General features: G+C 73.1%; 41 protein-coding genes, 1 rRNA gene, 1 other RNA gene and 1 pseudogene (1 of these 44 running past the window's edge). 32 read left to right on the forward strand and 12 right to left on the reverse strand.

The genetic code is table 11. The features are described from left to right. Positions 1–166 precede the first annotated feature (166 nt). A 5S ribosomal RNA gene (gene rrf / locus C2142_RS24185) occupies positions 167–283 on the forward strand. A 532-nt stretch (positions 284–815) separates the two neighbouring features. On the opposite strand, the gene C2142_RS24190 is transcribed toward rrf, so the two are convergent. The 5 genes from C2142_RS24190 to C2142_RS24210 form a co-directional block, all read right to left on the reverse strand. After that, positions 816–2126: a DUF58 domain-containing protein gene (locus C2142_RS24190; protein ID WP_148644583.1), complete on the reverse strand. Its 1311-nt coding sequence runs from the start codon at positions 2124–2126 to the stop codon at positions 816–818. A gap of 37 nt (positions 2127–2163) precedes the next feature. Next, positions 2164–3093, reverse strand: coding sequence for a MoxR family ATPase (locus tag C2142_RS24195; RefSeq protein WP_241003262.1), 930 nt, complete (start codon positions 3091–3093; stop codon positions 2164–2166). Between the two features lie 110 nt (positions 3094–3203). Continuing rightward, entirely contained in the window at positions 3204–4511 is a 1308-nt protein-coding gene (locus C2142_RS24200; protein ID WP_241002749.1) for a DUF4350 domain-containing protein, read from the reverse strand. Next, the gene (locus C2142_RS24205; protein ID WP_148644584.1) at positions 4508–5179 is read right to left on the reverse strand and encodes a DUF4129 domain-containing protein; all 672 of its coding nucleotides are present in this window, start codon (positions 5177–5179) and stop codon (positions 4508–4510) included. Before C2142_RS24205 ends, C2142_RS24200 begins: the two co-directional genes overlap by 4 nt. A gap of 5 nt (positions 5180–5184) precedes the next feature. Further along, positions 5185–6354 (reverse strand): hypothetical protein, encoded by a 1170-nt coding sequence (locus C2142_RS24210; RefSeq protein ID WP_148644585.1) that lies wholly within the window; start codon positions 6352–6354, stop codon positions 5185–5187. 289 nt (positions 6355–6643) lie between these two features. Here C2142_RS24210 and mtrA point away from each other — a divergent pair, with 289 nt between their 5' ends. From mtrA to C2142_RS24225, 3 genes are all read left to right on the forward strand, one after another. After that, positions 6644–7321 (forward strand): MtrAB system response regulator MtrA, encoded by a 678-nt coding sequence (mtrA, locus tag C2142_RS24215; RefSeq protein ID WP_030061806.1) that lies wholly within the window; start codon positions 6644–6646, stop codon positions 7319–7321. Between the two features lie 73 nt (positions 7322–7394). Next, positions 7395–9473, forward strand: a complete 2079-nt coding sequence (gene mtrB / locus C2142_RS24220) for an MtrAB system histidine kinase MtrB (protein WP_241003263.1) — start codon at positions 7395–7397, stop codon at positions 9471–9473. After that, positions 9448–11325 carry an LpqB family beta-propeller domain-containing protein gene (locus tag C2142_RS24225; protein ID WP_148644586.1) on the forward strand — a complete coding sequence of 626 codons (1878 nt, stop codon included), beginning with the start codon at positions 9448–9450 and terminating at the stop codon, positions 11323–11325. Before mtrB ends, C2142_RS24225 begins: the two co-directional genes overlap by 26 nt. 70 nt (positions 11326–11395) lie before the next feature. On the opposite strand, the gene C2142_RS24230 is transcribed toward C2142_RS24225, so the two are convergent. Then, on the reverse strand, positions 11396–12166 hold the full coding sequence (locus tag C2142_RS24230) for a ComF family protein (RefSeq protein WP_194235802.1): 771 nt from the start codon (positions 12164–12166) through the stop codon (positions 11396–11398). Between the two features lie 368 nt (positions 12167–12534). Between C2142_RS24230 and raiA the strand changes: the two genes are divergently transcribed. Together raiA and C2142_RS24240 are read left to right on the forward strand one after the other, a co-directional pair. Beyond that, entirely contained in the window at positions 12535–13227 is a 693-nt protein-coding gene (raiA, locus tag C2142_RS24235; protein WP_148644587.1) for a ribosome-associated translation inhibitor RaiA, read from the forward strand. A gap of 184 nt (positions 13228–13411) precedes the next feature. Continuing rightward, a complete protein-coding gene (locus tag C2142_RS24240) occupies positions 13412–14170 on the forward strand; it encodes a response regulator transcription factor (RefSeq protein WP_148644588.1) in 759 nt (252 codons plus the stop codon). A 10-nt stretch (positions 14171–14180) separates the two neighbouring features. Here C2142_RS24240 and C2142_RS24245 read toward each other — a convergent pair whose 3' ends face one another. Next, on the reverse strand, positions 14181–15374 hold the full coding sequence (locus C2142_RS24245; RefSeq protein ID WP_148644589.1) for a crosslink repair DNA glycosylase YcaQ family protein: 1194 nt from the start codon (positions 15372–15374) through the stop codon (positions 14181–14183). An 87-nt stretch (positions 15375–15461) separates the two neighbouring features. Beyond that, positions 15462–16040 carry a GNAT family N-acetyltransferase gene (locus C2142_RS24250; RefSeq protein ID WP_148644590.1) on the reverse strand — a complete coding sequence of 193 codons (579 nt, stop codon included), beginning with the start codon at positions 16038–16040 and terminating at the stop codon, positions 15462–15464. A gap of 251 nt (positions 16041–16291) precedes the next feature. On the opposite strand from C2142_RS24250, the pseudogene secA reads away from it, so the two are divergent. Next, positions 16292–19049, forward strand: a pseudogene (secA, locus tag C2142_RS24255) (preprotein translocase subunit SecA). Between the two features lie 152 nt (positions 19050–19201). Here the strand turns inward: secA and C2142_RS41695 are convergent. After that, positions 19202–19750 carry an Rv3235 family protein gene (locus C2142_RS41695; RefSeq protein ID WP_148644591.1) on the reverse strand — a complete coding sequence of 183 codons (549 nt, stop codon included), beginning with the start codon at positions 19748–19750 and terminating at the stop codon, positions 19202–19204. A 534-nt stretch (positions 19751–20284) separates the two neighbouring features. Between C2142_RS41695 and C2142_RS24265 the strand changes: the two genes are divergently transcribed. From C2142_RS24265 to C2142_RS24330, 14 genes are all read left to right on the forward strand, one after another. Beyond that, positions 20285–21283, forward strand: a complete 999-nt coding sequence (locus C2142_RS24265) for a patatin-like phospholipase family protein (protein ID WP_277347342.1) — start codon at positions 20285–20287, stop codon at positions 21281–21283. Between the two features lie 244 nt (positions 21284–21527). Continuing rightward, the gene (locus C2142_RS24270; protein WP_148644593.1) at positions 21528–22037 is read left to right on the forward strand and encodes a hypothetical protein; all 510 of its coding nucleotides are present in this window, start codon (positions 21528–21530) and stop codon (positions 22035–22037) included. Between the two features lie 84 nt (positions 22038–22121). Continuing rightward, positions 22122–22778 (forward strand): HAD family hydrolase, encoded by a 657-nt coding sequence (locus tag C2142_RS24275; protein WP_148644594.1) that lies wholly within the window; start codon positions 22122–22124, stop codon positions 22776–22778. A 185-nt stretch (positions 22779–22963) separates the two neighbouring features. Continuing rightward, a complete protein-coding gene (pruA, locus tag C2142_RS24280) occupies positions 22964–24589 on the forward strand; it encodes an L-glutamate gamma-semialdehyde dehydrogenase (RefSeq protein ID WP_148644991.1) in 1626 nt (541 codons plus the stop codon). 326 nt (positions 24590–24915) lie between these two features. Beyond that, the gene (locus tag C2142_RS24285; RefSeq protein WP_148644595.1) at positions 24916–29862 is read left to right on the forward strand and encodes an NAD-glutamate dehydrogenase; all 4947 of its coding nucleotides are present in this window, start codon (positions 24916–24918) and stop codon (positions 29860–29862) included. 538 nt (positions 29863–30400) lie between these two features. Further along, positions 30401–31705: an ATP-binding protein gene (locus C2142_RS24290; protein WP_148644596.1), complete on the forward strand. Its 1305-nt coding sequence runs from the start codon at positions 30401–30403 to the stop codon at positions 31703–31705. Beyond that, the gene (locus C2142_RS24295; protein WP_148644597.1) at positions 31702–32103 is read left to right on the forward strand and encodes a roadblock/LC7 domain-containing protein; all 402 of its coding nucleotides are present in this window, start codon (positions 31702–31704) and stop codon (positions 32101–32103) included. The genes C2142_RS24290 and C2142_RS24295 overlap by 4 nt, the downstream gene beginning before the upstream one ends. Beyond that, positions 32100–32474, forward strand: coding sequence for a DUF742 domain-containing protein (locus tag C2142_RS24300; RefSeq protein WP_148644598.1), 375 nt, complete (start codon positions 32100–32102; stop codon positions 32472–32474). The genes C2142_RS24295 and C2142_RS24300 overlap by 4 nt, the downstream gene beginning before the upstream one ends. Continuing rightward, complete coding sequence (locus C2142_RS24305) at positions 32449–33039, forward strand: ATP/GTP-binding protein (protein ID WP_148644599.1); 591 nt, start codon at positions 32449–32451, stop codon at positions 33037–33039. The genes C2142_RS24300 and C2142_RS24305 overlap by 26 nt, the downstream gene beginning before the upstream one ends. A 65-nt stretch (positions 33040–33104) precedes the next feature. After that, a complete protein-coding gene (locus C2142_RS24310) occupies positions 33105–34496 on the forward strand; it encodes a cytochrome P450 (protein WP_241002750.1) in 1392 nt (463 codons plus the stop codon). Between the two features lie 368 nt (positions 34497–34864). Continuing rightward, complete coding sequence (locus C2142_RS24315; protein WP_174315732.1) at positions 34865–35998, forward strand: cytochrome P450; 1134 nt, start codon at positions 34865–34867, stop codon at positions 35996–35998. Further along, positions 35995–36876 carry an enoyl-CoA hydratase/isomerase family protein gene (locus C2142_RS24320; RefSeq protein ID WP_148644600.1) on the forward strand — a complete coding sequence of 294 codons (882 nt, stop codon included), beginning with the start codon at positions 35995–35997 and terminating at the stop codon, positions 36874–36876. Before C2142_RS24315 ends, C2142_RS24320 begins: the two co-directional genes overlap by 4 nt. 197 nt (positions 36877–37073) lie before the next feature. Beyond that, a complete protein-coding gene (locus C2142_RS24325) occupies positions 37074–37679 on the forward strand; it encodes an RNA polymerase sigma factor (RefSeq protein WP_148644994.1) in 606 nt (201 codons plus the stop codon). Next, complete coding sequence (locus C2142_RS24330; RefSeq protein WP_148644601.1) at positions 37676–38740, forward strand: CU044_5270 family protein; 1065 nt, start codon at positions 37676–37678, stop codon at positions 38738–38740. The genes C2142_RS24325 and C2142_RS24330 overlap by 4 nt, the downstream gene beginning before the upstream one ends. 131 nt (positions 38741–38871) lie before the next feature. Here C2142_RS24330 and C2142_RS24335 read toward each other — a convergent pair whose 3' ends face one another. After that, positions 38872–41712: an FtsK/SpoIIIE domain-containing protein gene (locus tag C2142_RS24335; RefSeq protein ID WP_148644602.1), complete on the reverse strand. Its 2841-nt coding sequence runs from the start codon at positions 41710–41712 to the stop codon at positions 38872–38874. Between the two features lie 425 nt (positions 41713–42137). On the opposite strand from C2142_RS24335, the gene C2142_RS24340 reads away from it, so the two are divergent. The 3 genes from C2142_RS24340 to prfB all read left to right on the forward strand — a co-directional run bounded on the left by C2142_RS24340 (position 42138) and on the right by prfB (position 46672). Beyond that, positions 42138–44006, forward strand: coding sequence for a serine/threonine-protein kinase (locus tag C2142_RS24340; RefSeq protein ID WP_148644603.1), 1869 nt, complete (start codon positions 42138–42140; stop codon positions 44004–44006). A 217-nt stretch (positions 44007–44223) separates the two neighbouring features. Further along, positions 44224–45480 carry a serine/threonine-protein kinase gene (locus tag C2142_RS24345; RefSeq protein WP_148644604.1) on the forward strand — a complete coding sequence of 419 codons (1257 nt, stop codon included), beginning with the start codon at positions 44224–44226 and terminating at the stop codon, positions 45478–45480. Positions 45481–45559: 79 nt separating this feature from the next. After that, on the forward strand, positions 45560–46672 hold the full coding sequence (prfB, locus tag C2142_RS24350) for a peptide chain release factor 2 (protein ID WP_148644605.1): 1113 nt from the start codon (positions 45560–45562) through the stop codon (positions 46670–46672). 96 nt (positions 46673–46768) lie between these two features. Here the strand turns inward: prfB and C2142_RS24355 are convergent, their stop codons facing one another. After that, on the reverse strand, positions 46769–46963 hold the full coding sequence (locus tag C2142_RS24355) for a hypothetical protein (RefSeq protein ID WP_148644606.1): 195 nt from the start codon (positions 46961–46963) through the stop codon (positions 46769–46771). Between the two features lie 349 nt (positions 46964–47312). On the opposite strand from C2142_RS24355, the gene ftsE reads away from it, so the two are divergent. The 8 genes from ftsE to C2142_RS24395 all read left to right on the forward strand — a co-directional run bounded on the left by ftsE (position 47313) and on the right by C2142_RS24395 (position 56386). After that, the gene (gene ftsE, locus C2142_RS24360; protein WP_148644607.1) at positions 47313–48002 is read left to right on the forward strand and encodes a cell division ATP-binding protein FtsE; all 690 of its coding nucleotides are present in this window, start codon (positions 47313–47315) and stop codon (positions 48000–48002) included. 72 nt (positions 48003–48074) lie between these two features. Then, the gene (gene ftsX, locus C2142_RS24365) at positions 48075–48986 is read left to right on the forward strand and encodes a permease-like cell division protein FtsX (RefSeq protein ID WP_148644608.1); all 912 of its coding nucleotides are present in this window, start codon (positions 48075–48077) and stop codon (positions 48984–48986) included. A gap of 140 nt (positions 48987–49126) precedes the next feature. After that, positions 49127–50272: a S41 family peptidase gene (locus C2142_RS24370; protein WP_148644609.1), complete on the forward strand. Its 1146-nt coding sequence runs from the start codon at positions 49127–49129 to the stop codon at positions 50270–50272. Between the two features lie 93 nt (positions 50273–50365). Continuing rightward, positions 50366–50842, forward strand: a complete 477-nt coding sequence (smpB, locus tag C2142_RS24375) for an SsrA-binding protein SmpB (protein WP_148644610.1) — start codon at positions 50366–50368, stop codon at positions 50840–50842. Positions 50843–50949: 107 nt separating this feature from the next. Beyond that, positions 50950–51331, forward strand: a transfer-messenger RNA (tmRNA) gene (gene ssrA, locus C2142_RS24380). Positions 51332–51482: 151 nt separating this feature from the next. Continuing rightward, entirely contained in the window at positions 51483–53786 is a 2304-nt protein-coding gene (locus tag C2142_RS24385; RefSeq protein WP_148644611.1) for a UvrD-helicase domain-containing protein, read from the forward strand. 335 nt (positions 53787–54121) lie between these two features. Then, entirely contained in the window at positions 54122–55594 is a 1473-nt protein-coding gene (locus tag C2142_RS24390) for an NAD-dependent malic enzyme (protein WP_148644612.1), read from the forward strand. Positions 55595–56104: 510 nt separating this feature from the next. Further along, on the forward strand, positions 56105–56386 hold the full coding sequence (locus C2142_RS24395) for an HU family DNA-binding protein (protein WP_030059737.1): 282 nt from the start codon (positions 56105–56107) through the stop codon (positions 56384–56386). A gap of 73 nt (positions 56387–56459) precedes the next feature. Here the strand turns inward: C2142_RS24395 and murA are convergent, their stop codons facing one another. After that, positions 56460–57671, reverse strand: partial view of a UDP-N-acetylglucosamine 1-carboxyvinyltransferase gene (gene murA / locus C2142_RS24400; RefSeq protein WP_148644613.1) — the 3' portion only. It continues 129 nt past the right edge of the window; only the last 1212 of its 1341 coding nucleotides appear in the window; its start codon lies off the right edge, out of view; the stop codon is at positions 56460–56462.

Raw genomic sequence — 57671 nt, forward strand, 5'->3', positions numbered from 1 at the left:
AGACGACTGGGTTGATAGGCCGGATATGGAAGCCCCGTGAGGGGTGGAGTTGACCGGTACTAATAGGCCGAGGGCTTGTCCTCAGTTGCTCGCGTCCACTGTGTTGTTCTGAAACAACGACCCCGTGACATGGCCTGTCATGGTGCGGCCGACAGTTTCATAGTGTTTCGGTGGTCATAGCGTGAGGGAAACGCCCGGTTACATTCCGAACCCGGAAGCTAAGCCTCACAGCGCCGATGGTACTGCAGGGGGGACCCTGTGGGAGAGTAGGACGCCGCCGAACAATCATTCACAGAGAACCCCCACCCGGATCCCGGGTGGGGGTTCTTTGCGTTGTGCCGCCGGTGCCAACGGTGCTGCCGATGCCATCTGTTGTCATCTGTGCCGACCGTGTTGTGCCGGCGGGCGCTGTGGTGGCGGATCGGTGGAGCCGCCACCGGCGGCAGGCAGGCAGGCAGCGGGCGCCACAGGTAGCGGGCGCCACAGGTAGCGGGCAGGGGCCTGCACGTCCTCCCCGTGCCACCTGAGCTTCCCGCCGGTGCAGAGCAAGATGCCCGCCGGTCTGTGAGGTGGTGGAGGGTGCTGGAGGAGGCCTATCCGGTGAAGGGCCGGCTGGGATGGCTCCTGGGGGGTGGTCCTGGACGGAGCCCGCAGCCGCTCGCCGAAGGAATCTGCCCCTGAGAAGGCCCGTTCTCCCGGAGGGAGTGCCTTCCGCAGCCACGACGACGCCCCGCTACCGGAGTCGGTAGCGGGGCGTCAAAGGCTTCGGAGGTTCCGGAGGGCCCTTCGGGATCGGGGACGGAGAGGACCTGCTCTCAGAGGCGGCCGGCGGCCTTGAGCGCGAGGTAGGTGTCGGCGAGGGCCGGGGCCACGGCGGCCGGCGGCGCGTCGAGGACGGTGACGCCGGCCCGGGTGAGCCGGTCGGCGGTGAGGCGGCGGTCGGCGCGGGTCTGCTCGGCGGCGGCCGCGCCGTACACGGCCTCGACGGTGCCGCGGCCGACGGCCAGCTCGTCCAGGTTCGGGTCGGAGACCGACGCGAGGACGACCTCGTGGCGCTTGGTGAGGGGCGGCAGCAGCGGCAGCAGTCCGTCCTCGACAGGGGCCGCGTCGAGCCCGGTCAGCAGGACGATCAGTGAGCGGTGCGGGGCCATCTTCAGGGCGGAGGCGACCAGCGCGCGCATGTCGGTCTCGTAGAGCGCGGGTTCGAGGGTGGCCATCGCGTTGGTGAAGGCGGGCAGGATCTCGTTGGGGGCTCGGCCGGCCACCGAGACGCGCTTGCGCAGGTCGTGCGCGAGCAGGTCGACCCGGTCGCCGGCCTTGGTGGCGAGCGCCGTGAGCAGCAGCGCGGCGTCGAGCGACGCGTCCAGGCGCGGGGCGTCGCCGACCCGGCCGGCGGAGGTGCGGCCGGTGTCGAGCACGACCAGGATGTGCCGGTCGCGCTCGGGGCGCCAGGTGCGTACGGCGACGGTGTTGCGGCGGGCGCTGGCGCGCCAGTCGATGGAGCGGATGTCGTCGCCGGGCAGGTACTCGCGCAGCGAGTCGAACTCGGTGCCCTGGCCGCGGGTCAGGACGGAGGTGCGGCCGTCGAGTTCGCGCAGCCGGGCGAGCCGGGACGGCAGGTGCTTGCAGCTGTTGAAGGGGGGCAGGGCGCGGACCGTCCAGGGGGCGAGGTGCGAGCCCTGACGGGCGGCCAGGCCGAGCGGGCCGAGCGAACGGACGGTCACCTTGTGGGCGTGGTGGTCGCCGCGCCGCGTCGGGGTGAGCACGGTGGTGACGCGGCGTCGTTCGCCGCCGGGGACGCGCAGGGTGTGCCGGGAGCCGGCGATCGCCGTGCCGGGCCGCCAGGCGGAGGGGGCCCAGGCGTCGCGGACGAGGGCTCTGAGCGGGCGGCCGGCGGGGTTGGTGACGGTCAGTTCGACGGAGGCGGGCTCGCCCAGCCGGACGGTGGTGTCGCCGCCCCGGGTGATCCGCAGGTTGCGGACCGGGGCGGCGAGCACGAGGTCGGCCGCGACGGCGAGCAGGACCGCGCCGGTGACGGCGGCGATCCCGCCCCAGGAGGGCAGGAGCAGGCCCACGACGAGCGCGCCGAGTGCGGCGAGCAGGGCGGTTCGCCCGGTGAGGGCCATGCGGTGCGCTCCTTCGTGAGCGAGGCGGTGGAGGCGGTCAGCGCGGGGCGGGTGTCTGGGCCAGGACGGCCTGGATGACGGAGTCGGCGGTGACGCCCTCCATCTCGGCCTCGGCACGGAGCGCCACCCGGTGGCGCAGGGTGGGCAGGGCGAGCGCCTTGACGTCGTCCGGGGTGACGTAGTCGCGGCCGGCCAGCCAGGCCCAGGCGCGGGAGGCCGCGAGCAGGGCGGTGGCGCCACGCGGCGAGACGCCGATGGAGAGCGACGGGGACTGCCGGGTCGCCCGGCAGAGGTCGACCATGTAGGCGAGGACCTCGGGGGAGACGGTGAGCTTGGCGATCTGCTCGCGGGCGGCGGCGATGTGCTGGGGGCCGGCGACCGGGCGGACCCCGGCCGCGGCGAGGTCGCGCGGGTCGAAGCCGGAGGCGTGCTTGGCGAGGACCTGGTACTCCTGGTCGCGGTCGGGCAGCGGCAGGATCAGCTTGAGCAGGAAGCGGTCGAGCTGGGCCTCGGGCAGCGGGTAGGTGCCCTCGTACTCGACCGGGTTCTGCGTCGCGGCGACCAGGAACGGGACGGGCAGCTTGCGGGGCTCGCCGTCGACGGTGACCTGGTGCTCCTCCATGGCCTCCAGCAGGGCGGCCTGGGTCTTCGGCGGGGTGCGGTTGATCTCGTCGGCGAGCAGCAGGTTGGTGAAGACCGGGCCGGGCTGGAAGGAGAACTCGGCGGTGCGGGCGTCGTAGACCAGTGAGCCGGTGACGTCGCCGGGCATCAGGTCGGGGGTGAACTGGATGCGCTTGGTGTCGAGGCTGAGCGCGGTGGAGAGGGTGCGGACCAGCAGGGTCTTTGCGACACCGGGGACGCCCTCCAGCAGCACGTGGCCGCCGCAGAGCAGTGCGACGACGAGGCCCGTGACGGCGGCGTCCTGGCCGACCACGGCCTTGCCGATCTCGGCGCGCAGGGCGGTCAGGGCCTGGCGCGGGTCGGTCGTGGTGCCGGGGGTGCCGGGGGTGCCGGCGGTGTCGGGGGTGGCGGGTGCCGTGCCGGGGGTGATGCGGAGCTGGGTGGTGGCCTGTTCGGTCACGGCTTTCGTACCTGCCTTTCGAGGGCGTCGAGGTCGTCGGCGAGCCGCAGCAGCGCGGCGTCGTCGGTCGGGGGCGGGCCGTACAGGAGGGCCCGTACGTCTCCGGCGGGTCGGTCGGGGAGGCGGTCGACGACGGCCGCGCAGAGTGCGGTCGGGTCGGGGGCGCCGGCGCTGAGCGGAAGGCCGAGGGCCGGGGCGAGCCGGTGGACGGCGGCGCGGCGCAGGGCGTCGGCGGCGCGGCCGCGGGCCTTGGCCCGGCGGTAGAGGCGGGCCCGGCCCTCGGTGGTCTCGGCGGCGCGGACGACCACGGGCAGGTTCTCGCTGACGACGGGGCCGAGCCGGCGGGCACGCCAGGCGGCGGTCAGCAGGGCGGCGACGGCGAGCTGGTACGCGGCCCAGCGCCACCCGTCGGGGATGTAGTCGGTGAACCGCTTGGCGCCGCCCGCGGCGACCGGCGTCGAGTAGTCGGGCAGGTGCCAGGTCAGGTTGGGCTGGGAGCCGAGCAGGCCGAGGGCGAGCGAGGCGTTGCCGTCCTTCTTGACCAGCTCGTTGCTGAGGAAGTCGCCGCTGCCGAGGACGACCACCTCGGTGCCCTTGCCGGTCGGCGCGGCCACCAGGGGGAAGCCGTGGCCGCGCGGGTAGCAGCCCTCGCCGCGGCTGCCGGTGGTGTAGAGCAGGCCGCCGAGGTGGGCGGTGCCGGCCCGGACGGCCTCGGTGAGCGCGCACTGGGCGGCGGTGCTGCGTACGGCGGCGTACGGCGCGCCGCCGCCCTCGTCGGAGGGGCGGACGCCGGGGGCCAGTGCGCTGAGCGCGGCGGGACCGGGGGAGAGCAGGACCAGCCGGGAGTGCCCGGCGGCGGCGAGGGCGCGCAGCTGGGCGGGGTCGAGCAGGTCGGGTTCGGGGACGACGAGGGTGTCGTTGCCGGAGGTGCGGGCGGTGAGGTCGGCGGTGATGTCGACCTTGAGGCCTTCGCCCTGGAGCAGGGCCACCACGGCGTGGGCGCCGTCGGGGTCGTAGGAGCGCGGGTCGAGCGGCGGGTAGCGGCGGTCCTGGTTGAGGCCGGCCAGGAGGGCGGCGGCGAGCAGGACCAGCGCGGCGGCGAGCAGGAACCAGCGCGAGCGGTACCAGAGGCTGCGGCCGGTGGGCGCGAGGCTGCTGGGGCTGACGCGGGGCCCGGGCGGCACGGCCGGGCCGGCGGGTGCGGGCTTTCCGGCGTCGGCGGGGGCGGTGCCCGCGGGGGCGGTGGGGGGTGCCGGCGGCACGGCCGGGCCGGGGGCGGCGGCGCCCGGGGTGGTGGTGGTCATGCCGCTCCTCCCGGGGCCGCGGCGAGGGCCGGGCGGGCGCGTTCGAGGGCCTGGTCGAGGTCGCGGAGCAACTGGTACGCGGCCCGGTCGGCGGTGCGCTCGCCGTAGGCGATGTCGTCGAAGGTGCGGGCGCCCGCGGTGAGCTCCGCGGCGTGGGCGGGCAGCATGCGCCCCGCCTCGGTGGCGGCCTCGTCGGCGGTGCGGCCGGGCCGGGTGTCGAGCAGGGTGCGTTCCTCCAGGCCCCGGACGACGGCGCGCATCTGCTCGCGGACGGCCTCGGCCCACTGGCCGGCGGCGGCGTGGCGCTCGGCGTCGGCACGGTACTGGGCGGCGCTGCGCGGTCCGGCGGTGCCGAAGACGTCGGGCGTGGTGCGGGCGGCCCGCCGGGGCGCGCCGAGGCGCCACCAGAGGGCGGCGGCGATCACGACGGCGACCACCAGGAACAGGATCAGGCCCGTCGTGCCCGTGGTGCCGTCACCGGCGATGGCGTTGAGCGCGTCGTCGATCCGGTCCATGAACCAGTCGTAGACCCGTTGCTGGAGGCTCGGGTCGTGCCGGTGGTAGTCGGCCTTGAGCAGTTCGTCGCGTACGGCGTCGCGAGCCGGGTCACGCGGCGTGGTGACCGGGGCGCCGCCCGCGGCCGGCGCCATCTCCCCCCAGTTCGGCATGCGGGTCAGAGCCTCGCCGGGTTCGGGCCGACCGGGTCGCTCCAGCCGGTGCCGCCGTACTCGGGCAGGCCGGCGGCGCGGGCCAGCTCGATGTCGAGGGCCTCGCGGCGGATCCGCTGGTCGACGTAGAGGAGGACGGTGATGGCGGCGCTGAACGGGATGGTGAGGGTCGAGGCGATGATCCCGCCGATCGCGCTCGCGACGAGCATGGCGGTCGGGACGGAGGCGTCGGTGGAGCTCGACTCGTTGACGAGGTGGTCGAAGCCCAGGGCCATGCCGATGACGGCGAACGGGGTGGCGATGATCATCGAGACGATGAACGACAGCACCCAGGCGAGCAGGTTGATGCCGGCCTGCCGCCACCAGGCGCCGCGGACCAGGCGGCGGGAGCGGGAGAGCGCGGCCATGACGCCCTGCTTCTCCAGCATCAGGGCCGGGGCGGCGAGGCTCAGCTGGACCCAGACCCAGACGGCGGCCGGGACACTGAGCAGGCCGACGACGACCAGGAGGGCGACGAGGGCGGGTTCGTCCGCGCCGGCCACGACGTAGCCGATGAGCGGGGTGAAGCCGAGCAGCACGATGCCGCCGAAGATCAGGCCGCTGAGCAGGCTGAGCCCGAACATCCGCAGCAGCTGGGGCCGGGCCTCGCGCCAGGCCTCTCCGGCGGTGGCGGACTTCCCGAGGACGGCACGGCTGACCACCATCGTCAGCAGCGCGGAGGCGATGACGCCGATCAGCAGGGCCAGCGGCAGGACGACGACGCCGGCCAGGGCCTGGGTCAGGTTCCCGGTGCTGCCGTTGATGGCCAGCTGGGCCGCGAGACTGCCGCCCTGCTCGATGACGGCGAGGCCCAGCGACAGGCCGAGCGTGGTGCGCCAGTGCGTGCGGATGGTCGAGACCGCGCCGTCGAGGATCTCGCCGACGCCGAGCGGGCGCAGCGGGATCACGCCGGGCTTGGGGCTCGGCGGGGCGCCCCAGCCGTACTGGCCGTACTGGCCGTGGGGCCCCGGTGCGCCGTACTGCGCGCCGATGTGGCCGGCGCCCGGTACGGGGGGCGCGGCGTGGGGTGGTACCGACTGCCCGGGCACGGCGGCGGGTGCGTCGGCCGGGGGCCGGGCCTCGTCGCGGGGCTGCTCGGACGAGCTGGGCGAGGCCCAGCCCGGAGTGTCGGTCATCACTGCTCCTCGGAGGGGCTTCAGGGTTCGCGGGGCCGGGTGGATCTTCACCCGCGCGCAGCGCCCATCGTGCCATGGTGGTCGGACGGGCCCCAGGGGTATCCGGTCGCTGAACGGCCAACGGGGGCCCGGCCGACAGCCGGTCGGCGGGCTCCGGGGCGGCGGTGCCGGTTCGGGCCAGGATATTCGTCCGGAATGGCCGGAATTGGCCCGGGCCGGGAGTTGGCCGTTCTGGAGCAATGGGACTGCTGTGCGGCAGGTCACAATCCGGTAATGAGAGGATGGACGCATGAAGGGACGCGTCCTCGTCGTTGATGACGACTCCGCACTGGCCGAGATGCTCGGCATTGTGCTGCGGGGTGAGGGTTTTGAGCCGTTTTTCGTCGCGGATGGAGACAAGGCACTAGCCGCGTTCCGTGAGACCAAGCCCGACCTGGTCCTGCTGGACCTGATGCTGCCCGGCCGGGACGGCATCGACGTCTGCCGGCAGATCCGGGCGGAGTCGGGCATCCCGATCGTCATGCTGACCGCGAAGACGGACACCGTCGACGTCGTGGTCGGCCTGGAGTCGGGCGCCGACGACTACGTCACCAAGCCGTTCAAGCCCAAGGAGCTGGTGGCCCGGGTTCGCGCACGGCTGCGCCGTGCCGAGGAGCCGACGCCCGAGCAGCTGACCATCGGCGATCTGGTGATCGACGTGGCCGGGCACTCCGTGAAGCGGGACGGCCGGGGCATCCCGCTGACCCCGCTGGAGTTCGACCTGCTGGTCGCGCTGGCCCGCAAGCCCTGGCAGGTGTTCACCCGCGAGGTGCTGCTGGAGCAGGTCTGGGGGTACCGCCACGCGGCGGACACCCGGCTGGTCAACGTGCACGTCCAGCGGCTCCGCTCCAAGATCGAGAAGGACCCGGAGCGCCCCGAGATCGTGGTGACCGTGCGCGGCGTCGGCTACAAGGCCGGACCCAGCTGACGTGGCGTACCAGGCTGACGAGACCCCGTCGGGTACCGCGACCGACGGGGCCGCCGCCGTGCGCGGGGACGTGCTGAGCTCGACCACGCGCAGCCGCCGCCGACGCGGCCTCGCGGGCGTGCTCGCACCGGTGGTCCGTCAGCTGCGCCGGCCCGTGCAACGGGTGCTGGCGCTGTACCGGCGCTCGATCCAGCTGAGGGTGGTCGCGGCCACCCTGATGCTGTCCGTCGTCGTGGTGCTCGTGCTGGGCGTCGTGGTGGTCGCCCAGGTCCGCAACGGGCTGCTGAACACCAAGAAGGACTCGGCGCGCAGTCAGGCCCGGGCCGGCTTCCAGACCGAGCAGAAGAAGATCGACGAGGCGAAGGAGCTGCGCCTCAAGGTCGCCCCCAGCGCCGACCCGACCACCGAGGAGATCGGCACCTGGCTGCTGAAGCAGGTCGGTGACCTCGCGGCCAGCGGGCAGAACGTCTACTCGGTGATCGCCATCATGCCCAACAGCGGGCAGTCGGTCTCGTTGGAGAACACCGGCCTGGGGCCGCGCTACTCCGGCGACATCCAGCCGAGCAGCATCCCCGACTCCCTGCGCGCCCGGGTGACGTCGGAGGCCGGCATCTTCGACCAGCCGACCGTCATCCAGCGCGCCCCGGAGAGCGGTGGCCGGACCGAGCCCGGCCTCGCCATCGGCATGCAGTTCTCCGGGCCCACCGGCACCCCGTACCAGCTGTACTACGTCTTCTCCTTCGGCCAGGAGACCAACACCCTCGGCCTGGTCACCGGCACGCTCGCCACCGCGGGCGTCTTCGTGGTGATCATGATGGGCGGCATCGCCTGGCTGGTGGTGCGCCAGGTGGTGACCCCGGTCCGGATGGCCGCCGGGATCTCCGAGCGGCTGGCCGCCGGCCACCTGGAGGAGCGGATGAAGGTCACCGGGACGGACGACATCGCCCGCCTCGGCGAATCGTTCAACCGGATGGCCAACGCCCTCCAGGCGCAGATCCGCCAGCTGGAGGAGCTCTCCCGGGTGCAGCGGCGCTTCGTCTCGGACGTCTCGCACGAGCTGCGCACCCCGCTCACCACCGTGCGGATGGCCGCCGACCTCATCTACGACAGCCGCGAGGACCTCGACCCGATGGCGGCCCGCTCGGCCGAGCTGCTCCAGGGCCAGCTGGACCGCTTCGAGTCGCTGCTCGCCGACCTGCTGGAGATCAGCCGCTTCGACGCCGGCGCCGCGATCCTCGACGCCGAGCCGGTCGACCTGCGCGAGATCGTCGGCCGGGTGATGGAGGCCGCCGACCCGCTGGCCCAGGCCAAGGGCAGCGCCGTGGTGGTCCGCGGCGATGGCGAGCCGGTGCTGGCCGAGGTCGACTCCCGCCGGATCGAGCGCATCCTGCGCAACCTGGTCGTCAACGCGTTGGAGCACGGCGAGGGCCGCGACGTCGTGGTCCGGCTGGGCTCGGCCGACGGCGCGGTCGCGGTCGGCGTGCGCGACTACGGCATCGGGCTCAAGCCCGGCGAGGCGTCCCGGGTGTTCCACCGCTTCTGGCGGGCCGACCCGTCCCGGGTCCGGACCACCGGCGGCACCGGGCTGGGCCTGTCCATCGCGGTCGAGGACGCGCACCTGCACGGCGGCTGGCTCCAGGCCTGGGGCGAGCCCGGCGGCGGCTCGCACTTCCGGCTCACCCTGCCGCGCACCCGCGGCGGCGAGATCAGCCGGGCGCCGTTCCGGCTGGAACCGGAGGACTCCCGCAACAACCGGGGACTCGGCTCGTACGGGACCCCGTACCGGCGGGCGATCCGCCCGTCCGGCGCGACCGCGCTGACCGTCACCGAGGACCCGGGCGTCCCGGAGACCCCCGAGGGCACCGGCAGCGGGTTCGGCAGCGGGCTGGGCGGCGTCCTGAGCATCGGCCCCGGACTGAGCGCCCCCCGGCTGCCCGAGGGGCCGCGCTCCGACCCCTCGGACGTGCGGACCGTGGGGGCCGGGTACGGTGCCACCGGAGCCCAGGTCATGGTGGACCCGACGCCGGGACGGCCGTCGGTGGCACAGCGGACGGCGGAGCCGGACCTTGCGGGTGCGGCCGGGGGCGCGAACGGCACGGGCGGGACGGACACGGAGGGGTCGCAGCGTGCGAAGGACCAGCAGCACTACTGAGCCGCGGACGGCCGCGGTGGCCGGCACGGTGCTGGTCGCCGTGCTGGCCGGCGGCTGTGCGGCGATGCCGGACTCCGGCGGCATCGGCAAGGTCGAGCTGTCGCAGGGCACGGTGGACAAGAACCTCCAGGTCCGGGTCTTCCCGGTGGGGCCCGTCAAGGGCGCCAAGCCGGAGGGGCTGCTGAACGGCTTCCTGGACGCGCTGACCGCGGACGAGAGCTACGACACGGCGCGCAAGTACCTCACCGACGAGGCGGCCGTCCACTGGAACCCGGATGCCGGCATCCAGGTGCTGGAGGCCAACCCCACCCCGCGGTCCAACCAGACCGTGACGGACACCGACACGTCGTTCTCCATCCAGGTGCCCGGCAAGGTCGTCGCCAAGGTGGACGACAAGCACTCCTACACCTTCTCGGGCGGGCAGCTGGACGTGGACCTCCCGTTCACGTTCGTCCGGGAGAAGGGCGGCGAGTGGCGCATCGCGAAGCTGCCCGACGGCCTGATCATCAACCAGACCAACTTCCGCAACAGCTTCCGCCAGGTGGACCGCTTCTTCTACGCGGCCCAGGACCCGTCGGCGGCCGGCACCACGGCGGTCAGCGCCCAGGACGTTCTGATCGCCGACCCGGTCTACCTGCGGCGCCGAATAGACACGCTGACCTCGGCCGCCAAGGCCGTCGTCGCCGGCCCGTCCGACTGGCTGTCACCGGTGGTCCGGACCGCCTTCCCGACCGGCGCCACCGTCGACCGGGTCACCGTCGACGAGGGACGCGTCGCCCATGTGGTCCTCAACGGCGTCGAGCTCGGCAACCTGACGGCCTGCCGGCAGATGGCCACCCAGCTCTTCTACACCCTCGCCGACCAGGGCAAGGGGCAGGTGGAGCGGCTGGAGCTGAAGAACCCGCGCGGCACCGGCTGCCAGGCCACCAGCCTCGACGGGCCGGTCAACGGCCCGGGCGCGCTGGCCGGCGACGCCGCGGCCAGGCAGTACTTCCAGCGTGCCGAGGACGGCGTGCTGATGGAGGCCCGCGACACCGACGGCACCGCCGTCCGCGGCCCGCTCGGCAAGCCCCAGCCGAACAAGCAGCCGGCGCTCGGCGCCATCGCGGTGGCCCGGGACGGCGAACGCGCCGCGGCGATCAGCGGCAACGGCCACCAGCTCTACTCGGTGGCCCTCTCGGACAGTGCGTCGACGATGCCCGAACCGCTGCTCAGCACCCCGCCCCGGCCCGGTGACCGGAGCGAGGACGCGCTCGCCTCGCCCAGCTGGGACGGCCGCGGCAACCTCTGGGTGGTGGACCGCGACCCGCAGAACCGGCGGGTGCTGATGGTCCGCGGCAGCAAGGTGTACACCGTGCCCGTCGACGGCCTCGACGGCCAGGTCGTGCAGGACCTCAAGGTCTCCTCGGACGGTGTCCGGATCGCGCTGGTGCTCAGGAACCCGGCCGGCGCCCGGTCGCTCTGGCTCGGCCTGGTGGTGCACGGCGGCACCAGGGAGGCGCCCACCGTGCGGATCACCGGGCTGCGCGGGGCCGCTCCGCTGCTCACGGAGGTCGCCTCGGTGTCCTGGGCGGAGACCGACCAGCTGCTCGTGCTGGGCAAGGAGAACGGGCGCATCCAGCAGCTGCACTACATCAGCACCGACGGCTCGCCGAGCAGCGAGGCCTCGCTCCAGGGCGGGGAGAGCATGGCCTCGGCGGAGGCGTCGGAGTTCCGCGCGGACTCCCCGGCCCAGGTGCCGCCGGTGCTCGCGCGGCGGGCCTCCGACGGCCAGATCTTCCGGCTGATCAACAGCCAGTGGCGGGAGGTCAACCCGAACCTGCGGGCGGCCTCCTTCATCTACCCGGGCTAGGGCCTCCACCCGGGCCGGGGCCGGCTCCGTCCACCCGGGCCGGGGCCGGCCGGACGCCCGCCTCGGGCGGTTACCCGGGCCGCGGCCGGCGAGGTCCGTCCGGGCCGGGCGGCGCGGTGGCGGCCCGGCGGTGCGGGACGGCGGCCGCGACCGTGGCGGCCGCCTTCGGCGGGAGGCCGGCGGCGGCCAGGGCCCGGGCGGCCTCGGCGAGGCTGGCCCCGGTGGTCACCAGATCGTCCACCAGGACCGGCTGACGGCCGGTCAGCCGGCAGTCCGCGCGCGGCAGCACGGTCAGCGCGCCGTGCAGGTTCCGCCGGCGCTCGGCGGCGGTCAGGCCCGCCTGGTCGGCGACCGGCCGGGTGTGCCGCAGCAGCGACGCCGCGCGGGCGTCCACCCCGGCCCGGCGCAGCGACCGGGCGGCGGCGCCCGCCAGCCGGAGCGTCGGGTCGTGGCCGCGGGCGCGGACGGCGGCCCGGGCGGAGGGCATCGGGACCAGCAGCAGCGGTGCGAGCCCGGCGCGCGGCCCGAGCGAGGAGCGCACGGCCCGGGCGAGCGCTTCGCCGAGCGGACCGGCCAGCCGCAGCGCGCCGCGCTCCTTGTGGGCCAGCAGCAGCTGGCGGACCGGATCGGCGTAGGGGGCGGCGGCGTGCACCCAGGGCAGGGCGGAGGGGCCCGGGCGGGCCGTGGCCAGGGCGCTCCGGCAGGCCGCGCAGAGCTGTGTGCGGTCGGCGCCGCAGCCGGCGCAGCGGGCCGGGAGCAACACGTCCAGCAGACCGGCCAGTGCGTGGGCGAAGGGCCCTTGGGCGGTCTGTGGGCGGGCGGGGGACGGGGTGGGCGGCACGGCTGCTCCTGGCGGCGGCAGGCACGGAGAGTGAGCAAAGGATGCGCCGTACGGGGGGTGTTGTCCAGCCGTTTACTCATGTTTCACTCGCGGGAGGGTAGACAGGGTGCAGCAGCTTGACCGCCAGCCAGCAGCATCGGGTCATACCCGCTTTCCTGCCTGGGGAGGCGAAAACCCCGTGTGAGGTGTTCCATGAGGCTCCAGGGGGTTTCAACCGTCCCTGGTGGGGAGGAAGTGAGGTGAGGGCCAGTCGTTTCCGTCGCTCGCGGCGGGGACGGAGGGCCGGCAGTGGATTGGCTGGTCCGGCTGGTCTCAGCCCGATCCGGTAGCACCCGGATCGGCGTCAGCACGAGGGATCGGAGTTCTGCGTGGACATCGTCGTCAAGGGCCGCAAGACCGAGGTGCCCAAGAGGTTCCGCGAGCACGTGGCCGAGAAGCTGGAGAAGGTCCAGAAGTTCGACGGCAAGGTGATCAGCCTCGACGTCGAGGTGTCCAAGGAGCACAACCCGCGGCAGGCCGACCGGTCCGAGCGGGTGGAGATCACTCTCCGTACCCGTGGGCCCGTGATCCGGGCCGAGGCCGCCGCCGGAGACCCGTACGCGGCGCTCGACCTGGCTTCGGCGAAGCTCGACGCCCAACTGCGCAAGTCCGCAGACCGGCGCCGGGTGCACAAGGGCGGCAACGGCCGCACCCCCATCAGCGTCGCCGAGGCGACCGCGGCCCTGGCCGCGCTGCCCGAGACGACGCGGCAGGAGGGCGAGACCAACGGGGCCGTCCGCAAGACCATGATGGGATCCCTGGAAGTGGAGGGCGAAGGCCCGCTGGTGGTCCGGGAGAAGACCCACCCGGCCGCCCCCATGGCGCTGGACCAGGCGCTCTACGAGATGGAACTGGTCGGCCACGACTTCTACCTCTTCGTCGAGAAGGACAGCGGCCTGCCGAGCGTCGTCTACCGCCGGCACGGTTACAACTACGGCGTCATCCACCTGAAGACCGACGGTTCGGCCGCGGCCGGTGGGGGCGCGGGCGGTGCGATCGGCGGGACCGGCGACGAGGACTGACCGTCCTGGCAGTGTTGGGAGGGGTGACCCCGGTGGCAGCGGCCGCCGGGGTCACCGGCGTTCCGGGGCGGTGCGGACGGCCGCGAGGTCACCCGATGCGGAGGATCGGCGCCGGAGGGTGACCGCAGCGTGTCCGGGTCGTGGAATGATTGGCGCACGACGACCGGCGACGGGGGAGGAGCGGATGGGGGATCACTTCGGGCTGGGGCCCGCTACGGGGCCGGTCACGGGGGTGGCGCCCGGGCGGGGGGACGAGCCCGAGTACGCCCCGCACCGGGGGGAGCCGATCCGCGTCCTGGTGGTGGACGACCATGCGCTGTTCCGCCGCGGGCTGGAGATCGTGCTCGCGGAGGAGGAGGACATCAAGGTCATCGGTGAGGCCGGGGACGGCGCCGAGGCCGTGCTGAAGGCGGCGGACCTGCTGCCCGACATCATCCTGATGGACGTCCGGATGCCCCGCCGCAGCGGGATCGAGGCCTGCACCGCGATCAAGGACGTGGTGCCCAGCGCCAAGATCATCATGCTGACGATCAGCGACGAGGAAGCCGACCTCTACGAGGCGATCAAGGCCGGTGCGACCGGTTACCTGCTCAAGGAGATCTCCACCGACGAGGTCGCCACCGCGATCCGCGCGGTCGCCGACGGGCAGTCCCAGATCAGCCCGTCGATGGCCTCCAAGCTGCTCACCGAGTTCAAGTCGATGATCCAGCGCCGCTCCGACGACCGGGACCTGGTGCCCGCACCCCGGCTGACCGACCGGGAGTTGGAGGTGCTGAAGCTGGTGGCCACCGGGATGAACAACCGGGAGATCGCCAAGGAGCTGTTCATCAGCGAGAACACCGTGAAGAACCACGTGCGCAACATCCTGGAGAAGCTCCAACTGCACTCCCGGATGGAGGCCGTGGTCTACGCGATGCGGGAGAAGATCCTGGAGATAGGGTGACGCCGGCCGCCTAGCCCTTGAGCAGCTTCTCCAGGGCCGGGCGCAGCGACTCCTCCTGCAGGGCCTCGACCCGGACCGCGTCGCAGCCCACCCATGCGGCCGCCTCGCGCAGGGCGGTCGCCAGGGCCTCGACGTGCCGGGCGGAGTCCAGCGAGACCTGACGGGCCACCAGGGTCCTTCCCTCCCGGGCCGGGTCGACCCGGCCGACCAGCCGCCCGCCGGCCAGCAGCGGCATCGCGAAGTAGCCGTGCACCCGCTTGGGCTTGGGCGTGTAGGCCTCCAGCCGGTGGGCCATGCCGAAGATCCGCTCGGTGCGGGCGCGGTCCCAGATCAGCGAGTCGAACGGGGAGAGCAGCGTGGTGCGGTGGCGGCCGCGCGGCGCGGCGGCGAGTGCGGCCGGATCGGCCCAGGCCGCGGCGGGGGCGCCGGCCGGGCCCCAGCCCGCCACCTCCACCGGGACGAGGCCGGAGTCGGCCAGTGCCGCGTCCAACTGCTCGGCGCGCAGCCGGTGGTAGTCCAGCAGGTCGGCCCGGGTGGCGACGCCGAGCGCGGCGCCGGACTGCGCGACCAGGGTGCGCAGGCACTCGTCGTCGGCCGGCTCGGCGTCGAACAACTCGGCGGGGACGGCCTGTTCGGCCAGCGCGTAGACCCGCTTCCAGCTGCGACGCTCGGTGCAGACGACGTCACCGAAGGCCAGCGCCCGCTCCACCGCGATCTTGGTGTCGGACCAGTCCCACCAGTCGGCCGTCTTCTTGGCGCCGCCCAGCTCGGTGGAGGTCAGCGGCCCCTCGGTGCGCAGTTGGTCCAGCACCGACCGGTAGGTGGCCTCGCTGACCTGCTTGCCCCAGACGTGCGTGCGCTCGCGGTAGCGGCGGCGGCGGAACGCGAACAGCGGCCACTCCTCGATCGGCAGGATGCAGGCCGCGTGCGACCAGTACTCGAAGCTCGCGCCCGCACCCCAGTACGCCGCCTCGACGGCCGGGCGGCCGACCGCGCCGAGCCGCGCGTACGGGATCAGCTCGTGCGAGCGGGCCAGGACCGAGATGGTGTCGAGCTGGACGGCGCCCAGGTGCCGCAGCACCCCGCGGACCCCGCCGCGGCGGTCCGGTGCGCCGAGCAGGCCCTGCGCGCGCAGGGCGATGCGGCGGGCGTCGTCGGCGCCGAGGGTGGCGACGGGGGCCGGGGCGGGAGTCGAGGCGGTCATGCCGGCGAGCGTAGACCGGGGGACCGACAGTGCGGGCTGCCCGCCCCTGCCCGGGCGGCGGGCACGGGCGGACCCGACGGGGCGGGGTCAGCCGGCGCGTCGGTCGGCGAGGTCGGTGGCGAGCAGCCCGGCGACCCAGGAGTCCCGGAACTCGCCGCGCTGCTCCGCGAACGAACGCAGGGTGCCCTCGAAGCGGAAACCGACCTTCTCGGCGACCGCGCGCGACCCCTCGTTGCCCACGTACGCCACCCACTCCAGCCGGCGCAGGCCCAGCTCGGTGAGCCCGTAGCGGGCCACCTCGCGGGCGGCCTCGGCGGTGTACCCGCGGCCGCGGAACTCCCTCACCGCCCACCAGCCGACCTCGGCGGCGCCGGGGCGGCCGGGGCAGCGGACGAGCCCCTGGGAGCCGACCAGGGCGCCGGTCCCGCGCTCGAACACGCACCAGACGAGGTTGTCGCCGGTGCGCCAGCCGTTGGCGGCCAGGTCGTTGACGAAGAACTCGGCGTCCTCGCGCCGGTACGGGCTCGGGACCACCGTCCAGCGCTGGATCTCCGCCTCCTGGCAGGCCTCGAAGATCGCGTCGAGGTCGGACTCCTGCGGCGCCCGCAGGATCAGGCGCTCGGTGCCGAGGGTGACGGGACAGGGGGTGTCGGGTCGCTCTGTCATGCACGGATTATTCCGTGCAGGGACGAATAGGAGCATCCGATTAACCCGCTCAACCGTCCAACTGCCCGGAGGGGTGACCGTTTTGCCCCGGTCGGCGGCGCTATCAGGTCATGTGCCCGCAGGGGTGACACGGGAATAGCGTGCTGACGCACCTCCCGGGGCATTGGACTCCTCGCATACGATGGCCCGTGCGGTGGGGTGGACCCCCCGTGCAGTCGTCCAGTGCCAATACAGGCAAGGAGCCCGCTCAAGTGTCCGTCTTCGACAAGATCCTGCGCGCCGGCGAAGGCAAGATCCTTCGCAAGCTGCAGCGGATTGCTGCCCAGGTCAACTCCATCGAAGAGGACTTCGTCAACCTCACCGACGCCGAGCTGCGCGCGCTGACCGACGAGTACAAGCAGCGGCTCGCCGACGGCGAGACCCTGGACGACATCCTCCCGGAGGCGTTCGCCACCGTCCGCGAGGCTGCCAAGCGCGTGCTCGGCCAGCGGCACTACGACGTCCAGCTCATGGGCGGCGCCGCGCTGCACCTCGGCTACGTCGCCGAGATGCGCACCGGTGAGGGCAAGACCCTGGTCGGCACCCTGCCCGCGTACCTCAACGCGCTGACCGGCAAGGGCGTGCACCTGATCACCGTCAACGACTACCTCGCCGAGCGCGACTCGGAGTGGATGGGCCGGGTGCACCGCTTCCTGGGCCTCGAAGTCGGCGTGATCCTGGGCAACATGACGCCCGCCGAGCGCAAGCGCCAGTACGGGATGGACATCACGTACGGCACCAACAACGAGTTCGGCTTCGACTACCTGCGCGACAACATGGCCTGGTCGAAGGACGAGCTCGTCCAGCGCGGCCACAACTTCGCGGTGGTCGACGAGGTCGACTCGATCCTCATCGACGAGGCCCGTACCCCGCTGATCATCTCCGGCCCGGCCGACCAGGCGACCAAGTGGTACGCCGACTTCGCCAAGCTGGTGCAGCGACTGAAGATCGACCGCGACTACGAGGTCGACGAGAAGAAGCGCACCGTCGGCGTGCTGGAGGAGGGTGTCTCCCGGGTCGAGGACTACCTCGGCATCGACAACCTCTACGAGTCCGTGAACACGCCGCTCGTCGGGTTCCTGAACAACGCCATCAAGGCGAAGGAGCTCTACAAGAACGACAAGGACTACGTCGTGATGAACGGCGAGGTCATGATCGTGGACGAGCACACCGGGCGTATCCTCGCCGGCCGCCGCTACAACGAGGGCATGCACCAGGCGATCGAGGCCAAGGAGGGGGTGGAGGTCCAGAACGAGAACCAGACGCTGGCCACCATCACCCTGCAGAACTTCTTCCGCCTCTACGACAAGCTGGCCGGCATGACCGGTACCGGTACCACCGAGGCGGCCGAGTTCCACCAGATCTACAAGCTCGGCGTGGTGCCGATCCCGACCAACAAGAACCCGCTGCGCATCGACCAGCCCGACCTGATCTACAAGTCGGAGCCGGCCAAGTTCGCCGCCGTGGTCGAGGACATCGCCGAGAAGCACGAGAAGGGCCAGCCGGTGCTGGTCGGCACCGTGTCGGTCGAGAAGTCCGAGTACCTGTCGCAGGAGCTGCGCAAGCGCGGCATCCCGCACGAGGTGCTGAACGCCAAGCACGCGCGAGGCGCAGATCGTCGCCCAGGCGGGCCGCAAGGGCGCCGTCACCGTCGCCACCAACATGGCCGGCCGCGGTACCGACATCATGCTCGGCGGCAACGCCGACCACCTCGCGGCGGCCGAGCTGGCCCAGCGCGGGATCACCCCGGTGGACACCCCGGACGAGTACGAGGCCGCGTTCCCGGCCGCGCTGGAGAAGGCCAAGGGCTCCGTCAAGGCCGAGCAGGACGAGGTCAAGGAGGCCGGTGGCCTCTACGTCCTCGGCACCGAGCGCCACGAGTCCCGCCGCATCGACAACCAGCTGCGCGGCCGCTCCGGCCGTCAGGGCGACCCGGGCGAGTCCCGCTTCTACCTGTCGCTCGGCGACGACCTGATGCGCCTGTTCAAGGCCGGTATGGTCGAGCGCGTGCTCTCGATGGCCAACGTGCCGGAGGACGTGCCGATCGAGTCGAAGATGGTCACCCGTGCCATCGCCTCGGCGCAGACCCAGGTCGAGCAGCAGAACTTCGAGATCCGCAAGAACGTCCTCAAGTACGACGAGGTGCTGAACCGCCAGCGCGAGGTCATCTACGGCGAGCGCCGCCGGGTGCTGGAGGGCGAGGACCTCCAGGAGCAGGTCGGCCACTTCATGGACGACACCGTCGAGGCGTACGTCAAGGCGGCCACCGGCGAGGGCTTCGAGGACGACTGGGACCTCGACAAGCTCTGGTCGGCGCTGAAGCAGCTCTACCCCGTCACCCTGGAGCTGGAGGAGCTGGAGGAGGAGGCCGGCGGCGGCGCCGGGCTCACCCCGGAGTTCCTCGTCAAGGCCGTCCAGGAGGACGTCCAGGCGCAGTACGGCGCCCGCGAGGACCAGTTGGGCGCGGAGATCATGCGCGAGCTGGAGCGCCGGGTCGTCCTCTCGGTGCTGGACCGCCGCTGGCGTGAGCACCTCTACGAGATGGACTACCTCCAGGAGGGCATCGGCCTGCGGGCGATGGCGCAGCGCGACCCGCTGGTCGAGTACCAGCGCGAGGGCTTCGACATGTTCACCGCCATGATGGAGGGCATCAAGGAGGAGTCCGTCGGCTACCTGTTCAACCTGGAGGTCCAGGTCGAGCAGCAGGTCGAGGAGGTGCCGGTCGACGACACCGAGGTGGTGCTCGACAAGCTGGAGAAGGACGCCGCCCGCCCGGAGATCAAGGCCAAGGGCCTGGAGGCCCCCAAGCCGCAGCGGCTGCACTACACGGCCCCCTCGGACGAGGTCGGCGGCGGTGTCGTCGAGGGCGACTTCGACGACACCGCTCCGGAGGACGAGGGCGACGGGCTGACCCGCGCCGAGCGCCGCAAGGCCGCCAAGTCGGCCAAGGGCCGCCGCCGCAAGGGCTGAGGCGCCGCCGGTCCGCCCGGCCCGCCGCCACGCAGGGCGTCGCTCCCGTACGGGGGTGGCGCCCTGTGCCGTTGCGGGGGCGGGGGCGGGGGCGGGCGCCGGGGTCGTGCGGGCCGGGGCCGCGGGGGCCGGTCGTGGCCGCAGGGCCGTGCTCATCGGGCCTCCACGGCGGTGCACTGCCACTGCCCGGCGGCCCCGCGCAGCTCCAGCCGGAACGCCACCATGTGGTGCCGGCTGCCGAGGTCGACCCGCACGCACGCCTCGATGGCGTCGGGGGAGGGCGATCTGTCGTGCACCGGGCCGAGCCGGGGCCGGTCCGCGGTTCCGCCGCGTCGCAGCGTGCCCGCGCGGACGAGCGAGGCGAGCTGGCCGTAGCCGTCGAGTGTGGTGTGGCGCATCAGCTGGCCGGACGGCCGCGCGCCGGTGAGCACCTCGACCAGCTGGTGGGCGAAGCGGGTGCTCAGCCCGCTGCGGACGCCGGGGGCGGCGGCGGAGGTGCCGGGCGTGGCGCACGCGGCCCGGGGGTGGCGCGGCCGCCGGCCGGCGGGCGGGTGGTGGCACGTCCGCGCGGTGGTGCGCGGCCGGGCCGGCGGCTGGGTGGTCCGGCCGGCGCGGGCGCCGTGGTGCGGTCCCGCGGGGTGCGGCCCGGCAGGGACGGGGCCGGCCGGAACGGGGCCGGTGGGGGTTGGGCGGACGGTCATGCAGCACTCCCCGGAGCAGGTGGTACGAGTACGGACGAGCCCTTGGTAGTCGTGCCTCGCACGGGGCGGCAAGCGGGTTCCCGGCCCTCCCCGGCCCGTCCGAAAGTTCACCTATCCGGGTGATGCGACCAGTGTGGCGAAGGGCGGCGGGACCGCGCGACGGGCACGCGGTTGACGTGCGGGGCCGGGTGGGAAGGCCCGAAAGGGGACGGTCGGGTCCGCCGGGACGGGTGGCAGGGTCAGGGCGTGGCGTTGCGCCGCCGGCCGGTCGGCACGCACGATCGGAGTCTGGACCCGGGCCGGGACCGGATCCCGGACCGCAGTCACGGAGGCACCGGAACGGACGAGGCTGCGGCCGGCCCCGGGCACGGACGACAACCGCGACACGAACGACAACCGCGACACGAACGACCTCCCGGGCACGGACGACAACCGCCCCGACGACGACAGGCGGCCTGCATGACGACACGGGTATCGGAGACACGGGCAGCGGCGCCGTGCCCCGCGGAGGGAGCCCCCCGGCGCGGGCTGGTCCTGGGCGGTGGCGGGATGCTCGGCGCGGCGTGGACGGTCGGCGCGCTCTGCGCCGTCGAGGAGGCGGTCGGCTGGCAGCCCGGAGACGCCGACGTGGTCCTCGGCACGTCGGCGGGCGCGATCCTCGGCGCGATGCTGGCCGGCGGGGTCCGCGCCGACCAGCTCCGCGACCACCAGTGCGGCCTGCCCGTCACCACGGGCCCGCTGGCCGGGGTGGACTTCGACTACGACACGGCGGTCGGCGGCGCCCTGCCCCCGCGGCCGCGCGCGGGCATCGGCTCGCCGGGCCTGCTCCGGGCCGCCGTGCGGCACCCGCGCGAGTACCCGCTGCTGACCATGGTCTCGGCGGTGGCGCCGCACGGCCGCGGCTCGCTGACGGCCGTCGGGGACCTGGTGCGCGGCCTGCTCGGCGCGGACGGCTTCCCGGGCGGCTCGCCGTTGCGGGTGGCCGCGGTGGACTACCACGGCGGCCACCGGGTGGTCTTCGGCGACCCGGACGCGCCGCCCGCGGCGGTCGCCGAGGCCGTGATGGCCTCCTGCTCGATCCCGGGCTGGTTCGCCCCGGTCCGGGTGGACGGCTCCGCGTACGTGGACGGCGGCTGCTGGTCCGCCACCAACGCCGACCTGATGCTCGGACGCGGCCTGGACGAGGTCTTCGTGCTCGCCCCGATGGGCCTGCGGCTGAACCCCGGCGGCCGCACCAGGTCGTCCGGGGGCGCCGGCCGGGGCACTCTGGCGGGGCTGCGCGAGTGGCGTGCCCGGGACCGCCCGCGCGGGGTGCTCGCCCAGCTGGTCGGCCGTTACCGCCGGGCGGTCACCCGGCAGCTGCTGCGCGAGGCCCGGATGCTGCGGGAGAGCGGGGTCCGGGTGTACCTGCTCGCGCCGACCCTGGCCGACCTGGCGGTGATGGGGCCGAACATGATGGACCCGGCCCGCCGCGGCGCGGTGCTGGAGAGCGCGCTGCAGAGCAGCCGGGCGGCCCTGGACGGGGTCCGGTGAGCCGTCCGCGGCCGGGCGGGCGGTCCCGGGCCGAGGGCGTGACCCCGCTGTTCACCGGGCGGCCCCCGGCCGCCGGCCGGGCCGGGCGCCGGTCCCGACCGGCACCGCCGGGCCGCGCCGCCCGGCGCGCACCCGGCGCGGGGGGCGCGGGCGGAGGCGAGCGCGTGATCACGGGCGCCGTCCCGGCGCTTATTCTTGGGGGCGCTGGAAGCTGTGCCGCTGGACGAACCGGAGAGTGCCACCCATGCGCGTGTACGTGCCCACCACCCTGACCGGCCTGGCGGCGGCGCACCCGGGCGGCGCCCTGGAGCAGTCCGCGGCGTACGCGGTGACCCCCGCCCTGCGCGAGTGGTACGTCAGCGACGACCTTGAGGAGCTGGAGTACGCGGCGCTCAACCGGGCCGCCCAGTCCTCGCTGCGCCTGCTGGCCGCCGACCCGGACGCGCCGCGCCGCCGGGTGGTGGTGGCGCTGGACGTCGCCGACTCCGCGGTCGAGCCGTTCCCCGGCGACGAGTACCAGGACCAGGCCTCGCTGGGCCGCGTGGTGCTGGCCGGCCCGGTGCGGCTGGCGAAGGCGGCCGCGGTGCACGCGGACGTGGCCGACCAGGAGGTGGTCACGGACGTCGAGGCGGCGGTGGCCGCGGTCCGGGCGGCCGACGCGGGCGACCAGGACGCCCAGTTCACCGTGGACGGCGCGGAGGACCACGACCTGCTCTGGTTCGCCACCCAGGAGATCCCCGCCCTGCTGGCCTGAGCCGCCGGGCGCCGCGCGCCGGCGCCCGTCCTGCGTGAGCCCCGTCCTACCGGCCTGTCGGTGGCCGGGGTTACCGTTCCCTGCGTGCGCACTCATATCGTCTGGGACTGGAACGGCACGCTCTTCCACGACATGGAGGCGGTGCTCGGAGCGAGCAACGCCGCGTTCGCGACCGTCGGCATCGCGCCGATGACCTTGGAGGAGTACCGGGCGCAGTACGAGATCCCGATCCCCCGCTTCTACCAGCGCCTGCTCGGCCGGATGCCCTCCGAGGCCGAGTGGCTGCTGCTGGACGACGCCTTCCACGACCACTACCGGGAGCTGAGCGCGGCCTGCGGCCTGACCGACGGGGCCGTGGAGCTGCTGACCGGCTGGGAGGCGGCCGGGCACAGCCAGTCCCTGCTGTCGATGTACGACCACGAGAAGCTGCTGCCGGTGGTCGACGCCTTCGGTCTGACCCGCCACTTCCTCCGGGTGGACGGCCGCAGCGGCCCGTCCGGCGGCCAGAAGGCGGAGCACCTGACCCGGCACCTGGTCGCGCTCGGCGAGCACGTGGACCCGGCCCGTACGGTGCTGATCGGCGACGCCGCGGACGACGCGCTGGCGGCGCTGAACGCGGGGGCGCACGCGGTGCTGTACACCGGCGGCTCGCACAGCCGGGAGAAGCTGGAGCCGGTCGGCGTCCCGGTGGTGGACAGCCTGGCGGAGGCGGTCGAGCTGGCCGGGCGCCTGGCGGGCTGAGGCACCCGACCGCCGCGGGCGGCCGACGGCCGGCAGGCGGGCCCCCCGGACCGCCCCGGGCGTGGCGTGAACCACGTCCGCCGGTGGCGTGTCTGAACGGGCGAACCGGCCTCCCGCTGGTCAGTCTGGATTGACACCGGGCCGCCGTGGGCCGGGTCACCAGGACGAGCGGAGCCGCCATGCCCATCGACGCAGTCACCCAGGTCCCGGTCCCGGGCAACGAGCCGGTGCACGGCTACGCGCCCGGCAGTCCGGAGCGGGCCCGGCTGGTGCGCCGGCTGGACGAGCTGGCCGCGGAGCAGGTCCCGCTGCCGATGACCATCGGCGGTGAGCAGCGCTTCGGCGGCGGCGAGCGGATCGACGTCGTCCAGCCGCACCACCACGCCGCCAAGCTCGGTGTCCTCGGCAACGCCACCCGGGAGGACGCCCGGGCGGCGGTGGACGCGGCACTGGCGGCCGGGCGGGAGTGGCGTTCGCTCTCCTTCGACGACCGCGCGGCGGTCTTCCTGCGCGCCGCCGACCTGCTCGCCGGGCCGTGGCGGGAGACGCTCAACGCGGCCACCATGCTGGGCCAGTCCAAGACGGCGCAGCAGGCCGAGATCGACTCCGCCTGCGAGCTGATCGACTTCTGGCGGTTCAACGTGCATTTCGCCCGCCGGATCCTGGCCGAGCAGCCGGTCTCCTCGCCCGGGGTGTGGAACCGGACCGACCACCGCCCGCTGGAGGGCTTCGTCTACGCGGTCACCCCGTTCAACTTCACCGCGATCGCCGGCAACCTGCCGACCGCGCCCGCGCTGATGGGCAACACCGTGGTCTGGAAGCCGGCGCCGACCCAGACGCTGGCCGCCCACCACCTGATGCGGCTGCTGGAGGCGGCCGGCCTGCCGCCCGGGGTGATCAACCTGGTGACCGGCGACGGCCGGCAGCTCTCCGCGGTGGCGCTGGCCGACCCCGCCCTGGCCGGGCTGCACTTCACCGGCTCGACCGCCACCTTCCAGTCCCTCTGGCAGACCATCGGCGCCAACATCGGCGGCTACCGGACGTACCCGCGGATCGTCGGCGAGACCGGCGGCAAGGACTTCCTGCTGGCCCACCGCTCGGCCGACCCGGAGATCCTGAAGACCGCGCTGATCCGCGGCGCCTTCGAGTACCAGGGCCAGAAGTGCTCGGCGCTCTCCCGTGCCTACCTGCCGCGCAGCCTCTGGCAGAGGATCAAGGACGACTTCCTGGCCGAGGTGGACGCGCTGGCCGTCGGCGACGTCACCGACCTCTCCAACTTCATGGGCGCGCTGATCGACCGGCGCGCCTTCGAGAAGAACCGGGACGCGATCGAGCGGGCCAAGGCCGACCCGACGGTGGAGCTGGTGGCCGGCGGCCAGTACGACGACGCGATCGGCTGGTTCGTCCGCCCGACCGTGCTGGTCTCCTCGGACCACCGCAACGAGATGTTCCGGACCGAGTACTTCGGACCGATCCTGGCCGTGCACGTCTACGAGGACGCCCGCTGGGAGGACGTGCTGGGCCGGGTCGACTCCGGCGCGCCGTACGGGCTGACCGGCGCGGTGATCGCGCAGGACCGTTACGCCATCGCCCGCGCGGTGGAGGAGCTGCGCTTCGCGGCGGGCAACTTCTACATCAACGACAAGCCGACCGGCGCGGTGGTCGGCCAGCAGCCGTTCGGCGGCGGCCGGGCGTCGGGCACCAACGACAAGGCGGGCGCCGCGCAGAACCTGCTGCGCTGGACCTCGGCCCGGTCGATCAAGGAGACCTTCGTCCCGCCGACCGCCTACGGCCATCCGCACATGGGCTGAGCGTGAACGCCACCCGGCCCTGGGTGAACACGTTCCGGCTGATGGCGAACATGACCGGCCGGTTTGGACATGGTGTCCAGGACGGAGGGATCTTCCTACAGGATTGTGCCTCCCTGTCCCCTGACACCTTCAAATCCGCCCGTTAGGCTGGCTGGCGTCGTCGGGTGCTGCAGGCCGAACGTCTCGTCCTACCCGCTGCAGAGGTGTTTCATGCGTGCCATGAAGGCCTTTCAGTCGGTCGGTGCGGCAGGATTGCGGTGGACCCGGCGGTGCACATCCACACACCACCGAGTCACGCAACGGCGCGCGACAGGAGCCAAGAAGTCATGCAGACCAAGCTGGACGCAGCCAAGGCCGAACTGCTCACGAAGGCAGCAGCAGCCGCTGAGAACAGCCAGGTGGGGGGAGCGGCGCCGGGTGAGGGGCTGAGCAACGGCGCTCTGACCGCGTACCTGCACCACTACTACCTCCACACCGCGGCCGAGGACCTGGTCGACCGCGACCCGGTCGACGTGTACGGCGCGGCCGCCTCGCACTACCGGCTCGGGCTCAAGCGCCCGCAGGGCACCGCCGAGGTGCGGGTGCACACCCCCTCGGTCGAGGAGAACGGCTGGTCCTGCGGCCACACCGTGGTCGAGGTCGTCACCGACGACATGTCCTTCCTGGTCGACTCGGTCACCAACGAGCTGTCCCGCCAGGACCGCGGCATCCACATCGTGATCCACCCCCAGCTGGTCGTCCGCCGTGACATCACCGGCAAGCTGCTGGAGATCCTGGACATCGACGCCTGCGCCCGCAGCCAGGCCGCCGGCGCCGAGTGGCCCGCCGACGCCGTGGTCGAGTCGTGGATGCACATCGAGATCGACCGCGAGACCGACCGCGAGGACCTCCGCTCGATCGAGACCAACCTGCGCCGCGTGCTCGGCGACGTCCGCGAGGTCGTCGAGGACTGGTCGAAGATGCGCGACTCCGCGCTCCGGCTCGCCGACGAGCTCGCCGAGGAGCCCCCGGCCCACCTGCCCGAGCAGGAGGTCGGCGAGGCCTGGGAGCTGATGCGCTGGCTCGCCGACGACCACTTCACGTTCCTCGGCTACCGCGAGTACGACCTGGTCGAGCACGAGGGCGAGGAGGTCCTGAAGGCCGTCGCCGGCACCGGCCTGGGCATCCTGCGCTCCGACCCGCTCAGCCACGACGACGACCACCACCCGGTCAGCGAGGCCTTCGGCCGGCTCTCCGCGCCGGTGCGCGCCAAGGCGCACGAGAAGAAGCTGCTCGTCCTCACCAAGGCCAACAGCCGCGCCACCGTGCACCGCCCGGCCTACCTCGACTACGTCGGCGTGAAGAAGTTCGACGCCAACGGCGAGGTCGTCGGCGAGCGCCGCTTCCTCGGCCTCTTCTCGGCCGCCGCCTACACCGAGTCGGTCAGCCGCATCCCCGTCGTCCGCCGCAAGGTCCAGGACGTCATCGCCAGCTCCGGCTTCTCCACCGAGAGCCACGACGGCCGCGACCTGCTGCAGATCCTGGAGACCTTCCCCCGGGACGAGATCTTCCAGACCCCGGCCGCCGAGCTGCTCCAGATCGCCACCAGCGTGCTCTACCTGCAGGAGCGCCGCCGGCTGCGGCTGTTCCTGCGCCAGGACGAGTACGGGCGCTACTTCTCCGCGCTGGTCTACCTGCCGCGCGACCGCTACACCACCCGCATCCGGCTGCGCCTGATGGACATCCTGATGCAGGAGCTCAACGGCGCCTCGATCGACTACACGGTCTGGTCGACGGAGTCCGTGCTGACCCGTCTGCACTTCGTCGTCCGGGTCACCCCCGGCAGCGAGCTGCCGCACCTGACCGACGCCGAGATCGAGCGGATCGAGGGCAAGCTCGCCGAGGCCGCCCGGTTCTGGATGGACGGCTTCAACGACCAGCTGCACCTGGAGCTGGGCGAGGAGCGGGCCGCCGAGCTGTCCCGCAAGTACGCCAACGCCTTCCCGGACGGCTACCGCGCCGACTTCACCGCGCGCACCGCCGTCGCCGACCTCAAGCAGATCGAGTCGCTGCACGGCGAGGGCGACTTCCGCCTCAACCTGTACCAGCCGGTCGGCGCGGGCGACGACGAGCGCCGCTTCAAGATCTACCGGGTCGGCGGCCCGATCTCGCTCACCGAGGTCCTGCCGGTCCTCCAGCGCCTGGGCGTCGAGGTGCTCGACGAGCACCCGTACGCGCTGACCCGCTCGGACCAGAGCACGGCCTGGGTGTACGACTTCGGCCTGCGGCTGCGCGAGGCCGTCGAGCTGACCGACGAGGCGCGCGACCGCTTCCAGGAGACCTTCGCCGCCACCTGGACCGGCCTGGCCGAGAACGACGGCTTCAACGAGCTGGTGCTGACCGCCGGGCTGACCTGGCGCCAGGCGATGATGCTGCGCGCGTACGCCAAGTACCTGCGCCAGGCGGGCTCCACGTTCTCCCAGGACTACATGGAGGACGCGCTCCGCAACAACACCCACACCACCCGTCTGCTGGTCAACCTCTTCGAGGCCCGGCTGAGCCCCAGCCACCAGCAGGGCTCCGCCGAGCTGACCGAAGGCATCGTGGAGGAGCTGTCCGGCGCGCTGGACGAGGTCGTCTCGCTGGACGAGGACCGCATCCTGCGTTCCTTCCTGCACCTCATCAAGGCCACCCTGCGGACCAACTTCTTCCAGCACGACGGCTCGGGCGCGTGGCACTCCTACGTGTCGATGAAGTTCGACCCGAAGGCCATCCCGGACCTGCCGGCCCCGCGCCCGGCGTTCGAGATCTGGGTCTACTCGCCGCAGGTCGAGGGCGTGCACCTGCGCTTCGGCAAGGTCGCCCGCGGTGGCCTGCGCTGGTCCGACCGGCGTGAGGACTTCCGCACCGAGATCCTCGGCCTGGTCAAGGCGCAGATGGTGAAGAACACCGTCATCGTGCCGGTCGGCGCCAAGGGCGGCTTCGTCGCCAAGCAGCTGCCGGACCCGTCGGTGGACCGGGACGCCTGGCTGGCCGAGGGCATCTCGTCCTACAAGACGTTCATCTCGGCGCTGCTGGACATCACCGACAACCTGGTCGGCGGCGCGGTCGTCCACCCGGCCGACGTGGTCCGCCACGACGAGGACGACACCTACCTGGTCGTCGCCGCCGACAAGGGCACCGCGACCTTCTCCGACATCGCCAACGGCGTCGCCGAGTCGTACGGCTTCTGGCTGGGCGACGCGTTCGCCTCCGGCGGCTCGGCCGGCTACGACCACAAGGGCATGGGCATCACCGCCCGCGGTGCCTGGGAGTCGGTCAAGCGCAACTTCCGCGAGCTGGGCCACGACACCCAGACCGAGGACTTCACCGTCGTCGGCATCGGCGACATGTCCGGTGACGTCTTCGGCAACGGCATGCTGCTCAGCGAGCACATCCGCCTGGTCGCCGCCTTCGACCACCGGCACATCTTCCTCGACCCCAACCCGGACGCGGCCGCCTCGTACGCCGAGCGCCGCCGCCTCTTCGACCTGCCGCGCAGCTCGTGGGACGACTACGACAAGTCGCTGATCTCGGCGGGCGGCGGCGTCTTCCCGCGCAGCGCCAAGTCGATCCAGCTCAGCCCGCAGGTCCGGGCCGCGCTCGGCATCGAGGACGCCCGGCTCACCCCGGCCGAGCTGATGAAGGCCGTCCTCCAGGCGCCCGTCGACCTGTTCTGGAACGGCGGCATCGGCACCTACATCAAGGCCTCGGCCGAGACCAACGCCGAGGTCGGCGACAAGGCCAACGACGCCATCCGCGTCAACGGCGAGCAGGTCCGGGCCCGGGTCATCGGCGAGGGCGGGAACCTCGGCTGCACCCAGCTCGGCCGCATCGAGTACGCGGCCACCGGCGGCCTGCAGGGCGCCGGCGGCTGGATCAACACCGACGCCATCGACAACTCGGCCGGCGTGGACACCTCGGACCACGAGGTGAACATCAAGATCCTGCTCAACCAGGTCGTCGGCGACGGCGACATGACGGTCAAGCAGCGCAACGCCCTGCTGGCGGAGATGACCGACGAGGTCGGCCACCTGGTGCTGCGCAACAACTACGCGCAGAACGTGGTGCTGGCCAACGCGGTCGCCCAGGCGACCAGCATGGTCAACGTCCACTCCCGGATGATCAACCGGCTGGAGCGGGACGGCCAGCTCGACCGGGCGCTGGAGTTCCTGCCCGCCGAGCGGCAGATCCGCGAGCGCCAGCAGAACGGCCGGGGCCTCTCCCAGCCCGAGCTGTCGGTGCTGCTCGCCTACACCAAGATCACCCTGGCCGACGAGCTGCTCGCCACCGAGCTGCCGGACGACCCGTTCTTCCGCACCGCGCTGCACGAGTACTTCCCGAGCGCGCTGCGGGCGAAGTTCGCCGAGGCGATCGACAGCCACGCGCTGCGCCGCGAGATCGTCACCACGCTGATCGTCAACGACACGATCAACCGTGGTGGCTGCACCTTCGCCTTCCGGCTGAAGGAGGAGACCGGCGCCACGTACGAGGAGATCGCCCGGACGCACACCGCCGCGCGGGCCGTCTTCGGCCTGGAGGAGATCTGGTCCGAGATCGAGGCCCTGGACAACCAGGTCCCCGCCCGTGCCCAGACCAAGATGCGGCTGCACTCGCGCCGGCTCGTCGAGCGCGCCACCCGGTGGATGCTCAACAACCGCCGCCAGCCGCTCGACATCGCCGGCACCATCGAGTTCTTCCACGACCGGGTCAACCAGGTCTGGGGCTCGCTGCCCAAGCCGCTGCGCGGTGAGGACCTGGCCTGGTTCGAGTCGGTCTACAACGAGCTGGCCGGCGCCGGCGTCCCGGAGGCCCTGGCCAACCGGATCGCGGGTCTCTCCTCGACCTTCCCGACCCTGGACATCACCGAGGTCGCGGACCGGTCCGGCAAGGACGTCGCCGAGGTCGCCGAGCTGTACTACGACCTCGCCGACCGCCTCCAGATCACCCACCTGCTCGACCGCATCATCGAGCTGCCCCGTACCGACCGCTGGTCGTCGATGGCCCGCGCCGCCATCCGCGAGGACCTCTTCGCGGCCCACGCGGCCCTGACCGCCGACATCCTGGCCTGCGGCCCCGAGGGCGCCACCCCCGAGGAGCGGTACACCGCCTGGGCGGAGCTCAACGGGACGCTGCTGAACCGTGCCAAGAGCACGCTCGACGACATAAGGGGTTCGGACAACTACGAGCTGTCCAGCCTCTCGGTCGCGATGCGCGTCATCCGCACCCTGCTCCGCACGGGTTCGATGCGCTGACGGCCGGGAACCCGGGCAGCCCGAGCGGCGGGGTCGCGTCTTCGGACGCGGCCCCGCCGTCGTCGTGTCCGGGCCCGGAAGGGCCGGGGCGGGGTCCGGAAGGGCCGGACCGGGGGCCGGAAGGGCAGATCGGGGCCCCCGGAAGGGCCGGACCGGGGTCCGGAAAGGCAAGCCGGGCCCCCGGGGGGCCGGTTCGCGGGCGGAGAGTGACGGCGCGATCACTCCGTGTACGGGTCGTTTCATGGCCTGCGTGTGAGGGATGGGTTAACGCTGCGTCAAAACGTCCGGTATTTCCGCGTCGAGGTGTCGGCGGGTGGCGGAGTTTCGCCCCAACTGCCCTGTTTGACAACTGTTCTGACATGCCAAGAGTTGCAGTAGGCTAACCCCGCGATAGGCGCCGCCGCAGGTCCCGTGCCGGAAGAGCTCCACCGATGTGCTGGAACGACAGGTGTCTTTCGGAGGGGCGCAGGCCGCCAGTCCTCATCGCGCGGGACGGCCCGGACCTGCTCCTGACGCGATGCCACCTGAAGAGAGTTTCATGACGTCATTTGTGCAGGAACCCTTTTTCTGGGTCTTTATCGCAGTGATGCTCGCAGCCGTCGCAGCGGCCCTCCAGGCCCGCAGGACGAACCTCGCCCTGCGCAGGCGGAACGTTTCCCTTGAGGAAGCGGGCGCTGTGGCTCAGCGGCAGCGCGAGGATCTCGGCGCGCTGAACGCACGTCTGCAGAGCCAGCACGCGGCCGAGCTCGCGGTGGTCCGCCAGGACGCGGAGGAGGACACCAAAGCAGTCCTCAAGGCCGCGATGCGGACCCTGCAGGGCCTGGCCGACGAGCAGCAGATCGTCATCGACAAGGTGCAGCGCAAGTACGGCGACAGCCCGCAGATCCTGGCCGACCTGATGCTGGTCGACCACGCGAACAGCCAGTTCGGCCGCCGTGCCCAGGGCATCGCGGTGCTCTGCGGCGGCTGGCTGGGCCGCCGGGAGAGCGTCGCCTCGGTCTACGACGTGGCCCGCAGCGCCCAGGGCCGGATCCGGCACTTCGACCGGGTGCGGATCCACTCCCAGGTCAGCGTCTCGCTCGCCAGCCAGGTCGTCGAGCCGGTCGCCGTCGTGCTGGCCGAGCTGCTGGCCAACGCGACCAACTACTCCGCCCCGGACACCCCGGTGGAGATCAGCGTCCAGGCCGTCCCGACCGGCGTCTGCCTGATCATCGACGACGCCGGCCTCGGCATGGGCCAGGAGGAGAAGGACCGCGCGGCCGCGCTCCTGAACCCCGGCGCCCCGATCAGCCTCACCAGCCTGGGCAACCCCCCGAAGTTCGGCTTCGCGGTCTCCGGCATGCTGGCCGCCCGCTACGGCTTCCGGGTCTCCGTCGACTCGGTCTCCCCGTACGGCGGCGTCCGGGCCGTGGTGCTCCTGCCGACCGAGTTGCTCAGCAGCGAGGTCGCGCCCCAGGCCCCGGTGGCCACCGAGTACGCCGAGTACCGGGGCGAGCCCGAGGAGCAGCCCGGACAGGTCCGGGCGCAGGCCCCCGCGCAGCGGCTCGTGTCGCTGCCCGAGCAGGCCCCGGCCACCCCGGCCACCCCGGCCATCCCGGCCGCCCTGGCCCCGGTACCGGCCGACCCGGAGGCGGCGGAACCGGAGACGACCGCGGACGGCCGGTTGCCCAGGCGCCGCCGCCAGCGCGCCGTCTCGGTGGTCCCGCACCCGCAGGACCCCGGTCGCGCCGACGAGCCGGTGCGGACCACCGGCCGGAACACGGCGTCCCGCCTCGGCGCGTTCCAGCGCGGAACGCTGTCCGGGCGCGACACCATGACCACGGAAGGAACCGAGATCCAGTGAGCCCTGATCTGTCCTGGGTGCTCAACGACGTACTTCAGGTGCCCGGCGCCCGGCACGCCATCCTCGTCTCCGCCGACGGCCTCCTGCTCGAACGGTCCAGCGACATCGGCCGGGACGAGGCGGAGACCAACGCCGCCGCGATGAGCTCGATGCAGTCGCTGAGCCGGGCGGTCGCCCCGTTCGTCGGCGGCGGCGCCGGGGCCTGGCGCCAGACCCTCCTGGAGTACGACCACGGCTGGATCTTCCTGATCGCGGCCGGCAGCGGTGCCTACCTCGCGGCCTCCACCGCCCCCGACGTCGACATGGAGGCGATGTCCTTCCGGATGCAGCAGCAGGTGGGCGCGCTCGGCCGGGCGATGACGGCGGCGCCGCGCCAGAGCACACTCAGCGGCTCATGACGGCTTCTGGCGAGGAGCAGCGGGTCGCCGGTGGTTTCATCCGGTCCTACGTCATCACCGGTGGCCGGGAATTACCGAGTGCGGACGACCTCTCCCTGATCACCCTGGTCACCGTCGCGCCCGAGCAGGAGCTCCCGGCCCGTCCGAGCCCGGAGATCGTGGCGATCTGGGAGCTGTGTTCCGGCGGCTATCTCTCGGTGGCCGAGGTCGCGGCCCGTCTGGAGCTGCCGGTGGGGGTGGTGCGGCTGCTGCTGACGGACCTGATCCGCGAGGGCCGGCTGCTGCGGAGGGCGACCCCGCCACCGGCCCAGGCCCCGGATCCGAGACTTCTAGAGAAGGTACTGCATGGACTCCAACGCCGGTTCGCCTGAGGACATCTACGTCCCGGGCGCGGTGACGACCGCGGTCAAGATCCTCGTCGTGGGGCACTTCGCGGTCGGCAAGACCACGCTCATCGGCGCCCTGTCGGAGATCGCTCCGCTGAGCACCGAGGAGAAGATGACGCAGGCGTCCACCGGTGTCGACGACCTCCGGGGGGTGCCGGACAAGAAGACCACCACGGTCGCCCTGGACTTCGGCCGGCTGACGCTCGGCGACGACCTGGTGCTGTACCTGTTCGGCACGCCGGGCCAGCAGCGCTTCATGCAGCTCTGGGAGGACATGGCGCGGGGGGCACTGGGCGCGCTGCTGCTGGCCGACCCGACCCGTCTCGCGGACACCTTCCCCGTCATCGACCTGATCGAGCAGTACGGCCTGGAGTACGCCGTGGCGGTCAACAGCTTCGACCGGCAGAGCGACTACACCGAGGACGAACTGCGCGAGGCGCTGGACCTGCTGCCGCACACACCGGTGGTGTTCTGCGACGCGCGGGACCAGCGGTCGTCCGCCGACGCCCTGCTGACCCTGGTCCGGCACCTGCTCGAACGCGCCTCCTGACCCCCCCTTCCCCGTCACGCCCCCCGGGGCCGCACCCGCCCGGGGCCACCTCCAAGGAACGACCCATGGAATCTCCGCAGCGACCCGCCCCGCACTTGCCTCCGCCGGGCTGCCCGATGCACGGCTCGGGCACGCCGCTGTACGGGGAGGCGTTCTCGTCCGACCCCGGCGCGGTCTACGACAAGCTGCGCGCCCACGGCCACGCCGCCTCGGTGGAGCTGGCCCCGGGCGTGGACGCCACCCTGGTCACCTCGCACGAGGCCGCCCTGCGCGTGCTGCAGAACCCGGGGCTGTTCGCCCGGGACTCCCGGCGCTGGGCGGCGCTCAACGAGGGGCGGGTGCCAATGGACAGCCCGGTCCTGCCGATGATGTTCTACCGGCCGAACTGCCTCTTCACGGACGGCACCGAGCACCTGCGGCTGCGCAAGGCCGTCACCGAGAGCCTGGAGCGGCTCAACGACAACCGGCTCAACCGGCACGTCGAGCGGATCGCCGGCTACCTGATCGACCAGTTCAGCGGGCTGGGCCGGGCCGACCTGATCAACGACTACGCCAAGCTGCTGCCGCTGCTGCTGTTCAACCAGCTCTTCGGCTGCCCGGCCGACATCGGCGACCGGCTGACCCGCAGCATGTCCGCGCTCTTCGACGGACTGGACGTGATCCAGGCCAACGACGAGCTGAACGCCTGCCTGATGGACCTGGTCGCGCTGAAGCGCCGTCAGCCGGGCGACGACATCACCTCGTGGCTCGTCCAGCACCCGGCCGGCCTGCGGGACGAGGAGCTCAAGGACCAGCTGGTCATGCTGATGGGGGCCGGTGTCGAGCCCGAGCGCAACCTGATAGGCAACGCACTGCTCGTGCTGCTGTCCGGCCAGGGCGCCCTGCGGATCGAGGACGCCATCGACGACGTGCTCTGGAACAACCCGCCGATCGCCAACTACGCGACGCACTTCCCGATGCACGACGTCGAGGTGGGCGGGGTGCTGATGGACGCGGGCAGCCCGGTGGTGATCAGCTTCGCCGCCGCCAACAGCGACCCGGCGCTGACCGACGCCCGACTGACCCTCAGCAAGGGCGCCCACCTGGCCTGGGGCGCCGGCCCGCACGCGTGCCCGGCGAAGAACCCGGCCCAGCTGATCGCCCTGACGGCGATCGAGTGCCTGCTCAACGCGCTTCCGGACGTGGCGCTCACCGTACCCGCGCAGGGCGTGGAGTGGCGGCCGGGCCCGTTCCAGCGCGGACTGGTCTCGCTGCCGGTGCGGTTCAGCCCGACGTTCACCCGGACCCCGGGCGCGGGCGGCGGTGCGGGTGCGGGTGCCGTACCGGGCGGTCCGGCCGGCGGGGCGGCCACCGCCCCCGGGACGCCGTCGCCGTCGGCTGCGGAGCCCGCCCCCGGTCGGGCCCCGGCCAAGCAGAAGGGGTGGTGGAGCTCCTTCCTGGACGTCTTCCGGCTCTGACCGGGGCGCCCGGGCGCCGGGGCGCTGCCGGACTCCGGTCAACCACCCTTTGGTGAACGGAGTCCGGCAACCGTGCGGCATGTGACGCAGGCAACAGCGATCGGTGCTTGAGAGCCCCGGGGCCGGGTAGGTCGCCGCCGTACTGCCCGCCCAGCCCCGAGGAGCCTCGTGTGACCGCCATGTTGGGAGCCCGCCCCGAGAGCCCGGGGTCCTGTGCCGTCGCCACCGCCACCGCCACCGCCGTCGTCGGCACTGGCACCGCGACCGTCGCAACCGTCGACCGCCGTGCCGCGGTGCCGCTGCTGCGGCGGCTCCGGTCGGCCGAGGGGCTGGCCTGCCCCTTCCCGATCTACGACGAACTGCGGGCGATGGGCGATCTCGTCCCGGCACCCTGGGGCGGGTACCTCGTCACCGGCTACGACGCGTGCAACCAGGTCCTGCGCGGCCGGCACTGGCTCGTCCCCGACTTCGCCTGGCAGGATCGGCAGACCGAGACCGAGCGCTGGCACGCCGTCGCCACCCAGGAGATGAGCCGGACGCTCTCCCGGCTCAACGCCCCCGAGCACACCCGGCAGCGGCACAGCCTCGGAAACCTCTTCGACCGGCACACCCTCCAGGACATGGCGCCGCACATCGAGGCCGACGTCACCGCACTGCTGGACCGCCTGGCCGAGCGAATACGCGTCGACGGCGAGGCCGACCTCTCCTCCCTGGTCAGCGAACGGCTGCCGATCAACACCGTCGGCCGCTGGCTGGACATCGCGCCGGAGGACTATGCGCACATTCTGGATATGACCCACAACCAGGTGCACGCCCAGGAACTCCTCCCCAGCAAGAGCCAGTTGGCGATCTCCGAGGAGGCGACCCTCCACCTGCGCCGGTACTTCACCGACCTCGTCCAAGGCCGCCGGGAGAACCCGGGCGACGATGTGGTGTCCGGCTGGATCCGCACCTGGGACGCGCTGGAGTCCGACCGCGAGGCCACCGACCGGATCGTCTACCAGCTCACCATGTTCGTCACCATCGCCTCGCTGGAGACCACGGCGACGATGCTCTCCACGCTGGTGTGGTCGCTGCTCCGGTCCCCCGGTTCGTGGGAGGGGCTGCGGGCCAGGCCGGAGCACATCGACGGCGCGATCGAGGAGGCCCTGCGCTACGACCCGCCGATCCGTCTCAACAGCCGCGTCGCGGGCGAGGACACGGAGGTGGCCGGGGTGTTCGTGCCCAAGGACACCATGGTCCACGTCATGTACGGCGCGGCCAACCACGATCCGCGCCGCAACCCGGACCCGCAGGTCTTCGACATCCTCCGCAAGGGCTCGCACATCGCCTTCGGCGGCGGCGCCCACTACTGCCTCGGCGCGGGCCTGGCCAAGCTGGAGGCGCGCATCCTGCTCGGCCAGTTGCTGCGGCGCTTCCCGACCCTGCGGGCGGCGGGCCCTCCCGAGTACGCACCCCGGATGGTCTTCCACCGCGTGACGTCCCTGAGAGTTGCCGCATGAACGTTTCCCCCCGGACGGCCCAGTACCCGAAGTATGCGAAGCACCCCTCCTACCTCCTGACGCGCCCTCCGGAGCCCGCCGTTCCCGCTCCCGTACCGGCGCCCGCGCCCGCACCGCGTACGGTCCGCGCCGAGCGCCGGGGCCCGGTGCTCCACGTCGAGCTGGACAGCCCCGGGACGGGCAACGCCGTCACCACGGCCATGCTGGACGAACTCCTCGACGTCCTCGCCGACCCGGACCCGGACGTCCGCGTCGTCGTGCTGTCCGGCGCCGGCCCGGACTTCTGCCTCGGCGGCGACCGCGACGAGTTCGCCGCCGCGCTCGGCGAGGACCCGACCGGCGGCGGCGTCCGGAGCTACGGGGGCAAGGCCCGCCGGGTCTGTGAGGCCCTCACCAACAGCCCCGCCGTCACCATCGCGCGGGTCCAGGGCCGGGCGACCGGTGCCGGGTTCGCCCTGGCCCTCGCCTGCGACCTGCGGGTCGGCGCCGACTCCGCCGTCTTCCGGCTGCCCGAACTCGCCCTCGGCCTGCCCGTCGCCTGGGGCGGCCTGCTGCCCCGGCTGCTCAACGAGGTCGGTGCGGCCCGGGTCCGCGAGATCATCCTCACCGGCCGCCGGGTCGGCGCCGAGGAGGCGCGCGACCTGTCCATCCTGCAACGGGTCGTCCCCGCGCAGGACCTGGACCGGGCCGTGGAGGAGTGGGCCCGGCCCATCACCCGTCGCCCCGAGGCATCCCTGCGCGTCACCAAGACGCTGCTGAACTCCCATGCGGCGGCGACCCGGCTGGCCGACGCCTCGGCCCTCGACGCCGAGTTGATGGCCTCCGTCCTGGCCGCCGCCCACTACACCCGCGGCCTCGAAGCCCCGCCGGGCGCCTGACCTCCGGCCGGCCCGGAGGGCCCGCACCGGCCTCGGCGACCCAGCAGTCGGCGGCCTCGGTGAGGGGCTCCGGCGGCCGAGCGGACCCCTTCAGCGGGCCCGCGTCCTTCGACGCGGGCCCGCCGTGCTGTGCTCGGCGGGAACTCGGCGGGGCGGTGCGGACAGGTGGGGGTGTGGAGCTGTCACAGCGGGGCCGGTTGAGGAATGGGGACCAGTGGGCGTTCGGGGAGCTGTTCGACGAGGCGGCGGGTGACCTGTACCGGTACGCGGTGCGGGTGTCGGGGGACTGGGCGGTCGCGGAGGACGTCGTCCAGCTGACCTTCCTGGAGGCGTGGCGGCTGCGCCGCAAACTCCACGAGGGCGACGAGTCGGTACGCCCGTGGCTGTTCGGGGTCGCGGCCAACGTGCTGCGCAACACGGCCCGCGCGGCCCGGCGGCACCGGGCCGCGATGGAGCGGCTGCCGCCCCGCGAGGTGGTGCCGGACTTCGCGGACGAGCTGGTCGGGCGGCTGGACGACAGCGCCCAGCTGGCCGCCGCCCGGCGGGCGCTGGCCCGCCTGCGGAAGGCCGAGCGGGAGGTGTTCGGCCTGTGCGTCTGGGCCGGCCTCGACTACGCGAGCGCCGCCGAGGCCCTCGGTGTGCCGATCGGCACCGTGCGTTCGCGGCTCTCGCGCGCCCGTACCAAGCTTCGCGCGCTGGCCGAGGAGGAGCTGAAAAACGGGCGGGAACTCCGCGCGGAGGTCGGACAGGTACGGGGTGGCCGCACCGATGCGGCCCGGTCGACACGGGAGACGAACCGATGAACGAGCACGAGCGTGCGGAGCTGGACCGGCTGCTGCCGGCGCCGGCGCGGCCCGAACTCTCCGCCGACCGCCACCGGCTGTTGAGGGGACATCTGATGAGTGAGATCCGGGAGACGAAGCCCGCGCGGGTCCGACGCGGGAAGCTCGGCTGGGTGGCGGTTCCGGCCCTGGCGGGCGGCTTGGCGCTGGCGATGGTGCTGACCGGCGGGGGCGGCGACGGCAGCCCGAAGCAGGAGCAGCAGCAGGCCCAGAGCCGGACCACCGACGGCAACACGCTGAACGCGGCCCCGGTCGCCGCCGTCCAGCTGCTGACCCAGGCCGCCGACACCGCGGCGGGCAAGCCCGACCCGAAGCCCGGCAAGAAGCAGTTCGTCTACGTGGAGAGCCTGGTCGCCTTCGCCGGCGTCAACCTGGCCACCGGCGAGTCGGGCATCGACAAGCCGCACCGCCGTCAGATCTGGCTCTCGGTGGACGGCAGCCAGTGGGGCGTGCTGAAGGAGGAGGGGAAGGGGAAGCTCTCCGACCCGGGCAGCCGCCAGCCCGGGGACACGCGCCCCGCGCCGCGCACCGACGGCGGCGAGTGGGTCGACCCGACCACCAAGCCGGCCCTGAACGGGCCGACGTACGAGTACCTGACCGGGCTGCCGACCGACCCGGACGCGCTGCTGAAGAAGATCTACGCGGAGACCAAGGGCCAGGGCAGGACCCCTGACCAGGAGGCCTTCACGACCATCGGTGACCTGCTGCGCGAGCAGCTGGCGCCGCCGACGGTCAGCGCCGCGCTCTACCGGGCGGCGGCGAAGATCCCCGGGGTCACCGTGGTCGACGACTCGGTGGACGCGTCGGGCCGGCACGGCGTGGCGGTGGCGCACGTGGACAGCGGCGTCCGGAGCGAGTGGATCTTCGACCCGAAGACCCACGAGTTCCTCGGTGAGCGCCTGGTCATCGTCGGCGAGGGCAGCGACCTGGGCAAGCCGGGCACGGTGGCCGGGCACTCGGCGGTGCTGGGCCGTGCGGTCACCGACCAGCCCGGCGAGGAGCCGAAGCAGAAGAACGCCTGATCCTGGTCGAACCGTAGAGAGAGAACCGTAGAGAAAGAACCGTGGAGAAAGCTGTGGGGCCCGGTGGAAGCGGGCCCCACAGCCGTTTCGGTGCCCGGCGCCCGCCCCCGGTACCCGGTGTGCCCGGCGTGTCAGCGCCCGGCGGCCCGCTGGAGCGCGCTGGCGAGCAACGCCAGGTCGGTCGGCCCGTTGCCCAGCTCGCGGACGGGCCGGCGGGCCGGCGGGGCACCGAGCTGGAGCGGGTCTATGGCGACGACGGTCGGCCGCAGGGTCGCGGTGCGCGGGATGCGCCCGCTGATCCGGGCGGCCTGGAACGCGGTGACGCCCCCGTCGGGCAGCCGCAGGTAGCCGCGGCCGGGGGTGTCCTCGCCGAGCGCGGCGGCGTCACCGAGGTGGATCAGCAGGTCCGAGTCGGCGGGGTCGTCGGTGCGCAGGGCGATCCGGAGCAGCGCGGCCTCGTCGACCTCGGTGCCGGCGCTCTCCTCCGGGCGGCCGGTGGTGACGGCCAGGTGCACGCCGAGCGGGCCGCCGCGGCGGGCGACGGCGGCCAGGGCCCGGGCGAGCGGGCGGCCGGCCGGGGAGGTGGGGGCGAGCAGGGCGTCGTAGTCGTCCACCACGACGACCAGCCGGGCGGGCACCGGCGCGGCGGCGGGAGCCGGCCGGGGGGAGTCGCCGCTGCGCGGCTGGACGACCCGGGCGGCGGTCGTGGTGCCGGCCGCGCCGACGGTGGCGGGCACCGGGACGGCCGGGCGGTCCGCGTCCTGCTCGCCGTCCAGGCCCCGGTCCCCGTCGAGGATGCGTGCCGCGTGCCAGGAGGCGAAGTCCAGCCCGTCGAAGAGCCGCTCGCGCAGGGCGAGCTCGTCCTCCAGGGCCTCCGCGGCGAGCAGTGCGGCCCGCGGGTCGGTGGCGGCGTTCAGGTGGCCGGTGACGTGCGGCAGCTCGGTGCAGCCGTCCAGGCCGTCCTCCACCGCCCGGCCCTCGATGATCGTGACGGCCAGCCGTTCGGGCCGCTCGGAGACGGCGAGCGAGGCGATCAGGGTGCGCAGCAGCTCCGTCTTGCCGGAGCCGCGCCCGCCGCCGATGAGCAGGTGCGGGCCGCCCGGGTCGGGGGAGGGGAGGGTGAGCTCGGGGTCGGCCAGGTCGAGGGTGCAGAGCTCGTCCCGGGTGGTGCCGAGCAGGGCGGTGGCGGCGCCGATGCCGCCGGCGTGCGCGGCCCAGCGGGCGGAGAGCTTGGCGGGGGTGACGGTGTCGAGCTGGAGCAGGTCGAGCAGGCGCAGCGCGTCGGGCAGCGGGCCGCGGGCGGCCGGGACGGCCTCGCGCAGCGGGGCGAGGACGCGGGCCAGCCGCTCGGCCCAGGCGTCGGAGACGGCGTCCAGCGAGACCTCGTGCAGGGTCTCGCGGCCGCGTGCGACGGGCCGGTCGAGGGAGAGCTGGGTGCCGACCTCGCCGGTGATCAGGGCGGTGGCGCCGAGGCCGCGCGGCAGCAGTTCGGGCTGCTCGGCGAGGCAGACCGGGAAGATGCCGACGGCCGGGCCCTGGCGCAGCAGCAGGTCGAGCGCGTGCCGGGCGGCCTCGGTGGCCGGGCGGCCGTCGACCACGACGACGGTGGCGGGGTGGCCGCCGAGGCCGCTCGGGCCGCTGAGCCGGGCGGTGAGCTCGGTGAGGCGGGCGGTGGCCTGGTCGTCGTCGAGGCCGAGCAGCAGCCGGCAGTCCTGGCCGTCGGTGGGGCGCAGGTGCGGGAGCCAGAGGGCCCAGGCCCAGGTGTCGGCGCGGTCCTGCGCGGGCCGGGCCGGGTCGGCGTCGACCACGACGAGGCTGAGGCCGGTGGGCGGGTGCAGGGCGGCGAGCTGGGCGACGACGGCGCGGGTGAGCGCGTCGAGGCGCTCGCGCGGGCCGCTGAGGCCGAGGCTCCCGGCGGTCTGGAGGTCGAGGGTGACCGGGACGGCGGGCAGCAGGGTGCCGGGGGAGGTGCCGGGGCCGCCGGGGCGGTCGGCGGTGCCGAGGCGCAGGGTGAGCGCGTCGGGGTGGCCGGGGCCGCGCTCCCAGAGCCGGGGGCCGGGGCCGAGGGCGTTGAGCAGGAGGGTGGCGAGGTCGGGAAAGCGCTCGCGCTGGGCGGCGGCCTGCCGGGTGCGGACGGCGGCGTGGTGGCGCTCGGCGCTCTCCTGGCCGGGCGGTTCGGCGGCGGCGCGGCCGAGCCGGAGCGAGAGCAGGCCGCGGGTGCGGCCGGCCGCGGGCTCGGGGGCGGCGGGCGGTTCGGCCACGGGTGGCGCGGGCCGGGCCGGGGCGGGCGGGGCGAGCTGGAGGTGGCCGTGGCCGTCGGGGAGCGCCGCGCGGGCGGGCGCCCCGGAGCCGTCCCGGAGATCCGGGGCGGCGACCTGGAGGGTGGACTCGCCGATCCGCAGCAGGCCGGCGCCGTCGAGCGGTACGGCCTCCTCGGCCGGTCCGGGCGGGACGATCCGGCCGTCCAGGGTGGTGCCGTTGGTGGAGCCGAGGTCGCGGACGGTGACCTGGCCGTCCTCGCCGAGGTGGAGGGCGAGGTGGAGCCGGGAGACGTCCGGATCGTCGAGCGGGACGTCGGCCTCGCCGGAGCGGCCGACCCGGATCTCCCGGCCGTGCAGGCGGTGGACGCCGCCGGCGTCGGGGCCGCCGACCACCCGCAGCTCGGCGGCGGCCGGGCCGTCGTCGGGGTCGTCGGCGGTCGGGTCGGGCTCGTTGAGGCTGAGCACGGCGCCGTCGAGCAGCGGGGGGTGGCCGAGCAGGGTGTGCTCGTCCACCCGGTGCGCCCCGGCGTACAGGTGTACGTGGGTGGCGGCCCGTGGGCCGCGCACGCCTACGGCGCCCGCGAGGGCGCCCGCGAGGGAGCCGAGCGCGGTGCCGACGGGAGCGGTGACCAGCACGTCCACGTAGGGGATGGCGGATCCGGCGGCTGCCGGGCCGCTGCGCGGTCGGAGGACGGTCAGCCGGATCTGCATCTCGCCCGCGGTCCCTTCTGCTGGTGGTGACGCCTGGTACCGACGCTTGTTGCCCGGGCCGTGCTGCCTGCCCGCCGGCGCCTGACGCCCTGCGGGCCGCCGCGACGGCATTGGGCCACAAGAGTGGCGAGTGTCATCCTGCCATCCGTCACCGACAGTCCGCGCGCGGTACAGGATTTGACGATCTTGCGATCATCGCCATGGTGGGGGCGACGGGGAGTCAGGTCAACCGAGGCGTCCCGGTCCCGGCCGCCGGCCTCCGGGAACCCCGTAGGGGATGTCCCCCAGACCCGCGCCGAACCCCTCGCCGGTCGCCTCAAAAACGCGAACGGACACCGTTAGAGTGGCCGGAACACGGGCCCGGCAGGCTCACCGCACCGGCGGAGGAGCGCCCCGCGCGGGCGGCACGGCGAGGAGTGCGACAGGTGCGGCCAGTCGGCAGCAAGTATCTGCTTGAGGAGACCCTCGGACGGGGGGCCACCGGCACCGTCTGGCGCGGACGGGTGCGCGCGGATGTCGCGGTGCCCGGCAGCGAGCCCGGGCAGCCGGTCGCGATCAAGGTGCTGCGCGAGGAGCTGGCGGCCGACCCGGACGTGGTCATGCGCTTCCTGCGCGAGCGCTCGCTGCTGCTGCGGCTGACCCACCCCAACATCGTCAAGGTCCGCGACCTGGTCGTCGAGGGCGAACTGCTGGCCCTGGTGATGGACCTCGTCGAGGGCCCCGACCTGGCCCGCTACCTGCGCGGCAACGGCCCGTTCAGCCCGATCGCCGGGGCGCTGCTGATGGCGCAGGTCGCCGACGCGCTGGCGGCCAGCCACGCCGACGGCGTCGTCCACCGCGACCTCAAGCCGGCCAACGTGCTGCTCGCCACCATCGTGGTGGACGGCACCGAGCAGATGCACCCGATGCTGACCGACTTCGGCATCGCCCGGCTCGCCGACTCCCCGGGCATCACCCGCACCCACGAGTTCGTCGGCACCCCGGCCTACGTCGCGCCGGAGTCCGCCGAGGGGCGCCCGCAGACCTCCGCGGTCGACGTGTACGGCGCCGGGATCATGCTGTACGAGCTGGTCACCGGCCGGCAGCCGTTCCAGGGCGACGGTCCGCTGGCGATCCTCCAGGCGCACCTGGCGCAGGAGCCGCAGCGCCCGTCCACCATGCCCGACCCGCTCTGGACGGTGATCGAGCGCTGCCTGCGCAAGGACCCGGCGCAGCGCCCGAGCGCCGTCTCGCTGGCCCGCGCGCTGCGCGTGGTCGCGGCCGGGGTCGGCGTGCACGCCTCGCCGGCCGCGGTGGACGCGGCGCTCGCGGTGGGCGCGCTGCTGCTGCCGGACCCGCAGCCGGCCGCGGTGCCGTCCGCCGTTCCCGGCGGTGCGCCCGCCGAGGACCGCACCCAGGTGCTCCCGTCCGGCCCGGCGGTCCGGCCCGGCCAGCAGTACGACCCGGCGGCCGCGACCGCGGTGATGGGCACCCAGCCGCCGCCCGCCCCGTACGGCGCCGCGGACCGCACCCAGGTGATGCCGCCCACCGCCGTGCCGCCGGCCCCGTCCGGGCCGCCGCAGCCGGAGGCGCCGCACCCGTGGCAGACCCAGCTGCGGGCCGCCCGCGACCGCAACCAGCAGACCGAGATCGGCTACTTCGACCCGGAGGACTTCGAGGCCCCGCCGGTCGCCCCGCCGCCCTTCCAGGCCGGCCAGGGAGGCCCGGCGGGCGGCCGTCCGCCGGGCCCGCAGGGCCACCAGCCGCAGCAGGCGCCCCCGGGCGGGTACCGGCAGGCCCCGCCGCCCGGGTACGCCCAGCGCCCGCCGGTGGCCCCGCCGCCCTTCCAGGCCGGGCAGGGCGGCCGCCCGCAGCCGCCCGGCGGCTACAACCAGCCCCCGCAGAGCGGCCGGCCGCCGCAGGGCCACCAGGCCCCGCAGCCGTACGGCCGCCCGGGCCCGCAGCAGCCCCCGGCCGGACCGCCGCAGGGCTACCGGGCCGCGCCGCCGCAGCCCGCGCCGCGCCGCGCCGAGCCGCCCGCGCCGCAGCACCGCGAGCCCCCGCAGCGCCGGGAGGCACCGCCGCAGCCGGCCCGCCGGGAGGCGGCGCCCCGCGAGCGGCGCCCGCGCAGCCGCAACCGGATGTACATTCCGGGCCTCGGCTGCCTGAAGGGCTGCCTGATGGTCCTGCTGGTGCTGGCCGTCGCCGCGGTGGCGCTGTGGAACTTCACGCCGCTGCCGCAGTACTGGGACAACGTCCAGGGCTGGTTCAACAGCGCGAGCGACTGGGTGAGCAGCGTCCTCGGCTCGAAGTAGCGGCGTGCGGGGCCCGGCGCGCACTCCGGATGCCGGGCCCCGGCAGCAACATTGACGCTTTGTCGACAATTTCCGATATTTATCGCCCGCCAGTGCCCGCCGGACCCCCTCAGGCGGCCCGCGAAGGGGGTCCGGGCGCGTAGGTTGGTCGCTGTTGTCCCGCCCCACCGAGCGCTCCGGACCCTCCCGGTGTGCTCCCGCCGCCCACGGAGCAGCATTGGCACGCAAGATCGGCAGCCGCTACACCGTCCACCAGGTGATCGGCCGGGGCTCGGCCGGGACGGTCTGGCTCGGCGAGGGGCCGGACGGCCCGGTGGCGGTCAAGCTGCTGCGCGAGGACCTCGCCGCCGACCAGGTGCTGGTCGGCCGCTTCGTCCAGGAACGCGCCGCGCTGACCAGCCTCGACCACCCCCGGGTGGTCGGCGTGCGCGACATGGTCGTCGACGGCAGCGACCTCGCCCTGGTGATGGAACTGGTCCAGGGCACCGACCTGCGCTCCCGCCTGGAGCGCGACGGCGCCCTCGCCCCGCAGACCGCCGTCTCGGTCATCGCGGACGTCGCCGACGGCCTGGCCGCCGCACACGCCGCCGGGATCGTGCACCGCGACGTCAAGCCCGAGAACGTCCTGCTCGACCTCGCCGCCGCCCCCGGCCCCGGCGGCGCCCCGCGCGCCAAGCTGACCGACTTCGGCGTGGCCCGCCTGGTCGACGCCCCCCGCCGCACCCGCGCGACCCGGATCATCGGCACCCCCGACTACCTCGCCCCGGAGATCATCGAGGGCCTGGAGCCGCGCGCCGCGGTCGACATCTACGCCCTCGCCACCGTCCTCTACGAGCTGCTGGCCGGCTCCACCCCCTTCGGCGGCGGGCACACCGGCGCGGTGCTGCGCCGCCACGTCACCGAGCAGGTGCCGCCGGTCCCCGGCCTGCCGGACGGCCTCTGGCGGATCATCTCCGAGTGCCTGGCCAAGGCCCCGGCCTCCCGGCTGCGCGCCGCCGAGCTGGCCGCGCGGCTGCGTGAGCAGCTGCCCGCGCTGGCCGGGCTCCCGGTGCTGGCCGTCCCGCAGCAGGGCCGGGCCCCGGCCGAGGAGCTGCTGACCCCCGGCGAGGCCGTGTACGCCGAGGTGGACGCCGGCCCCGGCACCCACAAGCGGCGCCGCGGCCCGGCCGTCCCGCTCGTGCCCGGCGCCGCCCCGGACTCCACCCGCGACACGCACACCAGCCTGCGCCGCCCCTCGGCCCAGGAGCTGGCCTCCTACGCGGCCGAGTCCCGGGCCCAGCGCACCGTCCCCGCGGCCCACCGGCGGGACCGCCAGGCACTGCTGCGCCGCCGCCGGATGCTGGCCGTCCTGCTGGCCACGGTCCTGCTGCTGGCCGGTGCGGCCGCGGCCTGGACCGCCTTCGCCGCCACCGCGCCGGACGCCGGGAAGCCGCCCCGTCCGGTGGTGCACTCCGCACCGCAGCGGGCCCCGTAGGGGATCGCGGGCGCCCGGTCGAAGGACCGGAGGCACCCGGTGTCGCCAGGAGCCCCCCCGGGGGCATTACCCTGGGTGCGTGGCAGCCGTCGATCCTTCCGAAGAGCTCAAGAACCTCGAAACGACCATGGGGTCGATCGAGGCCGTCCTCGACCTGGACAAGATCCGGGCCGACATCGCGCGTCTGGAGGAGGAGGCAGCCGCCCCCGACCTGTGGGACGACCTCGCGAACGCGCAGAAGGTGACCAGCCGGCTCTCCTTCCTCCAGGGTGAACTGCGCCGGGTCGAGAACCTGCGCAGCCGCATCGACGACCTCGGCGTCCTGTTCGAACTGGCCGAGGCCGAGGACGACGCGGACACCCGGGTGGAGGCCGAGAACGAGCTGGCCGCCGTCATGAAGGCGGTCGAGGAGCTGGAGGTCCGCACGCTCCTCTCCGGCGAGTACGACGCCCGCGAGGCGCTGATCAACATCCGGGCCGAGGCCGGTGGCGTGGACGCCGCCGACTTCGCCGAGCAGCTGATGCGCATGTACCTGCGCTGGGCCGAGCGGCACGGGTACCCGACCGAGGTGTACGACACCTCGTACGCGGAGGAGGCCGGCATCAAGTCCGCGACCTTCACCGTCAAGGCCCCGTACGCCTACGGCACCCTCTCGGTCGAGCAGGGCACCCACCGCCTGGTCCGCATCTCGCCCTTCGACAACCAGGGCCGTCGGCAGACCTCGTTCGCCGGTGTCGAGGTGCTCCCGGTCGTCGAGCAGTCCGACCACGTCGACATCGACGAGTCGGAGCTGCGCATCGACGTCTACCGCGCCTCCGGCCCCGGCGGCCAGGGCGTCAACACCACCGACTCGGCGGTGCGCATCACGCACATCCCGACCGGCGTGGTGGTCTCCTGCCAGAACGAGCGCTCGCAGATCCAGAACAAGGCCTCGGCGATGAACGTCCTCCAGGCCAAGCTGCTGGAGCGGCGCCGCCAGGAGGAGCGCGCGGCGATGGACGCGCTCAAGGACAGCGGCAGCTCCTGGGGCAACCAGATGCGCTCCTACGTGCTGCACCCGTACCAGATGGTCAAGGACGTCCGCACCGAGTACGAGGTCGGCAACCCGCAGGGCGTGCTGGACGGCGACATCGACGGCTTCATCGAGGCCGGCATCCGGTGGCGCAAGCAGCGCGAGACCGCCGCGCAGTAGTAGTGGTCGGGCGGCAGGCGGGTCGTGACCCGTGGCCGTGACACGAGAAAGGCCCCGACGGTGATCCGTCGGGGCCTTCGCGTACGTCTGCCGGGGTCAGGCCAGTGCCTGCCGGGCGATCAGCGCCACCGCGAGCAGGCCGGCCAACAGGGCAAGCAGCATGGCGGGGGAGAGCACACCGAACGGCCCCTGCTGCTCCTGCAGCCGGGCACGGTTGGCGCGGCACACCGGGCACCGGCCATCGCTCACGCGGCCGTTGCAGTTGGCGCACACCAGATGGTCGCAGGTCATGCGATCTCCTCCTCGCTGCTACAGCCAACGCACCGGACGGGGCTTTGGTTCCTTTTCTTGCCCTGTGCGGGGGAGCGGCCAACCTCGGCCGCCACCTCCACTCTGCCAGGTTCTGGCCGTTCCGGCCCCCGGGCTGTGAGATGCCTCCCAATTTTCTGGGCATAACCGGACATTCTCCCCCAAGGTTCGGCTTCTGTCACGGGCCGCCCCTGCGAGCCGGACGCGGCTTCGCGTATGGTCCCAAGCCGGGAGGGGCCCTTCCCCCTCCCTCCGCCCGTCCCCGGGCCGGGCGCCCGGGGTGGACCGACCGAGGACAGGCGCCGCCTAGGATGGCCTCCGTGATGCAGCCGTGATCAGATTCGACAACGTCTCCAAGACCTATCCCAAGCAGAACCGTCCCGCCCTGGACAACGTCTCGCTGGAGATCGAGAAGGGTGAGTTCGTCTTCCTGGTCGGCTCGTCCGGCTCGGGCAAGTCCACCTTCCTGCGCCTGTGCCTGCGCGAGGAGCGCCCCAGCACCGGCGAGGTGCACGTGCTGGGCAAGGACCTGGGCAAGCTGTCCAACTGGAAGGTGCCGCACATGCGCCGCCAGCTGGGCACCGTCTTCCAGGACTTCCGCCTGCTCCCCAACAAGACGGTCGCGCAGAACGTCGCCTTTGCCCTCGAGGTGATCGGCAAGCCCAAGAGCGCCATCAACAAGGTGGTGCCCGAGGTGCTGGACCTGGTCGGCCTCGGCGGCAAGGAGGACCGCATGCCGGGCGAGCTGTCCGGTGGTGAGCAGCAGCGCGTCGCGATCGCCCGGGCGTTCGTGAACCGCCCGATGCTGCTGATCGCGGACGAGCCCACCGGCAACCTCGACCCGCAGAACTCGGTCGGCATCATGAAGCTGCTCGACCGGATCAACCGCACCGGCACGACGGTGCTGATGGCCACTCACGACCAGGCCATCGTCGACCAGATGCGCAAGCGCGTCATCGAGCTCGACAAGGGGCTGCTGGTCCGCGACCAGGCCCGCGGCGTCTACGGGTACCAGCACTGATCCTCCGGCGCTGACCCGTGGGCCGCCGGCCCGTTCCGCCCGACCAGTACCGACCCTGGAGTTGTTACACGCATGCGCGCCCAGTTCGTCCTGTCGGAGATCGGTGTGGGTCTCCGCCGCAACCTGACGATGACCATCGCGGTCGTCGTCAGCGTCGCGCTCTCCCTCGCCCTCGCCGGTGCCTCGCTCCTGGTCCGTGACCAGGTCAACTCCATGAAGGGGTACTGGTACGACAAGGTCGAGGTGAGCATCTACTTCTGCACGAAGTCGGACGCCCGCAACTCGCCGCAGTGCCAGAACGGCGCGGCCACCGACCCGCAGATCGCCGACATCAAGTCCCAGTTGGACAAGATGGACTCGGTGGTCCAGTCCTCGACCTTCGAGAACTCCACCGAGGCGTACAAGCACTGGAAGGAGATGAACCCGGACAACCCGCTCATCTCCGTCCTCGGCCCGGACGCCATCCCGCAGTCCTGGCGGGTGAAGCTCAAGGACCCGACCAAGTACGACGTCATCCAGAGCGCCTTCGCCGGCAAGCCCGGCGTCAAGTCGGTCGAGGACCAGCGGAAGATCCTGGAGAACCTCTTCGGCCTGCTGAACGGCCTCCAGACCGCGGCGTTCGTGATCATGGTGCTGATGCTGTTCGTCGCCCTGCTGCTGATCGTCAACACCGTCCGGGTGTCGGCGTACAGCAGGCGGCGTGAGACCGGCATCATGCGCCTGGTCGGTGCCTCGAACTTCTACGTCCAGATGCCGTTCATCGCCGAGGCCGCGTTCGCCGCGCTGCTCGGCGCGGTGATGGCGTCCGGGCTGCTCCTCGGCGGGCACTTCTTCGTCCAGGGCTGGCTGGCCGACCGGGTCCAGTTCATCCACTTCATCGGGCTCAGCTCGGTGCTGGCGGTGATACCGCTGCTGGTGGTGGTCGGTATGGGCATGGCCGGCATCGCGGCGTTCTTCACCCTCAGGAAGTACCTGAAGGTCTAGCGCCACCCCGGAGGTCCGGCCCGAGGCCGGCTCCGGCGCCCCGCGGCCCCGGACGGCACTGCGCCGTCCGGGGCCGTCGGCGTTTCGCCGTCAGCCGTTCCGGCCCGCCGCGTCACGTGCTGCGCCTACACTCCGATGCCATGCTGCAAACTCCGCGCAGGGCACGCCAGGCGGCCACCCTCAGCCTGGTGTTCGGCGCCGTGCTGCTGGCCGGCGCCGCGACCGGAGCCTGGGGCGACCCGAGCGCGCCACCGCACCGCCCGTCCGTGGACGCGGCCCCGGCCGCCGCGGCCGGCGTCGCGGCCGGCCAGGACCCGGCCGGGGCGGCGCTCTCCGAGCAGCAGGCCGAGCACCTGATCGGCGCCAACGGCGACCGCTGGGGCGCCTACTACAGCGCCCAGGAGTACGCCGAGTTCAGCCAGGGCCTGGACGGCCGCTACCTGGGTGTGGGCCTCTCGGTCGGCCGCGGGCAGGACGGCGTCACCGAGGTCTCGCAGGTGCAGCCCGCCGGGCCGGCCGCGGAGGCCGGGATCGCCGCCGGCGACCGGCTGCTGCGGGTCGGTCCGGACCAGGCCGACCACCTGCCCGTGACCGAGGTCGTCGCCCGGCTGCGCGGGCGCGAGGGGGAGCGGCGGATCGGCTCCGAGGTCACCCTCGCCGTCCAGCGCGGGGACGGCGGTATCCGCGAGGTCCAGTTGCGCCGGGCCCTGCTGGACAGCCAGCAGGTCGCGGTCGAGCACCTGGACAAGGGGGTCCTGCGGATCACCGTGCGGGCCTTCACCAGCGGCGTGGCCGAGCAGGTGCGCGCCGCCGTGCGCGGCCCGCACGCCGGGGTGGTGCTGGACCTGCGCGGCAACTCCGGCGGGCTGGTCGAGGAGGCCGCCGGTACCGCCGGGATCTTCCTGGACGGCGGCCCGGTCGGCTCGTACCAGGAGCGCGGCGGGACCAGGGAGCTGACCGCCCCGCCCGGCGGCGACCAGCGCTCCCCCTTGGTGGTGCTGGTGGACGGCGGCACCATGAGCGCCGCCGAGCTGCTCACCGGCGCGCTCCAGGACCGCAGCCGGGCCGTCGTGGTGGGCGGCCGGACCTTCGGCAAGGGCACCGTCCAGCAGCCCAGCCGGCTCGCCGACGGCGCGGTGCTGGAGCTGACCGTCGGCCGCTACTACACCCCGGCGGGCCGCTCCCCGGAGGGCGCCGGCCTGACCCCCGACGTGCCCGCGTCCGGCTCCGAGGACGCCGGCGAGCTGGCCCTGCGGGTCCTGGCGGGCCTGGGGACGCGGGCCTGACGCGCCCGGGCCCGACGCGTGCGCGCGCGAGGGCCTGACGCGCGGGTAAAGGGGCTGCTCCGCACCGGGCCGAGGTGCGAGAATGGCCGCGCTATGGCAAAGGAAACCGGACAGAAGCTGATCGCGCAGAACAAGAAGGCGCGACACGAGTACACCATCCTCGACACCTACGAGTGCGGTCTCGTGCTCACCGGCACCGAGGTCAAGTCACTGCGCGAAGGGCGGGCCAACCTGGTCGACGGGTACGCCTACATCCAGAACCACGAGGCGTGGATCGACAACGTCTTCATCCCCGAGTACACCCAGGGGACGTGGACCAACCACGCCGCGCGGCGCAAGCGCAAGCTGCTGCTGCACCGGATGGAGATCCACAAGATCGAGGCCAAGGTCCGGGACGCCGGCCACACCCTGATCCCGCTCTCGCTGTACTTCAAGGACGGCCGGGTGAAGCTCGAACTCGCGCTCGCCGTCGGCAAGAAGCTGTACGACAAGCGCCAGACGCTGCGGGAGAAGCAGGACACCCGTGAGACGGCCCGTGCGGTGGCGGCGGCGCGCCGGCGCCAGAGCTGACACCCGGCGACGCCGGCGTTAATCCGCTGGACCCTCGCCGGTCGCCTCGCGTACTATGGCGCCAGCAACACGGACGGCAACGTCCGAGCTGTTTCTCAAAAAAACATGGGGATGATCGGTTTCGACAGGGGAAGTCGAAACAGGAGAAGCGAGCCGAGGAACGCGGCAATGATCTCGTTAACCATCTGTCGCAAAAAAATAATCGCCAACACTAAGCGCGATTCCCAGCAGTTCGCTCTCGCTGCCTAATAACAGCTAAGAGTGCTTGGGTGTCAGACCGGGGAGTTCCCGACCCGGACCCTGGCATAATCTAGGGAACTCAACCGTCCGCCCGGGCTGCGGGGGTGGATGGGAAATCAAACAGCAGCTGGGCCTGTTGGCGGCTTGTCCGCGTGACTGCCAGGGCCGAGAAAATCACAGCGGACTGCGCTCGGAGAAGTCCTGAATCCACTCCACTGGACCCGGGTTCGATTCCCGGCATCTCCACCACCCCATGTTGCACAGCGAAGGCCGCCCACCGCTCAGCGGAGGGCGGCCTTCGCGATTTCCCCTCCCGGTGCGGCGCAACGGAGCGGCGGGGCGTAGGATCTTCCGTCCGCTCGTTTCCCAGAGCCGGACTCCCGCCGCTACCACCGAGGCCATGCAGAGCAATACGGACACCACCGCCGCCACCGACTCCGAGACCGTCCGCGAGCGCGAGATCGCCGGGGAGCAGCACCACCTGGACACGGTCTACCACCGCCTGGAGGAGAAGCTCGCCGAGGCCGAGTACATCCTGGAGGACGCCGCCAAGCGCGTCCAGGTCGGCACCCCCGGCGCGCTCGCCGAGCGCGACGCCCAGGTCTACCGGGCGGGCGCCCACCTCCAGCGGCTCAACAACGAGTTCGAGGACTTCCTCTTCGGCCGGATCGACCTCCAGCAGGCCGACGCGCCGGAGGAGCACGGCATCCCCTCGAACACCCCGCTCGACCCGGCCGACCCCGCCGTCGCCGAGACCCTCCACATCGGCCGGCTCGGTGTGCTGGACGCCGAGTACGGCCCGCTGGTGATCGACTGGCGGGCGCCGGCCGCCGCGCCGTTCTACCGGTCCACCCCGCTGGAGCCCGGCCGGGTGATCCGCCGCCGGGTGATCCGCTCCAAGGGCCGCAAGGTGGTCGGCGTCGAGGACGACCTGCTCCGCCCCGACCTCACCCCCACCCTGGACGGCCGCGAGCTGGCGGTGGTCGGCGACGGTGCGCTGATGGCCTCCCTCGGCCGCGCCCGCAGCCACTCGATGCGCGACATCGTCTCGTCCATCCAGAAGGAACAGGACGAGGTGATCCGCGCCGCCGCGGCCGGGGCCACCCTGGTCACCGGCGGCCCCGGCACGGGCAAGACCGCCGTCGCCCTGCACCGCGCCGCCTTCCTGCTCTACCAGGACCGCCGCCGCTACGCCGGGGGCATCCTGGTGGTCTCCCCGACCCCGCTGCTGGTCTCCTACACCGAGGGCGTGCTGCCCTCGCTCGGCGAGGAGGGCCAGGTCGCCATCCGCGCGGTCGGCTCCCTGGTCGACGGCATCGAGGCGGGCGTCTACGACACCCCGGAGGCGGCCCGGGTCAAGGGCTCGGCCCGGATGGTGCAGCTGCTGCGCCGGGCCGCCAGGGCGGCGCTGGAGCTCGGCGCGCCGCAGGAGCTGAAGGTGGTCGCCCGGGGTGAGGTGCTGCGGCTGGACGCCGGCCGGCTCAAGGCCGTGCGCGGCAACGTGGTGGGCTCCGGCGGCACCCCGCTGAACCTGCTCCGCCCGCGCGCCCGCCGGCTGCTGCTGGACGCGCTCTGGCAGGAGGCGACCCGGCACCTGCCGAAGCCGGCCGACCACTACGCCCGTGAGCAGCGCCAGGAGGAGAAGGAGTCCTTCGACGACTACGTCTCGGACGAGGCGGCGTTCCTGGACTTCCTGGACGCCTGGTGGCCCGCGGTGACCCCGCGCCGGGTGCTCGGCACGCTGAAGCAGACCCGGCACACCAACCGGATCGCCCGCCGCGCCGTGACCCCGGAGGAGGCCCGGCTGCTGGCCGGCTCGTGGCGGCACCTGTCCGAGCGCGGCGAGGGCGAGCTGTCGGCGCACGACGTGGCGCTGGTGGACGAGCTCCAGGTGCTGCTCGGCGAGCCGGTCCGCCCGAAGGTCCGCGAGGTGGACGCGGTGGACCTGCTGAGCGGCCTGGACGAGGTCACCACGTTCGCGGACCGCAACTCCAGGCAGCGCGAGAGGGTGCCGGTGGAGCGCACCGAGTACGCGCACATCATCGTGGACGAGGCGCAGGACCTGACCCCGATGCAGTGGCGGATGATTGGCCGGCGTGGCCGGATGGCCACCTGGACGATCGTCGGCGACCCGGCGCAGTCCTCCTGGCCGTTCCCCGGGGAGGCGCAGGCGGCGTTGGACGAGGTGCTGTCCGGCAAGCCGCGCCGTCGCTACACGCTGACCGTGAACTACCGGAACCCGGCCGAGATCGCCGAGGTGGCGGCCAAGGTGCTGGCACTGGCCGCGCCGGGCACGCCGTCGCCGAGCGCGGTGCGCAGGGTCGGCGTGGAGCCGCGGTTCGCGGCCGTCACGGACCCGTCGCCGGAGGCCTTCGGCGCGGCGGCCCGGGCGGAGCTGGAGCGGCTGCTGGGGGAGGTGGACGGCACCGTGGCGGTCGTCGTGCCGATGGACCGCCGGGCCGAGGCGGCCGGGTGGATCGAGGGCCTGGGCGAGCGGGCGGTGGCGCTGGGCAGCCTGGAGGCCAAGGGCCTGGAGTACGACGCGACCGTGGTGGCCGACCCGACCGGGATCGCCGGTGAGTCGGAGGCGGGCCTGCGGGTGCTCTACGTGGCGCTGACCCGGGCGACCCAGCGGCTGACCGTGCTCTCCGGCCCTGACGACCTGCCGGACGCTGACGGCGTGCCGGCCCTGCTGGACGGCTGACCTGCTGACCGCCCGTCACGGCGGGCGGTACAGCAAGAAGGCCCCTCACCGACGGTGAGGGGCCTTCAGACGTTAATGACACCGACCCGCCATGCTCGCCTCGCGGCAAGTGGTCCCTCGAAGGGACGAAGGTTGGGCCCGGGGGCTTGGATCGAGCCGGTGTCCCGTCCAATGTAACGCATCGGCCCGCTGAGGCAAGAAGTTGTCGACTTCGCACACTCAATGAACGTTATTTCTGGCTTCAGCCTGGTAGGTGCGACGATCGAGGTCTAGCATGCGCAGGCGAAGCCTTCAACAATCTGTTGAAGCAACTGAGGACGGAAGAAGGAACGTCGATGGCGACGGTGCCCAGTGTCTCCAACTCGATCACGGTGCGGCTGGAGGTCCCGGCCAGGGGCAATGCCGTCAGTGCGATCACCACGGCCGTCGAGTCCTCCGGCGGTTCGGTCACCGGCCTCGACGTCACCGCCTCCGGCCTGGAGGCGCTGCGGATCGACGTGACCGTGGCCGCGTCCTCGGTCGCCCACGGCGAGGAGATCGTCGAGAAGCTCCGCACGATCGACGGCGTGTCGATCGGCAAGGTCTCCGACCGTACCTTCCTGATGCACCTCGGCGGCAAGATCGAGATGTCCTCGAAGCTGCCGATCCGCAACCGTGACGACCTCAGCATGATCTACACCCCGGGTGTCGCCCGGGTCTGCATGGCGATCGCCGAGAACCCCGAGGACGCCCGCCGCCTCACCATCAAGCGCAACAGCGTCGCCGTGGTCACCGACGGTTCGGCGGTGCTGGGCCTGGGCAACATCGGCCCGGCCGCCGCGCTGCCGGTGATGGAGGGCAAGGCGGCCCTGTTCAAGCGCTTCGCCGGTATCGACGCCTGGCCGATCTGCCTGGACACCCAGGACACCGACGAGATCGTGGCCATCGTCAAGGCGATCGCCCCCGGCTTCGCCGGCATCAACCTGGAGGACATCTCCGCGCCGCGCTGCTTCGAGATCGAGGCCCGGCTGCGCGAGGCCCTGGACATCCCGGTCTTCCACGACGACCAGCACGGCACCGCGATCGTGGTGCTGGCCGCGCTCACCAACGCGCTCAAGGTGGTCGGCAAGGACATCTCCGAGATCCGCGTGGTGATGTCGGGTGCCGGCGCCGCCGGTACCGCGATCCTCAAGCTGCTGCTGGCGGCCGGCGTCGAGCACGCCACCGTCGCGGACGTGCGGGGCGTGGTCCACCAGGGCCGTGACGACCTCAACGACTCGCTGCGCTGGATCGCCGAGCACACCAACCGCTCGGCCCGCACCGGCGGCCTCAAGGAGGCCGTGGCGGGCGCCGACGTCTTCATCGGCGTCTCCGCCCCGAACGTGCTGGACGGCGACGACCTGGCCACCATGGCGCCGGACGCGATCGTCTTCGCGCTGGCCAACCCGGACCCGGAGGTCGACCCGGCGATCGCCCGGCAGACCGCCGCCGTGGTCGCCACCGGCCGCAGTGACTTCCCGAACCAGATCAACAACGTGCTGGTCTTCCCGGGCGTCTTCCGCGGTCTGCTGGACGCCCAGAGCCGGACGGTCAACACCGAGATGATGATCGCCGCCGCCCGGGCGCTGGCCACCACCGTCGCCGACGACGAGCTGAACGCCAACTACATCATCCCGAGCGTCTTCCACAAGGACGTCGCGAAGACGGTGGCCGCCGCCGTCCGTGACGCCGCGCTGGCCGGCGTGCAGGAGGAGCGCGAGCCGTCCCGTCCGACCCCGGGCATCGTCGGCACCCTCGACACCGCCTCCTTCCCCTCCGTCAAGCTCTGACGGCGGCCCCGCGGCGCGTGTCGCGGATCGGTCAAATGACCGAATAGCGCGCTTACCCACCCAAGCCCGCCCCGAACCCTTGCGACACAAGGGCGAGGGGCGTGTTTGGGCTTGTCGTGCCTAGGGCGTACGGTAGCCCTGCACGGGGCAGGCGTGTCCGACAAGTACGGAACGTCCCCCTGGTCTTCCGGCGTGTCGTCCCGACCGCCGCCCGCGCCCGGTCCGCCGGAGCCGACGGAGCATCACACCTCCGGCGGGCGGGCGTTGTTCGGGTGGCTCGGCCGGGGCCCGATTGGCTTTCTCGGGGCCGGACGGGGCAGGATTCGTATCCGGGCAGGCAGGCGGGCCTTCGACGGCACCGGCGCCGCGGCACGGGGTGCGAACCCGGCCTGCGACCACGCATTGCCTGAATGAGCACAGTGTGCGGACCTGCGGCCTATCCGGGTGCCCCCCGGAGGGAGCACCGATGGGCCCCCGCACACCGCAAGCGAACAGACCACAGGAGTACACATGAACCGCAGTGAGCTGGTGGCCGCGCTGTCCGAGCGCGCCGAGGTGACCCGCAAGGACGCCGACGCCGTTCTGGCCGCCTTCGCCGAGATCGTCGGCGAGGTCGTCGCCAAGGGCGACGAGAAGGTCACCATCCCCGGTTTCCTGACCTTCGAGCGCACCCACCGCGCCGCCCGCACCGCCCGCAACCCGCAGACCGGCGAGCCGATCCAGATCGCGGCCGGCTACAGCGCCAAGGTGAGCGCGGGCTCCAAGCTCAAGGAAGCCGCCAAGGGCGCCTGAGCAACCCCTTGAACGCCGAGAGGCCGGGTTCCCTTCGGGGAGCCCGGCCTCTCGCCGTCGGTACGGCCGCCGGTCAGGCGGTGACCAGCCGCTCGCTGGGCAGCTCGACGTGGGCGCCGAGGTCGCGCAGCTTCTCCATGAAGTTCTCGTAGCCGCGGTTGATCAGGTCGATGCCGTGCACGGTCGAGGTGCCCTCGGCCGCCAGCGCCGCGATCAGGTACGAGAAGCCGCCGCGCAGGTCCGGGATGACCAGCTCGGAGCCGATCAGCTTGGACGGGCCGGAGACGACCGCGGAGTGCAGGAAGTTGCGGGCGCCGAAGCGGCACGGGGTGGCGCCCAGGCACTCGCGGTAGAGCTGGATGTGGGCGCCCATCTGGTTCAGCGCGCCGGTGAAGCCGAGCCGCGACTCGTACACCGTCTCGTGCACGATGGACAGGCCGGTGGCCTGGGTGAGCGCGACCACCAGCGGCTGCTGCCAGTCGGTCTGGAAGCCCGGGTGCACGTCGGTCTCCAGGGCGATCGCCTTGAGCTCGCCGCCCGGGTGCCAGAACCGGATGCCCTCGTCGTCGACCTCGAAGGCGCCGCCGACCTTCCGGAAGGTGTTGAGGAAGGTCATCATCTCCAGCTGGCGGGCGCCGCGGACGTAGATGTCGCCCTTGGTGGCCAGTGCCGCGCAGGCCCAGGAGGCGGACTCCAGGCGGTCCGGCAGTGCGCGGTGGTTGTAGCCGGAGAGCTCGTCGACACCGGTGATCAGGATGGTCCGGTCGGTGCCCATGGTGATGATCGCGCCCATCTTCTGCAGGATGCAGATCAGGTCGACGATCTCCGGCTCGACGGCCGCGTTGCGCAGCTCGGTGACGCCCTCGCAGAGGACGGCGGTGAGCAGGACCTGCTCGGTTGCGCCGACCGACGGGTAGGGCAGCTCGATCTTGGTGCCGCGCAGCCGCTGCGGGGCGACCAGGTAGGTGCCCTGCGGGTGCTTCTCGATGGTGGCGCCGAACTGGCGGAGCACCTCGAAGTGGAAGTCGACCGGGCGGCCGCCGATGTCGCAGCCGCCGAGGCCCGGGATGAAGGCGTGGCCGAGGCGGTGCAGCAGCGGGCCGCAGAACAGGATCGGGATCCGCGAGGACCCGGCGTGCGCGTCGATGTCGGCGACGTTGGCGCTCTCCACGTGGGAGGGGTCGAGGATCAGCTCACCCTCCTCGTCACCGGTGCGCACCGTCACGCCGTGCAGCTGGAGCAGGCCGCGGACCACCTTGACGTCGCGGATGTCCGGGACGTTGCG

The organism is Streptomyces sp. CB01881 (genome assembly GCF_002953255.1).
Classification (GTDB): Bacteria; Actinomycetota; Actinomycetes; order Streptomycetales; family Streptomycetaceae; genus Kitasatospora.

What these genes read in the sequence shown, in the direction of transcription:
- C2142_RS24190 (WP_148644583.1), bottom strand. Translation starts at nt 2,126, where the DNA reads ATGGCCCTCACCGGGCGAACCGCCCTGCTCGCCGCACTCGGCGCGCTC.
- C2142_RS24200 (WP_241002749.1), bottom strand. Translation starts at nt 4,511, where the DNA reads ATGACCACCACCACCCCGGGCGCCGCCGCCCCCGGCCCGGCCGTGCCG.
- C2142_RS24205 (WP_148644584.1), bottom strand. Translation starts at nt 5,179, where the DNA reads ATGCCGAACTGGGGGGAGATGGCGCCGGCCGCGGGCGGCGCCCCGGTC.
- C2142_RS24210 (WP_148644585.1), bottom strand. Translation starts at nt 6,354, where the DNA reads ATGACCGACACTCCGGGCTGGGCCTCGCCCAGCTCGTCCGAGCAGCCC.
- mtrA (WP_030061806.1), top strand. Translation starts at nt 6,644, where the DNA reads ATGAAGGGACGCGTCCTCGTCGTTGATGACGACTCCGCACTGGCCGAG.
- C2142_RS24240 (WP_148644588.1), top strand. Translation starts at nt 13,412, where the DNA reads ATGGGGGATCACTTCGGGCTGGGGCCCGCTACGGGGCCGGTCACGGGG.
- C2142_RS24245 (WP_148644589.1), bottom strand. Translation starts at nt 15,374, where the DNA reads ATGACCGCCTCGACTCCCGCCCCGGCCCCCGTCGCCACCCTCGGCGCC.
- C2142_RS24250 (WP_148644590.1), bottom strand. Translation starts at nt 16,040, where the DNA reads ATGACAGAGCGACCCGACACCCCCTGTCCCGTCACCCTCGGCACCGAG.
- C2142_RS41695 (WP_148644591.1), bottom strand. Translation starts at nt 19,750, where the DNA reads ATGACCGTCCGCCCAACCCCCACCGGCCCCGTTCCGGCCGGCCCCGTC.
- C2142_RS24270 (WP_148644593.1), top strand. Translation starts at nt 21,528, where the DNA reads ATGCGCGTGTACGTGCCCACCACCCTGACCGGCCTGGCGGCGGCGCAC.
- C2142_RS24285 (WP_148644595.1), top strand. Translation starts at nt 24,916, where the DNA reads ATGCAGACCAAGCTGGACGCAGCCAAGGCCGAACTGCTCACGAAGGCA.
- C2142_RS24290 (WP_148644596.1), top strand. Translation starts at nt 30,401, where the DNA reads ATGACGTCATTTGTGCAGGAACCCTTTTTCTGGGTCTTTATCGCAGTG.
- C2142_RS24300 (WP_148644598.1), top strand. Translation starts at nt 32,100, where the DNA reads ATGACGGCTTCTGGCGAGGAGCAGCGGGTCGCCGGTGGTTTCATCCGG.
- C2142_RS24305 (WP_148644599.1), top strand. Translation starts at nt 32,449, where the DNA reads ATGGACTCCAACGCCGGTTCGCCTGAGGACATCTACGTCCCGGGCGCG.
- C2142_RS24310 (WP_241002750.1), top strand. Translation starts at nt 33,105, where the DNA reads ATGGAATCTCCGCAGCGACCCGCCCCGCACTTGCCTCCGCCGGGCTGC.
- C2142_RS24315 (WP_174315732.1), top strand. Translation starts at nt 34,865, where the DNA reads ATGGGCGATCTCGTCCCGGCACCCTGGGGCGGGTACCTCGTCACCGGC.
- C2142_RS24320 (WP_148644600.1), top strand. Translation starts at nt 35,995, where the DNA reads ATGAACGTTTCCCCCCGGACGGCCCAGTACCCGAAGTATGCGAAGCAC.
- C2142_RS24330 (WP_148644601.1), top strand. Translation starts at nt 37,676, where the DNA reads ATGAACGAGCACGAGCGTGCGGAGCTGGACCGGCTGCTGCCGGCGCCG.
- C2142_RS24335 (WP_148644602.1), bottom strand. Translation starts at nt 41,712, where the DNA reads ATGCAGATCCGGCTGACCGTCCTCCGACCGCGCAGCGGCCCGGCAGCC.
- C2142_RS24355 (WP_148644606.1), bottom strand. Translation starts at nt 46,963, where the DNA reads ATGACCTGCGACCATCTGGTGTGCGCCAACTGCAACGGCCGCGTGAGC.
- ftsX (WP_148644608.1), top strand. Translation starts at nt 48,075, where the DNA reads ATGCGCGCCCAGTTCGTCCTGTCGGAGATCGGTGTGGGTCTCCGCCGC.
- C2142_RS24370 (WP_148644609.1), top strand. Translation starts at nt 49,127, where the DNA reads ATGCTGCAAACTCCGCGCAGGGCACGCCAGGCGGCCACCCTCAGCCTG.
- smpB (WP_148644610.1), top strand. Translation starts at nt 50,366, where the DNA reads ATGGCAAAGGAAACCGGACAGAAGCTGATCGCGCAGAACAAGAAGGCG.
- C2142_RS24385 (WP_148644611.1), top strand. Translation starts at nt 51,483, where the DNA reads ATGCAGAGCAATACGGACACCACCGCCGCCACCGACTCCGAGACCGTC.
- C2142_RS24390 (WP_148644612.1), top strand. Translation starts at nt 54,122, where the DNA reads ATGGCGACGGTGCCCAGTGTCTCCAACTCGATCACGGTGCGGCTGGAG.
- C2142_RS24395 (WP_030059737.1), top strand. Translation starts at nt 56,105, where the DNA reads ATGAACCGCAGTGAGCTGGTGGCCGCGCTGTCCGAGCGCGCCGAGGTG.